Source organism: Paenibacillus sp. FSL H8-0168, assembly GCF_038592955.1.
Taxonomy (GTDB): Bacteria; Bacillota; Bacilli; order Paenibacillales; family Paenibacillaceae; genus Paenibacillus; species Paenibacillus polymyxa_B.
In genome coordinates, this window is record NZ_CP151948.1 from 3,570,493 (window position 1) to 3,628,163 (window position 57,671).

A 57,671-nucleotide genomic window follows, 5' to 3' on the forward strand; every position below is an offset into this window, starting at 1 on the left:
AATACTGAGACAACACTGTCTTTGTTTGGAGCCATTAGCAGGTTAATAGTGAACACCTGTGTCGTATTAATCGTGCGGCTTCCCCATTCCTGATTTTCTCCACGCGCATCCGTATAAGTAATACGAATTTTGCTGTTTTTCCCCTCTTCCTTGGGCGCAACAGGCACATTAAATGGCAGCGTAATCGCTTCTGGCGGGTAACCAGTACTTACATAAATCGTAATTTCCGTATTTGGCGGCAACTCACTGCCTGCCTCTGATGGCCATTGTTTGGTTACTCTTCCTTTTTCCTGCTCATAGCTAAATTCTTCTTTAATAGAGCCAACCTTCAGCCCAGCCTTTTTGACCTCGTTTTCCGCTTGGTTCTGCGTCTTCCCGACCAGGCTTGGCATTTTCACAGTGTCAGCGCCCTTGCTGACTGTGAGCACAACCTGGACTGAATCCTTATCAAATGGCTCATTTGCAGCGGGTGTCTGACTAAGGACGGTCCCTGCGGCCTGATCACTGAACTGCTCATTTTGCTGAATCTGCGTCTCCTTAATTTGCTGGGCGGTCAGCAGCTTAACAGCATTCTCGTAGCTTTGGCCTTTGACATCCGGCATCGGGGTGAGCGGCTTGGCAATCCCGACTTTCAGACTAATCTTGGTTCCTTCCTTGACTAAAGAATCTGCAGGATAGCTTTGATAAAATACAACTCCAGGCGCGATTCCCTCTTTGTATTCATGCTGGATTGGCTCCTCAATGAGTAATCCCGCTTTACTGAGATTAACTTTCGCTTGGTCTTCTGTTTGTGTCAATACACTCGGTACTTTTACCTCAGGCACGACCAGTACACTTTGCACATAGTACACCACTCCGCCCATGCACAGAAGTAACACCAACACTAGTGTTACCCACAAGATCGCTTTTTTTCTATTTTTCTTGGACGATTGCTTGCTCGGAAGCTGTTCAGACTCACGCGATTGAGCAGGTACATCATCCCCGCTAGAAGACATCCCTAATTGTTGAGGCTTAATAGCCGGAATAACCCGTGTTTGATCCTCATCATCCAAATGTGTAAATTCCAGCTTGGATTCATTACGCCGTCCCGGCAGCAAACAGGTTTCCAAATCTTTTAGCATTTCGTCTGCCGATTGATAACGCTCTTCTGGATTTTTGCGCATGGATTTTAGAATGACATTTTCCACACTTTGCGGAATCAACGGATTAATTTTACGCGGTTCCTCAAATTCCTCTTGCAAATGCTTGAGCGCTACACTAATTGGACTTTCTCCCAGGAAAGGGAGCTGCGCCGTCAGCATTTGATATAAGACAATACCTAAAGAATATAAGTCCGATTTTTCGCCGGTGACGACACCCTTTGCATGCTCAGGTGAAAAATAATGAACAGAACCCACAACAGAACCCGTCTGGGTAATGGTCGTTGACGTAACAGCTCTAGCAATCCCAAAATCGGTTACCTTAACCCGTCCATTACGTCCAATTAATATATTATGAGGCTTAATGTCTCGGTGAATGATCTGATTTTGGTGGGCATGCTCCAGCGCATCACAAATCTGGGAAGCAATCCGTACTGCTTCATCCACTTGCAATGGAGCACGTTCTTTAATAATCTCATTCAAATTTTTACCTTCGATGCACTCCATTACAATATAATGGATTTCATCCTCTTGACCGACATCATAAATACTGACCACGTTCGAATGCGAAAGCGAGGCCGCAGACTGCGCCTCACGCCGAAACCGGCGAATAAATTCCTCATCATGAACAAATTGCTGGCGCAACACTTTAACTGCGACATTGCGATTCAGCAAAATGTCTTGAGCCTTATACACCAGCGCCATACCGCCGCCACCGATACGCTCAATAATTTCGTATCTTCCCCCTAGCAGGTGCCCGATCATGCGTCACACCCCTTTTCACTCAATGAAACCGTGTCGTCGGGCAATTCAAACAAAGCCACAGTAATGTTATCGTCTCCTCCCGCAAGCAGCGCCAGATGTAGCAGACGATCCGCGCGCTCCTCCAAAGGATTCTCTGCGGCACCTACTACTTTACTGATTTGTTCTTCCGTTACCAGATTGCTTAATCCGTCGCTACACAGTAACAGTACATCGCCTTTTTCCAGCGCAATGGAGTCAATATCCACTTTCACCTCGGAATCAGTGCCCAGCGCCCGTGTCAGTACATTGCGACGAGGATGGTTCTCCCGTTCTTCCTTACTGATCTGACCGTTTTTGAACAGCTCATTAACCAAAGTATGGTCTTCTGTAAGCTGACGTACCGCTCCTTTGGAAATGACATAGGCACGACTGTCACCGATATGTCCGATAATTCCGGATGCGTCGTTTAATAAAACCGCAACAACTGTCGTTCCCATATTATGATACTTTTCATCGCGTGCAGCCGTCTGGAAGATGACTTCATTGGCATGCAAAATAGCGTCGCTGAGCGCCGCCGTCAAAGAATGTGCGGATAATCCGCTCTCCAGCGTCGCCAAATCAGCGGCAAGTGTCTCTACCGCAAGGCGGCTGGCCGTATCACCGGCCAAATGCCCCCCCATACCATCGGCAACAATCCCAAGAATATAGCCTTGCTCCAAGTGCCTGATCCAGGCAGAATCCTCATTCACCGAACGTACACGTCCGACATGGCTGACATGAACTGTTTTGATCAAATGGTTTCACCCCAACTCCATATGCTTTGCACGCAACTGACCGCAAGCAGCGGCAATATCGTGACCCTGTTCACGCCGGATCGTCACATTGACGCCTTTTTCGGCAAGAATACGTTGGAAATTAAAAATATCGCTGCGTGATGTGCGCACATACTTGCGCTCAGGCACATGATTGACTGGAATCAAATTGACGTGACACAGCATGTCCTTTAACACATCCGCTAGCTCTTCAGCATGTTCTGCCTGATCGTTTACCCCGCCAATCAGGGCATATTCAAACGAAATTCTCCGCCCCGTCTTAGCAAGATAGTAACGTAGAGAATCCATAACATCTTTAAAGGGATAACGCCGATTTACAGGCATCAGCTTCGAACGAAGCGCATCATTAGGCGCATGAATGGATATTGCCAGATTAATCTGGGTATCCTCGTCGGCAAATTTATAAATATTCGGTACAATACCGCTAGTCGACACCGTGATATGACGTTGACCAATGTTCAGACCTTTTTCATGAACCATTGTACGTAAAAACGTCATGGTCGCTTCATAGTTTTCAAAAGGTTCGCCCGAGCCCATAATCACGATGCTGCTCACTCGTTCATTGGTTTTATCCAAAATTTTCTGAGCTTGCACCACCTGTGCAGTAATTTCACCAGCCGTCAGGTTCCGTTTGAGGCCTCCAAGCGTCGAAGCGCAGAAAGTACAACCAATCCGGCAACCCACTTGAGTCGTTACACAAATACTGTTTCCGTAATTGTGTCTCATAATGACCGTTTCAATGGCATGATCATCGTGCAAACCGAACAGGAATTTTACTGTACCGTCCTTTGATTCCAACTTTGTAATTTCACTAAGCGTCACAAAACTAAATTGCTCCTCAAGCTTCTCTCTCAGCGCCTTGGACAAATTCGTCATCTCGCTGAAATCATTGACCCGCTTCACATACAGCCAGTCAAAAATTTGTCCTCCACGAAAAGCAGGCTCACCATTGTTCTTGGCCCAGTCCTGAAGCTCCTCCAGAGTTAAATCATATATAAAAGGTTTCATCAATGTTTGCACCCGTTCCTTCTTCATTAAGTTCTGTTTGATCGCAGATCGTATTTTTCATTCTTCCTATTTTAGCACAAATCCCTAAGGGGGTAAAAATTTTTCGTCTTCATGCAAAAAACCGCCGGAAATGTTCCGGCGGAATGTGGAAACACTGGTGGACAGCTGCCTGGAATTCTCTTCCGCGCTATTTCACCCGACGCAGGCGCGCAATATAAAATCCGTCGCTGTGGAAATGCTGCGGTAACAGCTGTACCGAGCCTCCCTGTATACTATCCTTTTCGTGGCTCACGTCCGGGAAGGAATGCCCCTCTGCCAATTCATACTCTGGATGTTCGCTTAAAAACTGAGTCAATTGTCCTTCATTTTCGTCCGGTTCAATCGTGCATGTGCTGTATACCAGAATCCCACCTGGCTTCAACAATCCCGCCACACTATCCAGCAACTCATGCTGAAGCTGTGTAATGTCGCGAACATCCTGCGCAGTTTTGCTCCAACGCAGGTCCGGTTTACGACGAATTACTCCAAAGCCAGAGCATGGCGCATCCAGCAAAATACGGTCAAAAGAAGCTGGAGCATAGCGTTCTTTCAGTTCTAGCGCATCACCAATGACTGTTTCCACAGCATCCAGGCCAAGTCGATTAGCCTGTTCACGGATTAATTGATGCTTATGGGCATGCAGATCATTCGCAACTATCCGGCCTTGATCCTTCATCAGCTCGGCCATATGAGCTGTTTTTCCACCTGGAGCGGCACAGCAATCCAGTACCAGCATGCCAGGCTCAGGAGCGACTGCTTCGGCAACGAGCATGGAGCTTTCATCCTGTACGGACAGCAAGCCGTCCGTATACCACGAGGTAAGCGCCATATTTCCACCGCTACGAACAACAATCCCATAGGGACTAACTGCGGAAGGAACGGCATCAAGCCCTTTTGAGCGCATCTCGTCCAGCAGCTGATCGCGGCTGGTCATTGTCGTATTCACCCGTACGCTGACCGCAGGGGGCTCATTATTAGCCTGACAGATAGCCTCAGCAGTATCTGCACCGTATTGCTTAATCCAGCGCTTAACCAGCCACTGTGGATGAGAATGTTCTAATGAAATCCGTTCCTCCGGTGACAAATCGTCAGGAATACGCAGCTTGTCCGGCTCACGCAACATGCTGCGGAGGACACCGTTAACCATACCGGAAATCCCCTGATGCCCACGACGCTTGGCAATGGTCACCGCTTCACTAACGACTGCATGATCCGGAACTCGATCCAGATACACCACCTGATACACACTCATCCGCAGCAACGAACGTACCCAAGCCTGAAGCTTGGCCGTTCCTTTTTGAACAAATTTATTCAGGAAATAATCTAGTGTATTTCGGCGTGCGATTGTACCATATACAAGTTCCGTCGCCAAACCAGCGTCACTTGCAGATAAACCTGCCTGCTGAAGCCGACAATTTAGCTCAAGATTGCTATATGCACCCTCTTGCTCCACACCGGTCAACACATCAAGTGCAACTTCCCGCGCCGTCTGATTGCGAGTCTTGCCGGATCTGGCACCCACTGCCTTGCCTTGGCCTCCCTGGCGGGAGTGACTCCCGCTCATCCGAGCACCGTGCCTGGCTTCATCTGTCCGCCGCGTGCAAAGGTTCCGGCATCCATAACCTTTTTGCCAGCCGGTTGAACCTGAGTTAGCCAGAGAGTTCCTTCGCCTGTCTGCACCTCAATGCCACGAGCGGTCAATTGAAGAACCGTTCCGGGTGCTGGAACATTTGAGCCACTCACTTCACTGTTTATGAAAGGCTGCTCAGCAGCCCAAATTTTAAAAACATTTTCCTCCCAAAGCGTAAACGCACCGGAAAAAGGAACCAGGCCGCGAATCCGGTTGTATATCTGCTGAGCATTGTCACTCCACGAAATACGCTCATCCTCGCGGTTCAGGTTCGGGGCATAAGTTGCCTCGTCCTCGTTTTGCGGCGTACGGTCTGATTGGCCTGCCAGCAACTTAGGCAGCTCGTCCTGCAAAAGCTTTGCTCCAGCTACGCTTAGCTTCTCAAAAATCGTACCCGAGGTATCCTCCGGCTCTATAGCAACCTCAACTCGCGATATCATATCGCCAGTGTCCAGTCCTTCCGCCATATACATCAGCGTCACACCCGTCACAGTTTCACCATTAATAATCGCACGCTGGATCGGTGCACCTCCCCGATAACGGGGAAGTAACGAACCATGCACATTCAGACAACCGAACCGAGGCAGGTCTAGTACGGACTTAGGCAAAATTTGCCCATAGGCTGCGGTTACGATCAGATCAGGACGCAGCTCTGCCACCTGAGCCACCGCTTCTGGCTGGCGCAGGCGGGTCGGTTGCAGTACAGGTAATCCGCGTTTTTCTGCCGCTTCCTTGACAGGTGTAGGCGTCAATATTTTTTTTCGTCCCTGTGGCTTATCGGGCTGTGTAATCACACCGACCACGTTATAACCGTTATCCAGTAACATGTTCAGCGATGGCACTGCAAACTCAGGCGTACCCATAAAGATAATACGAATGTCTTGACTCATCGAACCTCACTCTCCTATCTGACGGTTCGGTCCTGGCTGTTCCAGCGCAACCTCATATACTTTTTCTGCAATATCCGTGAACAAAATTCCATTTAAATGGTCAATTTCATGCTGAAAAGCACGAGAAAGCAACCCTGTCGCTGTAACGGTAATGGTTTTACCCTCGCGGTCCAGTCCCTTGACTGTAACCTTCTCGGCACGACGCACATCCCCGTTCAACCCTGGTATACTCAGGCAGCCTTCAGGACCCAATTCCTCCCCTTCTTCGGCCACGATCTCTGGATTAATCATTTTAATCAAACCATGCTCATCTCCAGCATCTACAACGATGAGACGCTTCAAAATACCTACTTGCGGAGCAGCAAGACCTACTCCCTCTGCTTCATACATCGTATCTGCCATATCGTCGAGCAGCTTTTGCACGTTAGGCGTAATTTTAGTGACTTCCTTTGCTACTTTGTGCAATACGTCATCCGGCTCCAACACTATAATTCTAATTGACATGACAACAGAACACCTTCCTCTTTATGCTTCATTTAGGCCTAACTGTATTCATCACAAACGCGACTGCTACATTATCCTATGTACGGACGGATTGTCCGCATTAATTGTGCTAATAACTTTTGTGGCAACACTCTACATAAGCATTTGCGGATCAACATCCAGACTAATCAGCAACTTTTGTGCCTGTGCGGATTCGGCCATTTCATCAGCTACTTGCTGAGCCAAACTAATCGCATCGATATTTCCACGCCATTTTATCATACATTGAAATCGGTATCTATTCTTGATTCTCGAAATGGGTGAAGCTACTGGTCCCAAGATGTCGAGTACATCCGATGTAAGACGATCCATATTCCCGAACCATCCCCGTTGTCTGGCCCGTCCCTGTAGTGTTGCTGAATAATTCTCAGCCAGCCGGACCAGAACCGGGAGTTGTTCATGAGAAAAGGTCACCAAAATAAGACGACAATATGGTGGATAGTGCAAATTTCGGCGGTGTTTCAATTCTTCCCTCACAAAAGAAGCATAATCATGGCGACTTGCGTGAATCACCGAATAATGCTCTGGAGTATAGGATTGTACAAATACTTCCCCTGGCAATTGATGTCTCCCAGCACGTCCAGCTACTTGTGTTAACAGTTGAAAAGTCTTTTCCGCGGCCCGAAAATCCGGTAAATTGAGAGCCGAATCCGCAGTAATGACACCAACCAGTGTCACATCGGGAAAGTCCAGGCCTTTGGCAACCATTTGAGTACCGAGCAGCACGTCCGCTTTTTTATCACGAAATTGCTTGAGGAGCTTTTCGTGGGCATTTTTTTCTGTTGTTGTATCAACATCCATTCGAACAACACGTATACCGGGGAATAGCTTTGCCAGCTCTTCTTCCACTCGCTGGGTACCTGTACCGAAATAGCGAATATGCTCACTACCGCACTCAGGGCAGGTCTGAGGCACGGGCTCGGAATAGCCACAGTAATGGCAACGTAAATTGTTCGACCGCTGATGATACGTAAGCGAAATATCACAATGCGGACAACCCGCGACATAACCACAGCTACGGCACATGACGAACGTGGAGTGCCCACGCCGATTCAACAGTAGTACCGTCTGCTCCTTACGCTCTAACCGCTCTGCAATTCCATTATGCAACGCACGGCTGAACATAGAGCGGTTGCCAGCACGCAGTTCCTCACGCATATCCATGATATGTACTTCGGGTAACGTGTTCCCCAATGCGCGAGTTGGCATTTCAAGCAGCAACGGCGCAAACTCGTCGTTGCTTTGTGAGCGAGCCGCATAATAGCTTTCCAGCGACGGTGTAGCCGAGCCGAGAATAACAACAGCCCCATGCTGATGGGCTCTGCGAATAGCGACATCACGCGCATGATATTTAGGTGTCTCTTCCTGCTTATAGGACGTTTCGTGCTCCTCATCCATAATAATAAGACCTAACTCACGAAAAGGCGCAAATACTGCCGAGCGAGCACCAATCGCCACTTTCACACGGCCTTCGCGTATTTTGCGCCACTCATCGTACCGTTCCCCCCCGGACAACCTACTGTGCATCACTGCTACCTGATCGCCAAACCGGCCTTTAAAACGCTCAACCATTTGTGGGGTTAACGATATTTCAGGTACCAGCACAATGGCCTGCCGTTTCTGCTCGATACAACGCTGAATCGTCTGTAGATAGATTTCCGTCTTACCGCTCCCTGTGACTCCATGCAACAAATAAGCTCCTTGCTCACGCGTGTCCAGCTGGCGAATAATCCGTTCATATACCGACTGCTGCTCTGCTGTGAGAGGGAGTGGCTCTGTAGGCTTGAAGTGTCTGCCCCGGTAGGGGTCGCGGAACACTTCGACATCCTCCAGCAACACATAGCCCTTATCTTCCAACGCCTTAACCGTTGCAGCCGAGACACTCAGTGAGGTCATGACTTCCTTCAGCGACAAAGGCAGAAACTCGCTACGTTCCAGCAAAAAAGCAAGTACCTCCCGCTGACGCTGTGCTTTGGCAGAAAATTGCTCCAGTGCCGTTGATGCCTCATCTATGCCAATAGCCAGATCAACGGATTTCATGGTCTTTTTGCCAAGTTTGTCTTTGATAACTTGACTTTCCTGAAGCACACCCCGGCGTAACAGGGATTTAATAACCTCTGCTTCCTCAGGGAAACGTCGACTGAGTTGCTGCAATGGGACTTGCTCCTTCTCCTGAATGAAGCTAACAATCCGACGCTCCGTCGGATCACTCATACCATCGTCGGTCAGAAGTGCCCATTCGAGTTCATCGCCCTGATTCGGTTGTATAGTACGTTGTGGATGCGTTAACTCATGCTGTTCCGCAATTGAGATATAACGTTCTGCTTTGCCCTTGAGCGCGGTAGGAATCATCACTTGCAGTGCCATAATTTGATTACAAGCATAACGTTCGCTCATCCATTTGCCCAGTTCGACTAGGTCGGCAGATAAGGGTGGTACCAAATCCAGCAGTTCCTGGATCGCTCTCATTCTGTATTTCGGTGGATCATCAGCTGGGACTACCGAGATGACAAAAGCCTGCACCGTCCGTTTGCCAAATGGCACAGCTACCCGACTACCCGGCTCAATCCAAGGTCTCATTGAGTCTGGTATCAGATAATCGAAGGTGCGGTCCGTATCCTTGGCAGGTACATCGACAATGACCTTGGCAACTAAATTGCCCGTCTCCATTAATGCAGCACCCCACCCATGCGTCCCGCGGCTATAGTAAGCAACTTACGCGCAACTTCTTCCTTTGACTGTACAGGAATACGCTCTACGATCCCGCTTCGGTCATAAATTTGAACAGCATTCGTATCGACGCCAAAACCAGCACCATTCACAGTTACATCGTTTGCCGCGATCAAATCACAATTTTTACGTTCTAATTTATCTATCGCATACGTCTCCAAATGTTCGGTTTCAGCTGCAAAGCCAATTAAAAATTGATGTTTCTTACTCCGTCCGAGTGATTCTAGAATATCGACGTTCTTCACTAGCTCTAGCGTAAATACACTATCTTTTTTCTTGATCTTGGTCTGTGCAATCTCACGTGGTCGATAATCTGCAACTGCAGCAGCCATAACGACCATATCGCTCGTTTCCCATTGCTTTAATACAGCGTCGTACATGTCTTCAGCTGACTGGACTCTTTCAAGCATAATACCAGTAGGCGGTTCCGCGCTGGTATTGGCGGCAATCAAGTGCACCTCTGCACCCATCTCCTGAGCCACTTTTGCAATGGCAAAGCCCATTTTGCCAGATGAATCATTTGTGATATAACGTACTGGATCAATTCGCTCGATCGTGCCTCCAGCCGTTACAATGACTTTTTTGCCTGAAAGCACCGATTCATTCTCATTCACAAGTGACTCAGGCATTTGAGCCTCCATAGATTCGTCACCAAACCATCGTGGTTCAGACTTGATGGTGGTTTTTTGTTCCTGAGCTTGCTGATCAAAAAAGCGTTCTATGGTTTGCACAATTGTGTCCGGCTCTTCCAAACGTCCTTTGCCAACGTAACCGCAAGCCAGTAATCCTTCACCAGGCTCAATCATCTTCACGCCACGTGATACAAGCGTCTCCATATTTTGCATGACTGCGGGATGAGTGTACATATGTACATTCATCGCAGGTGCCACCATAATAGGCGCTGTTGTAGCCAACAACGTTGTAGACAGCATATCATCAGCAAGACCATGCGCCATTTTCCCGATAATATTCGCAGTTGCAGGAGCAACAAGAACCAAATCAGCCGCATCCGCCAGATGAATATGGGATACGACTGATGGCTCTCTTTCATCAAATGTGTCACTGTACACCGGATTACGAGAGAGCGACTGCAGCGTAAGTTCGGTAATAAACTCCTTGGCAGAGGCCGTCATAATCACATGAACATCGGCGCCCTTTTGCGTCAACCTACTACACAGCGCTGCCCCTTTGTAAGCAGCAATTCCGCCAGTTATACCAAGAATAATAACTTTTCCCTTCAACATCGTTAACTCCCCCTGACCTAAAAAAATAACAACCTTGCGGTTGTCAAAGGAATTGGCATTGCGCCCGGTTATAATAGTTGTGTATAATTCTTACTCGTCTTCGCCGCTTTCAAGACGCAGATGATCCGCGTAAATCTCTTCCAACGCCACTCCAACCTGTTTGTGGGATTTAGGATTCTTGAGAGTCGTCTTTTCACCCTCGCGCAACTGTCTGGCACGACGTGAAGCCGCTACAACCAACGAATACTTACTATCTGCCTTTTTCATCATTTCATCAATGGAAGGATACAGCACGAATAGACACCTCTTCATGTAGTTTTGGGACTGTATAAGCTGAACTCCAGTGTACACCTTCAAGCTCAGCTTATACAGTATTATTTCTCTTTAAGTACGCTTGGCATATGTAAAGCCCTCGTTTAAGGATGAACCTTACAATGTTCGGCGATAATAATGGATTCTATTCGTTTACAAGCGAAATCAATCTCATCATTGACGACCGCATAATCATAGTGACGCAACAAATTCATTTCATCCACAGCTACCGACATACGGTGGTCTATGGTCGCTTGAGTTTCTGTGCCCCGTCCCCGGATTCTATCCTTTAATTCGTCTAGCGAAGGCGGAAGCAGAAAAATGAATATGCCTTCTGGAAATTTTTCTTTAACCTTTAGCGCTCCCTGAACTTCAATCTCCAGAAAAATATCTTTTCCCTGCGCAAGGGTCTGATCTACAAAATCACGTGGAGTACCATAATAGTTCCCTACATACTCAGCATACTCCAGCATTTCATCTCGTTCAATCATACCCAAAAATTCTTCACGCGTTTTAAAAAAATAGGTCACTCCATCCTGTTCGCCTGAACGAGGTGTTCGAGTTGTAGCAGAAACGGAGTATGTTATCTCTGGTAGCTTCTCACGCAATGCGTTGCCTACCGTCCCTTTACCGACACCCGAAGGTCCGGATATTACAAATAATAATCCCTTAGCCATAGTACACTCCATTTTTATTCGTCATTGTCATCATCTTTAGTGGATAGGCGATGAGCGACCGTCTCCGGCTGCACCGCAGACAGGATTACATGATCACTGTCTGTAATAATAACAGCCCGCGTCCGGCGGCCATAGGTAGCATCAATTAGCATATGACGGTCCCTGGCTTCCTGTATAATCCGCTTGATCGGAGCAGACTCCGGACTGACGATGGAGATAATTCGGTTGGCCGACACGATATTGCCGAAACCAATATTGATCAATTTGATTGCCATATTCAGGTCTTTCCCCCTATACATGTGACTCTTGCAGCCGTGCCGCTACCAGGTAGCTACTCAATATTTGCAGCCTGCTCACGAATTTTCTCGAGCTCTGCTTTCATCTCAACGACCAAATTAACCAATGTGAGATGATTGGCCTTGGAGCCGATCGTGTTGACTTCCCTGTTCATTTCCTGGATTAAGAAATCTAATTTGCGACCGGCCGGCTCGTCTGACAGCAGCAATCCCTTGCACTGTCCAAAGTGACTTTGAAGCCGGGTAAGTTCCTCGTCAATATTGCTGCGATCCGCGAATAACGCAATCTCCATTCCGAACTTATGTTCATCAAGCGTAAATGAACCGTCCTGAAGCTCTTTAAGCCTGTGTTTCAGCCTGTTACGGTAGTCGCTCACAACATGAGGAGCCAGCACCGTCATTTCATGATGCAGAGATTCCAGACGTAAAATACGGGATTCCACATCTTGCGCCAAATGCCCGCCTTCTCGCCTTCTCATCTCCAGTAAACCTTGCAAAGCTTCATTCAAAGCCCGCTGTAGTTGCTCTTCCCAGTCCTCTTCATCTCCATGGCAAGCCTCTCCAGGCTCACCCAGAACGTCAGGCAAAGCAAGAATATCGCTTATCCCTAACGTTCCTTTCACTCCATAACGATCCGCCAGCTGCTCCGCTGCATGCAGGTAAGCCTGCACCACAGTGTCATTCAACCGCGCGGCGGGCATCTGTTCTTCATCACGTTCCCTGTGGATGAAGACATCGATACGACCGCGTTTAATCTGCTGTTGAACCGTTCTTCTCAAGCCATCTTCGTATCGAGTCCATTCGCGCGGAATTCTCATCATCACTTCGCAATAGCGGTGATTCACCGATTTCAATTCCAAGCGTACTTTATAGCCCTCATAATGAAGGATGGCTTGACCGTATCCGGTCATACTCAATGACATCGGCATCACATCCATTATACTATTGTAATTGATTATTATAGTCGAAACAAGGGGGCCTGTATGCGGCCTGATTTTTGCCATACGTAAGAAGTCAATTCAGCTGTCATTTCATAGAACATAAATGGAGTCATAAAATAGATACCATTAAAATGTTCCATTGCCGTATCAAGTAACTCCTTGGCAATAGACACGCCCATTGCTCGTCCTTCCGGACCCTCAAGACCAGACATACGTGCACGTACCTCATCGGATAACTGAATCCCCGGTACTTCATTGTGCAAGTATTCTGCATTGCGCCCACTAGCCAGCGGCATAATACCGATAAAAATCGGTACTTCCAAATGTCGTGTCGCTTCCGCGATGGCTGCAATCAACTCGTGGTCGTATACGGGCTGAGTCATAACATAATCGGCTCCGGAGGCAATCTTCTTCTCCAACCGCTGTACGGCTTTACCCAAATGCTTGACATTAGGATTAAATGCGGCACCTACCACAAAATTAGCTTTCTGCTTCAGTGGCTTACCGGAAAATGCGACACCATCATTTAATTGCTTGATCATGCGTATGATTTCAAAAGAGGTCATATCATACACCGAACTGGCGCCTGGCAAATCACCGAACCGCGCCGGATCTCCAGTAACCGCCAGTACATGGTCAATACCGAGCGCGTCAAAACCCATCATGTGGGATTGAGTACCAATCAGATTGCGATCACGACATGCTATATGAATTAATGGGCGCAAGCCTGTTTCAATACTGACCAAATGTCCAAGCGCCATGTTGCTCATGCGAGTGACTGCAAGCGAATTGTCAGCTAGTGTAAGCGCGTCGGCCCCTGCTTTCTTCAATGCATGAGCACCTTGCATAAACCTTGTAATGTCCAGATCGCGCGGAGGATCCAGTTCTACAATGACCGTATGTCGTTCCTTAACCAGATCCACAATATTGGGCTCGCTGGTATGTCTGCCATTTCCTCGTTCCTCTTCATCTGCAATCTGCTCTACCACTTGAAAGGACTCTTTCGACAAAGCTTCTTTTGAAGCCAGCGGAGGCGGTTGCAAACGGTTCAAGGCTTTGGAGATAGCTGCAATATGGTCCGGTGTAGTTCCGCAGCAACCACCGAGCAGCCTCGTCCCCAGGTCTACAAAGGATTTGGCACATTCTCCAAAATATTCAGGTGATGCACCGTATACATAGTGACCGTCCACATAATCTGCTAGTCCTGCATTCGGATATACGGACAGCGGTACAGACAAAGGGCCGTCCAGCTGCTCCATTACACTCATAATTCCCTGCGGACCCGAGTGACAGTTAAATCCAAGGATGTCTGCCCCCTCATTACGCAGCACCGAAAAAGCTTCCGCCACCAAAAAACCATCCTGGGTACGACCAACCTGATCAACTGCAAACTGACAAATTATCGGAATGTCACTGTATTTACGTACACTGTGAAGCGCAATGCGTATTTCATCCAGTGAATAAAACGTTTCGCACAAAATGCCGTCGACTCCTTCGGAGAGAAGGGCATCAATTTGCTGCTCATAGTTTCTTGCCAGCTCCAGCTTTGATATGTTAAGCCGTTTGCCCCCACATATGGAACCCACCGCACCTACCACATAATGTTCAGGTCCGGCCGCAGCTCTGGCAATTCTCACACCGGCACGATTGATCTCTTCTACCTTAGATTCCAATCCAAACCGGGCTAACTTATAATCATTTGCAGAAAATGTATTAGTCTCCAGCAATCGAGCTCCTGCACTTAAATATTGACCATGCACGTCTGATATAACGTCAGGCGAAGTGATGTTCAGTTCTTCAAAAGACGTATTTACTGGAAATCCTAGCTGGTATAAAAAAGTCCCCATTGCGCCGTCTCCGACAATAATTTCACGATTCAGCACAGTACGCAAATCCGGTTTCATGTCCTCTGCTCCACCCCGCTCTTTATTTTCATACTAATGTAACATAAAGAGACTACAAACATAAGCCAAAAACAAAAAAAGCCGCCCCACTCCCCGACAATATGATATCAGGAGTGAAGCGGCTTAATTTATCTTTTCTATTTCCTACTACATTTTCCCATCGGAAGAATGGAGAGAGTAAGCGTAAAAAGTCCCTTTTTTATTCACTTTAGCCACAATAGAATCCGTTCCCTTTTGCTGCTTGGAGAACGTATATTGATTCCCTTGAACTTTCACTTTATAACCGGTCAAATTGATATTAAACAACATCTGAGCCTTGGGCTTGACTAGCTTCAAAGCTTCTGAGGCAGTATATTTCGGGCTTGCAAATGTTTTTTTGAAATCTGCGTCATCGTTCCAGTCTACCCCATAGGTGGATACGGCCAGCACTTTACCGGTTACCGCGCTAATTTTGACCTCACTCGCCTCGTTTGCATCCTCAAACGACCAGTATGAAAGTCCCTTCGTCTCGTCCTTGTACCGTGAAGCGTGCTGTACCTTGATTCGCTGTCCACTCACACGCTTAAATGTGTTCATTGCACGGTTCAGTAACACAGGGTCCACCTGCTTCAGGGCATAGTCCGCGTTGATGGTAATAGCGTTACCTCGATCCACATCCACATACAACGAGGAAGCCTGTTCTCCTGCACCCCAAAACACCCAGTAATTTGAAGGCTTGTTGGACTGATAAGGGGATTTGACCCGCCAAAATGCTTCAAATTGCAGAGGACGCTTGCTGTCAAACGCTTTGGCGCTGTTTAGCACTTTCGTCTTGAGTGGCGCGTTCATCGCCTTTCCCAAGCTGCTTATTTTATATCGTATGGTTGTAGAATCCACTCTGTTTTTTTCTTTATTATATTCTGTCTGCAACGTAGCAGTTCCGTCTTCCAGTTCGCCCTCTACAATCCAGGTTTTCCCCATATCTGTCACATCGTCAAATTGAAATGCTGTCTTTGAACCAATGAGTTCTTGCACCGCTTTTTCTAAACGGCTTACCACTGTCGGAGTTAGCGAGCCAACCTGCTTATCCGTCGTTTCCGCGGCAGCAGGAATGGTCGCCGCCTGAACCGGAAGCGCGGTGGCTACAAATATGAGGACTGCAACTGCTGAAATCCAACGAAATTTCCGCACTATGAACGGCCTCCTTATTGTTTTTTCATTTTCTATATTATACATCGTTCAGGCGCCAAAAAAAGACAGAATATTGTCTTCTTCATCGTATTCCTTGTATACAGGGGCATGTAAGTCCAAAAAAAGAAGACCTCTAAGGTCTTCTTTTCACTCACTTCTATACGATTCATAGGCCAGTTACACGCTACCCTTATAATTCACATGATTCAGAACAGACGACCTTCGTACACGATCTCAGCCGGGCCCGTCATATATATGTGATTATCTTCCTCGCTCCATTCGATATCCAGATCGCCGCCCTTCAGACTTACAATGGCGTGACGGTCGCTGTATCCGTTTAGTACAGAAGCAACAAGCGTAGCACAGGCTCCGGTTCCACAAGCTAGCGTTGGTCCGGCTCCCCTCTCCCATACTCTCATATCTATATGCTTCCGGCTACGTACCGTGGCGAACTCAACATTTGTTTTTTTAGGGAACAACGGATGGCATTCCAGCTTCGGCCCCCAGGCTTCCAGATCAAAGCTTGGCGCATCCTCCACATAAATGACACAGTGCGGATTCCCCATAGATACAGCCGTAAAGCGAAAACCACTTCCTCCAGCTTCAATAGGCTCGTTAATTACGCTAGTCCGCTCTAGTGTAGTTGGAATTTTCAAACCCTCAAGAATCGGCTCTCCCATATCTACCTTCACCATACGAACAAGTCCGTTCTCTACAGTTAGTTCCACCTGCTGCACACCTGCACCCAGGGTCTCGATCGTGATCTGTTCACGGTTGATATGTTTACGGTCATATACGTACTTGGCAGCACAACGGATAGCATTACCACATTGCTCGGCCTCCGAGCCGTCCGAGTTAATGATGCGCATGCAGAAATCCGCTTTCTCTGACGGCAATATATATACCAACCCATCGGCGCCAACACCAAAATGTCGATCACATAGCCGAACAGCTAATTTCGAGGCGTCAGACGGCAAATCCTGATGCCCAAACCAAACGATAAAATCATTACCTAGACCGTTCATTTTTGTGAATTCCATAGCTTACCTCCGCCGTTGCTGCTGATATCATGTTCCTCATGAAGCTTTGATCCCATGATATCATACAGGGCAATAGTGGGAAAGCGATGCGGTATGCATGACCCGATTACTAGGCTGAAAACTTCGTACGTCCTGCTGAAAAGTGTGTATTTCCGCCGCGACGACGGTTGCGTCGACCGCCCCATACACTTCCCGCTCCCATAAGAAACGTAGGAATCCCGGCTGCCACAATGGATAGCGCCCACTCACGCAATCCAAGCGGTACCGTTTTGAAAATAGGTTGCAGCACAGGCACGTACATAACCACCAGCATTAGCACTACGGAGGAGAGCACGGCAAGCACGAGATAACTATTTTGAAACGGATTACGATGGAAAATAGAACGGGAACTGCGGCAATCAAATACATGAATTAACTGTGCCAAGACTAGCGTAGCAAAGGCAACGGACTGTGCTTTGATCAATTGTCCTGCGTCATCCGGTGCAATACGTAATGTCAGCCAGAAGGCCGCTAGCGTACATAAACCAATCAACAAGCCACGACTAATGATTTTCCAGCCCAATCGACGAGCAAAAATATTTTCCTTTGCGCCACGAGGTTTGTGCTCCATAAGATCCTTTTCTGGCTGGTCCACCCCCAGAGCCATCGCTGGTAGGCCATCTGTCACCAGATTCACCCATAAAATCTGGATCGGTAACAAAGGTAATGGCAGCCCGGCCATCATGGCAAAAAACATCGTCAAAATCTCACCAACATTGGAGGCGAGTAGATAACGGATAAATTTACGGATATTCTCGTAAATATTCCGTCCTTCCTCAATTGCGGCTACAATGGTTGAGAAATTATCATCACTCAGAACAAGCGCAGCCGCTTCTTTGGTCACGTCCGTCCCCGTAATGCCCATGGCAATACCGATGTCCGACGCCTTTATCGCTGGAGCGTCATTGACACCATCTCCGGTCATGGCTACGACATGTCCGCGTCTTTGCAGCGACTTAACGATCCGTAGCTTGTGCTCCGGCGAAACTCGTGCATACACAGAGACGGTATCAACGGCTTTGTCCAGCGCCGCATCATCCATCGCAGACAATTCCTGCCCTGTCAACACATGGGATCCGCGCTGAAGAATGCCCAGCTGCTGTGCAATGGCCTCTGCAGTTGTACCGTGATCTCCGGTAATCATCACAGTGCGAATGCCAGCACGACGGCACTTGCCAATGGCTTCGCGAACCTCACGACGTGGCGGATCAATCATGCCTGTCAGCCCAATAAAGATCAGCTGTGCTTCAGCCTCCTCAACCGTGGAGACACGCTCATGCGAGCGGATATCACGGTAAGCGACACCAAGTACACGTAGCGCCTCCGAGGCCATTCCTTCGTTAGCCGCCAGTACCTTTTGGCGCAGCGTACCCGTTAACGGAACGACATTTCCTTCCCATAAAATATAGGAACACTGACCCAGCAGTACATCCGGGGCACCTTTGGCAAAGACAATGTGTCCTCCCTGGTGGCGTACGAGTACCGACATTCGCTTCCGATCCGAGTCAAAGGGAAATTCTCGCTCCCTTGTGTACAGCTCATATAGCCCTTGTCGCGTGACTCCGCCCTTGGCAGCTAACGTGATCAGCGCTCCTTCCGTCGGATCACCCTTCAGTTCCCAAACGGCGGACGGCGTCGGCTCTTTGGTTTTCTTTTTAGAACGTAGCTCCTCTGTATCGGCTTGAACAATTTCCGCATTGTTGCAAAGCACACTGGCTTGCAGCAGTCTACGCAGAGATTGTCCGTTTTTAAGATCGGCAGGAAGGTCTCTATCCATAATATGCCCGTGTGGGTCATAGCCCTCTCCCGTAACTCCCCAGAAACGACCGTCCAGCCATAGCTTGGTGACTGTCATTTTATTTTGGGTCAGAGTACCCGTTTTGTCGGAACAAATGACAGATGCACAGCCGAGCGTTTCAACAGAAGGCAGCTTACGCACAATCGCCTTTCGTTTAATCATACGCTGCACACCCAATGCGAGCGCAATCGTCACAATAGCTGGCAACCCTTCCGGTATAGCCGCCACAGCCAAGCTCACTCCAGCCAAGAACATGCTCATGGCTGGCTGTCCATGTAAAATGCCTGCTACGACAACGAGCACCGTTAGCGCCAACGCTACGATAATCAAAATTTTACCCAATTGCTCCAATCTGTGCTGCAACGGTGTCTCCTGCGACTCCGTATTTTCAATCAAGTCTGCGATCTTACCCATTTCGGTACTCATACCTGTACGTATAACCATTCCTTGTGCGGTTCCTCTGGTCATCATCGTGCCCATAAAACCGATGTTTTTTTGATCCCCGAGTGGTACTTCTGCGGCATGAATAGGGCGGCAATGCTTACTAACCGGAACTGATTCACCTGTCAGGGCAGACTCCTCTACATCACAGCCGTTCGTACTCAACCACCTTACATCTGCGGGAATGCGATCACCACTTTCCAGCAGCACAATATCACCCGGCACCAGTTCTCTGGCCTGAACTTGAATTCGTTTGCCGCCCCGCAACACTTTGGCGGTTGGGGCCGACAGTTGTCTCAAAGCTCGCAATGAACGCTCAGCTCTGAATTCTTGTACAAAGCCGAGAATTCCATTCAGTACAACAATAGCAATAATGGTAATCGCGTCCAAATATTCGCCAAGCAGTCCGGATATCAGGGTCGCTCCCATCAATACAAGCATCATAAAATCCTTGAACTGATTGAGCAGCAGCAAGATTGCCGAAACTCGCTTCCCCTCGCTCAGCTCATTCCATCCTGACCTTTCTCTTCGTTCCGCAAGCTGTTCCTCCGAAAGACCCTGCTTCGGGTCGACTTCCAGACTTGTTGAAAGCTGTTCATTGCTTAATTGGTGCCAGTGTGCTTGTTCCATTCTCCCCAATTCCCTCCCGGTCAGATAGTCCGTTTCCGTCGGTTGTGCGTAGGATGGCTGCCCGTTATTATATTTTTGTGCCGCGATTGCTGATAAGCTGGACAGACTTTCTAGATTCAATCTATTCGGACAGGACCTGAAATATCACAAAGCCGCTTAAGTTTTGTCCCAAAGTTATGTATCATAGAAGAAAGGCGAAAATACATTTGCTTCAAAGGAGAACATAATTATGGCATTGGACGGAATCGTAACCCGCGCTATCGTACACGAACTGCAAGGAATCCGGGGCGGGCGCATTAATAAAATACATCAGCCAAATGATCGAGATATCGTGCTGAATCTGCGGGCACAAGGCGGAAGCGTAAAGCTGCTGCTGTCGGCTAATCCGACCTTCCCGCGTGTACACTTTACAGAACAAAGCTTTCTTAATCCGACAGAAGCCCCTATGTTTTGTATGCTCCTTCGCAAGCATTGCGAAGGGGGCGTTATTGAGAAAATCACGCAGGTGGGCATGGAGCGTATTATTCACATGGATATTCGTCAACGTGATGAACTGGGAGATATTTCACTCAAACGAATTATCATTGAACTGATGGGTAGACACAGCAACATTATTTTGCTTGACCCGGAAACAGGCGTGATGCTGGATGGCATTCATCATGTCACACCGTCTATCAGCAGCTATCGGGTCATTATGCCCGGCTTTCAATACACGGAACCTCCTGCACAAAACAAGCTGAATCCCCTAGAAACAGAAGAGGCAGCCTTCGTATACTCGTATCAAACAGCGATCGAGGCCGAAGAAGCTCCCAAACGCTGGATCGTGAACACTTTTACTGGACTCAGTCCCCTCATTGCTGAAGAGATACTAACTCGAGTAACTAATGAAGTATCTGGTGATAGTGATCGTTCACTATGGAGTACATTCAGTCACATCATGGATGACGTGCGGAATCATCGTTTTCAGCCAGTATCTGGACTAAACGCACAAGATAAAGTGATATTCTCAGCCATTCCACTGACGTTGATCCAAGAAGAACGTAAGGAGTACGCTACTATCAGTGAGTGTATGGAGGACTTCTTCGGTGAAAAAGCAGAACGGGATACAGTTAAGCAAAAGGTCAGTGACCTACTGCGGTTTCTGCAAAACGAGCGGAGTAAAAACGTAAAAAAACTCGACTATCTCCATCAGGATTTGGCCGAGGCGGAAGATGCGGATCAATTTCGCGTTTATGGAGAGCTGCTATTCGCTTCGCTGCATGAGGTGAAAAAAGGGGACAAAGAAGTGACGCTCACCAACTTTTATGATGAGGAACAGCGTCCAATGACCATCCCACTGGACCCGCTACTCAACCCATCGGATAATGCACAACGGTATTTTAAAAAATACAACAAATATAAAAACAGCTTGGCTGTCATTGACGAACAACTGGAGAAAACGCACGAAGAAATCCGTTATATGGACAATCTTCTTCAGCAGCTAGCCCACGCCTCTATGAATGACATTGAGGAAATACGTGAAGAACTGGTTCAGCAGGGCTATCTCAGAGATCGGGTCAAAAAAGGAAAGAAAAAGAAGAAAAACGACCGTCCAACCCTGCACGTCTATACATCATCCGAAGGTATCGAGTTACTGGTCGGCAAAAACAACTTGCAAAATGAATATGTGACAAATCGACTGGCCGGACCAAATGACACCTGGCTGCACACAAAGGATATTCCGGGGTCACACGTCGTTATTCGTGCTGAGCAATTCGGGGATACGACGCTGGAGGAAGCAGCTCAACTCGCCGCCTACTTTAGCCAGGCCAAGCAGTCCAGCAGTGTGCCTGTGGACGCCACCCTGATTCGGCATGTACGTAAGCCCAGCGGAGCCAAGCCCGGCTTTGTCATCTACGACCATCAGCGTACGCTCTTCATTACACCCGATGAGGAACTGGTCAAAAAGCTGCCGAATCGCATCAAAAACGGCTAAGTCCCACCGGCCTATTGAATCCACAAAAAAAGCCCTTTGTTCTTTGCACGATACACTTCTTGTGTTCCATGCATAAGGCAAGGGGCTTTTTATTTACTTTTGTCCAACAGCAGCCTTCCTCAATTCCTCGACAACCTGATCTTCCACACTACGGCTACCCAGATCACCGTGGAAAATAACACCTTGGCGTGCACCGTGAAAATCCGAGCCGCCAGTTGCAATGAGCCCATATTGTGCCGCCATCGCAGTATATCGGCTCTCAGCCTCAGCATCATGGTCCGAATGTCGCACCTCCAAGCCCACAGGCTTCGCCTCCTCTATAATAGAGCGAACCAGCTCATCATTTCCGTATAAGCCAGGGTGAGCCACCACAGGAACCCCTCCTGCTTCACGAATCCAGTTTATGGCCTCCGCAGGCTCTACACGGGGTACAGACACATATCCGGGTGCTCCTTCCGCCAAGTAACGGTCAAACGCATCCCGCATATCCTTCGCATATCCCTTTTGAACCAGCGTATCTGCCATATGTGGACGTCCAATGCTTTCATCTGGTGCCAGCGGTCTGCCTATCGTAGCCACCACTTCATCCAGTGTGATTTCCACGCCCAGACTACGCAATTGACTCAAAATCAAATCATTACGGGTATCCCGCGCCTGGCGAAGCTTTTCCAACCGCTCCAAAAACACTTTATTGCGGTAATCCATAAAATAACCGAGTATATGAATATCCTTACCGCCAGCTCGAGTACTAATTTCCACTCCTGGCACCACAGTAATTCCTATGCGTTTTCCTTCCTTCAGAGCTTCCTCCAGACCAGCTACCGTATCATGATCTGTAATGGCCACACCTGCCAGTCCTTTTTCCTTGGCCCAGCGCACATTATCTGCGGGTGGCTGCATGCCGTCAGATGCTTGGGTGTGTGTATGTAAATCATATCGTTTTACGTTAATCTGCTCCCTCATTATATATCCTCCTTCTCTTTCACCTTTGCCAGCTCGTCCTGCGAGTCCCTCAGCACGTCCGCTCCCTGATCATGACGACGCAAGTAAGACAGGAAGGTGACTACCGGAATCGGCAACAACGCCGACTTCAAATGAATTGCATAAAATTCTCGTTTGAACGTGATATCTGAAATGTTCACAATTTTCAACAAACCGAGTGCAACTTCATGCTTCACCGAAGAAGGTGATAGCATGGTAATTCCCAGTCCAGCCTCCACCGCCGATTTAACCGCTCCAGTGCTCCCCATCTCCATTACAATCCCAAGTCGAGAGGCATCCACACCATGACTTTTCAGCTCATTTTCTATCACTTGACGTGTACCAGATCCCTTTTCTCTGGCTACAAAGGGATGCTTAAACACATCTTCCAGAACCACTTTTTTAGCCTTGGCCAGCGCATGTCCTGAAGGCACAATCAGTTTCAGTTCGTCCTGCATTACAGGTTCTACCACGATATCCGGATGCTGGACTGGGGCCTCAATCAGTCCTAAATTCAACTGATGTTTTAGTATATCATCCATAATTTGAGTCGTATTCATCACATTCATTGCCATGCGTATATGAGGGTATTCCTGGCCAAACGGCCCCAACATTCTTGGTACAATATACTCACCAATCGTTAGGCTGGCCCCAATATGCAATCTTCCCTCCAGCATGTGAGTAAAAGCAGACATCGCCTCGTCAGCTTCCCTAATCAGTTGCATGCTTTTTTTCGCAAAAGGTAGTAGTGTCGCTCCCGCCTCTGAAAGCTCGATTTTTTTAGTCGAACGTTGCAGCAGCTTCGTGCCGAAATAATCTTCCAAAGACTGAATTTGCATCGTCACCGCAGGTTGTGTCATATGCAGCGCTTGTGCCGCCGCCGAAAAGCTCCCACGCTCCGCTACGGTATAAAAAATGTGCAACTGATGAAAGTTCATACTGACAGCCCTCTCCCCTCTGATCTCTCTATTTTACCATAAGAAAAACATCTGTCGAAGCATTTCCAAGTAAACTTACTGAATTAGGGGAGTTTTATTGCTGGAAATAAAAAAAGCATGCAGCTGATAACTGCATACTTTCTACTCAAAATTGACGGTAATCATAGTTTGGGAGATTTTTTCATCTAGAGCCGACCGCCCAATCACCGTCTATTTTTGCTTACGAGTGCTTTTCATCAGTGTCATGCGTCGCGAATGGCGTAGCCATGAATAGTATGACTTCAAATCCCTTAATTCAATGGTCTCCGACATTCGACCCAAAAAGGTAATGACAATCATCTTGTGAAGCGGATTCCCCGCAATATCCATCTCGCCGGGCAACTCTCCAAATTCGGCCACGACGACCAGATCACCATCAATTAAATATACATCCTCTTCGTTATGATAGTAGGACTCCATCCTGTTTTGCTTCAGGCATTCCCAAAGCCAGGCGGCGATATGATTCGTCTCGGACTGTTTCTGCTCTATCCGATCTAAGTAGCGAGTTTTCGCATGATTTGTAATCACGATATCGGCGACTTTTTTATCGCCCATCTCCACGTAGAACGGTTCGTATGTACTCCATCGCTGCATTGCTTTGTCACGCACGGGATCACTCTCCCCACCAGATAGGTCTTTATATCTACCAATATATTCATATGTTACCTCAACAGACCCGGGACTACAAGTTACAAAATTGAAGTTTATAGGCGGTTTTTAAAGATTTTTTAGGTCTAACAGCATTAAGACCATTATGCAAAAGTCCTGACTTTACAAAAAAAAGCCAGCCCGCAGGCTGACCTTTTAAAAATATTTTACAATTTATAGATATTAGAAACTTATATTTCATATTCTTTCATCTTTTCCTTATCGTCGTTGTACTCCGTCCTAATCTCATTTCGAAAAGAGCGCTCGACCTTACGCACATAGGAAAGTCTGCGAATATTTTTAACGGTGTCTTCTGCCCGATCCGCATTCATATATATAACTACATAATGCATACGCTTTGAAATAAAGTGGACATTTCCGTATTTCTCCAGATTGCGGGCAGCCTTGATATCGCTTACCCAAATGATGTACCCTGTCCGCTCGGCAAACATTCGCTTCATCTCCCCTCCACTCGGTATCATTCCTATGACCTATCCACAGGAGCATTTCCCTCCGCTGCCACATCCGCCCTTTTTCACATTCGGATCATTGCTCGGCACCTTAATGGTCTCGGATACGGAATATGCAATCGTTTCAGACATGGCATGAAGCATATCATCCAGCGCCTTTTCGGCTCGTTTGAACTCCTTAACATCCACGAATTGTTCCAGTTCCAGCTCAACGACCTGCACTGCATCCTTCGCTTCATGATAGTTCGGATGAAAATGCCCAAAACGCTCCGTTTCCGCGAATAGCTCCTTTTTGGCATCCAGCTTGCGTACACACGCCTGAATAGACGGATTCAATTCCACACGCTGTTTCCAATATAAATAATCCGATACCTCAAAGGATCGGTTGACCATATCGCCCAATTCATAGGCGTTAATAAGCACTTCTGCCATATTGACCGTATTCAATTCGGCTACGCTCATGAATGTTCATCTCACTTTATATAAAGTTCTACCCAGTAAAAGTAGACTCATTTATCATACCACATCCTTCTTTTGAGAAGAAGGAGTTTCATGCACTTCCTGGCTCTACTATGTAAAAGGAACCAGCAGCCGCATGTCTGACCATTCACTTGGCTGTAAAGTCGCAGGAGAAGGTGTTTCGTCATCCATTCCTGAGGCATACCAGCCTGTGACACTCCATGGTGCACCGGGAACCACCGCCTCCGGTATCCATTTAACCTCTTTCCCACCGATTCGCAGTCCCACAGCGGCCTGCCAACGTATCGCTTGCTCGATCAACTGCCGGGCAGTGGAAGTATGGTAACTCCTCCATTCTTTTGTCCATGAGGAGGGGACTGTAGATCTTTCCGGAAAATAGTCAGACGGATCAGGCAACATGTGCTCTTGTTCGTAAAAATGCAGCGTGCGCCCTGTATAAACCAAACCTGCTCTTCCCTCTTGGGAAAAGATAGGACGGGCCTGAATCGGGTCGGACTCCATTTCACTGTTGGGACTGCCTGAACTTATGTTCTCTGTTTCCGAAATCAATGGGTAATGATGAGTTGGCTCGTCCACACCTTCCGGTTCACGACGTGGACCTAATCCAATTGCAGCAAGCGTTTTTCGTATTTTGACAGCAGAGCTTGCCGGAATAATAAAGTCCCTATCGCCCAGCCGTTCCAGTAATCCTTCCAGCGCGGGATGGCTTGCAACTATGTCTGCATCCTCCTGTGTGCCACATCGCAAAAGTGTTACCTTTGCAAAAGCGGTCCGTCCGACATCACCTGCCCACTGTTCTACCGTCATACGTACATGATCAGGCACACCTGTTCGGCTGTATTTACCCAGAAGAGCAGGAATTGCTTGGGCTTCCATCCCTAACTCGATTGCCTCTGTAACACTTTCTCTGGTGATCCGGTATACTACCATCCGATCTCCTGTCACACGTTCACAGCAGCATTCCAGTCGCCAGCGCACATCATATGCCACATCTGGTGGAACCAATATTTCAAAATCAGGTTGTACATAAAAAGCACCTTGCTCTTGATGTGTATCCTCGTAATTATTGGGACGAAGCATTTCTATCACAGATACATTCCAGCGAAAACACAGTTCACCCGATACAGTCTGGCCCCAATCACCCATTCCAAAAGCAGTCAGGGCCTTAAGCCAACCCTTCAATTCCTCCATGAAAGGTTCATTGAAATTAAAATCAGATACCGTTTCTCCCGCAAACCCTTCCGGATTTGAGATTGTAGGAACAAGGTCTAAAAGGGCACCATTCTTGGAATCCGCTCTGCTCGTACTCTCATGTTGGATTAGGCCTACCTGAAGCATCCATTGCAGCAGAAACTTGATAGATATCCACCCTTCTGTTCCTACATACTGGGAGACGGCACACAGCATATAGCGAAAATGCTGCATAGACGCTTCGGCCTTGCCGTATCTTTCCATGAGTGTAGCAAAAATATGCTTGCGCATTTGCCAAGCAGACAAACGAATCCAAGTCGCCAGTTCCGTTTCCTGAATGCGAAAAGACACATTTTCTTTCACTAACAGCCCCAAACTGAGTAGCAAATCCATCATTACCACCGTTTGCACTGGATACAGCTCTGCATGCGCATAATGCAACCCAAGACCCATCAGGCCATCTGGGTGAAAGGGGGTCAGTTCATTCAATTTTTGCAATGATCGCTTATGTATGGTTCCTTTGGCCGTCAAAGGGACACCTTGTACCGCAATACGTGACAACGCATGCAGCAATTCCGACTCCAGGCCTGTCATTGATTCATGTACCGTTATCGGATGATCTGATTGCATCATGTTCATTGGATTTTGCTCTAACAACATATCGTACAGATCAGGTAGCCGATGAACCGGAATATATAAAATTCGTTCGCCCCACGATTTGGTAACAGCCTCCAGCCAGCCTCGGGCACGTAATCCACGTAGTGCCAGTTTCGTTTCGACTCCGCTTAACACTCCCCGGGTAAGATGTATAGGTTCTTCTTCCTTCATGGGCTGTCCCGCGTACCAGATAAAGCATCGTCTAAGCACCAGTAGCTCATCCGATGAAAGCTCATTCCAGCTGTCTTGCGTGTTCGTTACGCCCATTCTTAATTAGGCCTCCTTTTTCTTCCCACGATCAGGCTTAGCATTCCGGCCTCCGTTAGCCTCTGTCACACTAAATCTGCGAACCGCATATTCATAGCCTTGCTCGATCAGAAACAGCTGACGACGAGCTGCAAAATCCGTCTCCTTGCTATTCTCCGTCACTAGCGCATAAAAATAAGCTTTATTCTCGCCCGACTTTGGTCGCAAAATACGGCCCAGTCGCTGCGCTTCTTCCTGGCGAGAGCCAAAGCTACCCGATACCTCTATGGCTACTGCCGCATCTGGCAAATCCACCGCAAAGTTTGCAACCTTGGACACCAATAGGGTCTGAATTGTACCCTTCCGGAACGCATCGAACCAACGCACCCGCTCGGTCTGGCTCATTGAACCCGTAATCAGTGGGACGCTCAGCTCCTGAGCCAATATACGCAATTGGTCCAAATATTGACCAATAATAAGCGTGGGCAAGCCGCTGTGTTGCTGCATCAGGCTACGCACCGCCTCCAGTTTGACCGGATTTTCGGCTGCAATTCGGTACTGCTGTCTGCCCTCCGCACGCATACTGCGCTCCAAGAGTTCAGCTGTCATTGGAAGCCGTAGCTCCACACAATCGACCTGAGCGATCCAGCCCTGCCGCTCCAGTTCCTTCCACGGCATATCATACCGTTTGGGTCCAATTAAAGAAAACACATCTCGTTCACAACCATCCTCGCGAACCAGCGTGGCTGTTAACCCCAAACGGCGAGTAGCCTGAATGTCAGCCGTCGCCCGAAATACTGGCGCGGGCAGCAAATGAACCTCATCATATATAATGAGTCCCCACTTCCGCTCACTTAGCAGTTTCATATGCTCAAAATCCCCATCTTTGGTACGACGGTGTGTCAAAATTTGGTAGGTTGCCACCGTAATTGGTCTCACCTCTTTTTTCTGGCCACTATATTCCCCGATGGAATCAGCAGGAATATCCGTCTTTTGCTTTAACTCTTCTATCCATTGCCGTACAGAAGTAGTATTAGATGTTAGAATAAGCACCTCGCACTGAAACCGATTCATTACCGCCATACCTATCACTGTTTTTCCGGCTCCGCATGGAAGCACCAGTACACCACTACCCCCTAAGCCGTCCGCTCCTTCAAACGCATCAGCGGCCTTTACTTGATAATCACGAAGCTGCAACTTCGTTTGTCCCTTTCCCAAGGTAAAACTAAGCTGATTCCCTTCAAGATAGCCTGCCGTATCCACAACGGGATATCCCAAGCGCGTTAATTCCTGCTTGAGCAAGCCCCGATTTTCGGGCGGGACCGATGCGCTTACCTCGTCAACGCGAAGTAAACCAAGCTGTTTTAGCTCTTGCTTGGTCAGTAGCTCACCCAGTAAAGCGGGGGTCTCTGCTCCCAAGATCAAGCGATCACCTATTGTATAGCTGTTGGCTTTCCCTGTCTTTATACCTCCGTCTGGCTCATGTTCAGCACGGTATGCGCCAATCGTATCTGTGCTATAAGTTCGCTCTTCTTCCGTACCCTCCCTTGAAAGCGTCAACGTCCCATAACGAGAAACGAGCTGTTCAATATCCTTCAACAAATCACGTGGAATATCCCAACGGGACATGGAGTTCAAACTATTTTGAATGTCCTCAGCACTCCATCCGAGGGCAGCTGCGTTCCACAAAGACAGTGGGGTGAGGTGATATGTATGAAAAGCGGACGGGCTTTTAACCAGCTCCGCATAAATCTGCAACTGTGAACGAGCCCGTTCTGAACCGGGCAAGCCCATTTCCAGCAGAACGGTAAAATCACGTTGTACAATACAAGGATGTTCTGGATTCATAACTACCTCCTGATAATCTAACCATACATCATTTTAAGTTATATAATAAATAGCTTATCCGTTTATTCGCATATCAACCAGAACAGCAAGGAGTTCAACCCATATTCGGGTTGAACTCCTGATTAGAAGCTCGGGGTAAAAGACCTCCCCAAACCAATGCCTACCTTAATTATTCTTCTAGTGGACCTGCTCGGAAATATGACTAAGCGCCTCTCCAGCGTTGTCTGCAAAAATATTACGAACAGCCAAATCCCCGATCGAGACAATCCCGATCAGACGGTCTCCTTCCGTCACGGGCAAACGACGGATTTGCTGCTCTGCCATCAGCTCAGCTGCTTGGTCCACCGACATGTCCGCACTAGCTGTACGAATACCTGTCGTCATAACCGTATCGACCGAACCCGAACCCGAATTTTTAGCCGCATAGCCGCGAACGACAAGATCACGGTCCGTTACTACACCGATCAACTTATCACTGCCTTCGCTTTCCACAACCGGAATAAAACCAGTATCATTGTCCTTCATTTTGACCGCAATTTCATAAATATTGTCCTGCGGGGTAACCGTTACGCATTTTTTAGTCATAACTTCCTGAACTTTTTTCATGGGTACTCCCTCCTTTTCAAGAGTAGGGTACCCCATTTCATTCAGCTCATACTCCAGAATGAACCGTTCCCAATTCAACTCATTTTAGCCCTTAATTGCCCCTGCCTTTCGTTCCGCAGCGTATCCCGTAGACATCGCAATAAACAAACGAACCGCGTTAATCATAGCATCCTCATCAAAATCAAATTTCGGATGATGGTGTGGATAAACCGCTCCTTTAACTGGGTTACCCGCTCCTACGAACATGAAGCAACCTGGCACACGTTCCAAATAATACGCAAAATCTTCAGCAGGCATCAGCTTCGACGCTTCCTGTACATTCTCCTCGCCAAAAACAGATTTTGCTTCATTAAAGAAACGAGATGCTTCATGTGCGTCATTGACAACTGGTGGGTATCCCATAATATAGCGAACCTGTGCTGTTGTACCGTATGTTGCGGCTGTAAGCTCTGTCACCTCATGCAGTCGCTCCTTCATTACCGTTCGTGTCTCCTCATCAAACGTACGAATCGTCCCACTCAAGCGACACGTTTCTGCGATCACATTTTGCGCAGAGCCCCCTTGGATGGTTCCCACAGTCAGCACAGCAGGTCGCAAAGGGTCGACTGAACGGCTTACGATACTTTGCAGTTGCATAACAAGAGCTGAACCCGCCACGACACTATCATTAGTGGACTGAGGCATGCCACCATGCCCACCTTTACCTGTGATTTCAATATAAAAATCGTCTGCCGCCGCCATCAGCGGCCCTGCGCAACTCGCGGCCGTCCCGACCGGAAAAGGTGTCCATAAATGGATGCCATAAATGACATCCACACCTTCCAATACACCATCCTTTATCACACTGACCGCTCCGCCAGGCAGCAATTCCTCCGCAGGTTGGAACAACAACCGAATTTCTCCTTGCAGCTCGTCCCGGTTCAGACTAAAATAGTAAGCCGTTCCAAGCAACGCGGATGTATGTCCGTCATGGCCGCAAGCATGCATGGCTCCGTCCACGCTGGAGCGATATTCACATTCCTTTTCATCCTGAATAGGAAGAGCATCCATATCGGCACGCAGTAAGACGACAGGCCCAGGTTTAGCACCACGAATGGTACCTACAACACCGTGTCCCCCTACCTGACGGCGAATCTCGATTCCCCAACTCTCCAACTTATCCGCTACAAAAGCTGCAGTTTTGCTTTCTTGAAAGGAAATTTCGGGATTCTTATGTAAATGTCTACGCCATTCCACCATGTTTTCTTGCAAACGATCAAACCAGGTCTCGTCTATCACATGTTGTGTCATTCTGCTCCACCTCTCCTTTTAAAGCATCGGGCAAGTTCCCGATTAATCATGCAGCGTCACCACGTATGCACCGCTGCTCTCAAGTCTTCATTTTTATCCTATTGTAGCAGATATGGAATTGTTGCGATATCTGTTGCTCCAGGGAGCTTGCAGAAGCCCATCAAACATAATATGATAAAATGGATAAACGATAAAATGATAACCGTCTGCGAGGAATATACCTTGTGGCGAATACCGGGGGAAGCTGATATGAGAAATACGAAGCCGGAGACTCGAAGAAGAGGCACACCGGATTTCCAATTGCTGATCCTCACTTTGTTACTGGTTGGATTCGGTGTACTTATGGTATTTAGCTCCAGCTCCAGCGTAGCTCTGCTGAATAAAGAATACAATTTTGACTCTTTATATTTTGTGAAGCGCCAATCTGCATTTGCTGTACTTGGACTTTTTATTATGTTGGTAGCTATGAATATTAAGATGGAAAAATATAAAAAGCTTTTTGTACCTTTATTTTTCATAACTATATTACTGCTAATCATCGTTCTTTTTACAGGCTCACTTAACGGCGCAAAAAGCTGGCTCAGGTTTGGTAGTGTTGGCTTCCAGCCAACGGAGCTTGCGAAAATTTCCATCATCCTTTACTTATCCGCACTGATCGTCAAAAAAGGAGATCGCTTTAGAGATCTGCGGACTGGCTACATACCTGTAACAGTCATTGTAGGCTGTGTTGCAGGACTCATCATGCTTCAACCTGATTTAGGCTCCTGCTTCATTTTGGTTGCCACCAGTGGTCTGATTATTTATGCCGGGGGAGCCAGTGTCAAGCATATTACAGCATCCATTGTTCTGCTCGTGCTAGGCGCTTCCATCGTATTTGGTATTGGGTCGTTGTTTGGAGGAGATTCTGGAACCACAGATGGACAAGCTGCTGCCAAGCAAGATTACAAAATCGGGCGCTTTCAAGCCTTTCTTAATCCCGAGAAATATAGACAAGGAACGGGATACAATCTGGTACAGTCCTTGCAAGCTATAGGTGAAGGCGGCTTAAACGGGTCAGGATTTGGTAAAGGTATTATCAAGCTTCACTATCTTCCTAATTCATTTAATGATTTTATCTTTTCCGTAATCGGTGAAGAATTCGGATTTATCGGAACAGCCATATTCCTGATGCTATATTTGTATTTCATTTGGCGAGGCATGATCATTGCTCTGCGTTGCCATGATCCGTTCGGAACGTTGGTAGGCACCGGCATCATGGGTTTGATCGCCATTCAGGCCTTCATTAATATCGGCGGTGTAACCCAAACGATTCCAATCACTGGCGTAACGCTTCCATTTATCAGCTTTGGTGGCTCCTCCCTACTTGTCATGATGTTTTCCATGGGCATTATGCTCAGTATTTCTCGTGAGAACACCAAACAAGCGGTGCAGGAACGCACCACAGGGGTAGCTGTCCGTAATGAAGTACCCAATCGCTTTCAAACTCGTAGAACCAACCGTTTTCGCTAAAAAAAGAACTTCCAAGGACCACTTACAACGGTGGCTTTGGAAGTTCTTTTGGTTATGTATAAAATACGAGAGCCCTCTGCAAAAATGGCTATACTGTTGATTCACAAAACGAAAACTGGCGATTCTATAACCACCAGTTTTCGTGTTTATATTCGGGTTATCCCACGGGATTTCCCGACATGTATACAATTGGTTAAAAATGTAAATTTGTCGGTTCCTGATTCTTTTACACTGCGTCGTCCTTGAACGCGACACCTTCCACTTTTACGTTCACTTCCACGACCCGCAAACCCGTCATACTTTCGACGGCTTCTCGCACATTTTGCTGAAGAATTCGGGACACCTCATGAATAGGTGTTTCGTAGAGCACGATAATACGTAGATCAATGGCAGCTTCCAGCTGTCCAACCTCCACTGATACGCCTTTTTGTACATTTTTACCGCTCAGCCTTTTGGCCCAGCCTTCCGATAAACCGCCTGACATTGCAGCAATGCCCGGTGTCTCTAATGCGGCCATCCCGGCAATTTTACCTACGACATCGTTGGAAATCTTGATGTTTCCTGCTTCCAGTTGTTGAATTTGCTCTGCCATGACCTATGTCCCCCTTCATCCATCCTTTATTTGTATTGTAAAGCCTCAGCCACTCCAAATGCAAACCCTACGTATGAAAAACAACTTTCGTTTACAACCTATATCATTTTGGGTATATTAATTTAGAAAATCCATACAAGTGACAGCTTTCGCCAAACTTGTACACATCTATTGATATCGAGGTGCTCTTCATTGAAAAAATGGTTATCTCCCGCTTTGCTCATAGCGACATTTGCTCTTAGCGCAGTCGCTCATTACACCCATTGGAATGCTATAGCCCAATTTGTCATTTGTGCAATTTCTGTTGTATTCGTAGCCGGTTTTCTCGGCAGGGCGACCGAAAGTGTCGCGCATTATGCTGGCCAACGTCTAGGTGGGTTCTTAAATGCCACCTTTGGTAACGCAGCCGAACTGATCATCGCCATCTTTCTCGTTAAAGAAGGTCTTTACGATATGGTAAAGGCCAGTCTTACCGGTTCCATCATCGGTAATCTGCTGCTGGTGCTCGGAGCAAGTCTGTTCGCTGGCGGTTTGAAGTACAAAGTGCAAAATTTCAATATATCGCTGGCTGGATTAAGTGGTTCTCTGATGATTGTGGCTGTTATTGCCTTGTTCGTTCCAGCTGTCTTTCTGAACACACACGTTATCACGGATAACGAATCAGATACGCTCAGCCTCATTGTCGCAGGCACACTCATTGTCGCGTATATTGCGTGGCTTATTTTTTCTATGATTACGCATAAGGACTATTTAGCTGACGTGACCGAACAAAAAGATGAAGAATTGCCACATGAGCATGCCCCTGTGTGGTCCAGAAACAAATCCATTGCCTATTTGGTACTCGCTACCGTCATGGTCGCTTTTGTCAGCGAATGGCTGGTAGGTACACTGGAGGTGTTTACAACCCAATTTGGGCTCAGCGAATTGTTTGTAGGTGCCTTCCTCGTCGCTATTATTGGTAATGCAGCCGAACACAGCGCTGCTATTTTACTGGCGATGAAAAACAAAATTGGTGCATCGGTCGAAATAGCTGTCGGCAGCAGTTTGCAAATTGCACTATTTGTTGCCCCTGTGCTGATTTTTGTCAGTTACTTTATGGGAAACACGATGAATATTGTTTTCACCACTATTGAGCTGGTCGCCATTGCTGTCGCTGTATTTATCGCTAAATCCATCACCCAGGACGGCTCAACCAACTGGTATGAGGGACTCATGCTACTGGTAGTGTATGTATTGTTAGGTGTATCCTTCTTCCTTGTGTAGCTTTTAAGGTTTTAAAATGTGCATTAGGATGGTGGAAGGGCGAGGCGCTTTTGCCATCCTAATGCACATTTTTTTTAAAAAAAGGCATCAAAAAAAGCATGCTCTCATACTCCGCATGCTCTCATCAATTCAACCGTCTTCCTAATTGGCCTTATTATTCATGGCCTCATATAGAATAGCCAGATTGCGTTCCAGCTCACTGACCAGCTGTTTACCTACCATTTCCGGAAGAAGTCCAGCGCGAACCGCAAAATCCACTTCCTTGGAAAATCCGTACATCTGAGTATCCAGCACTTCCTCATAGAGAGGGCAATAACGGGTTGCCAGATTCTCCATCTGTACTTCAATAAGCTTCTTTATTTTATCTGCATCTTCCTGAAGCAGATTAATAGCCTTGATATTCAATTGTTCCTGCAAATCAGATGAAGTCATGGATTCTTCCCCCCTATGTCTCAATGTCGCACAAGACGTCCTATCCTTAATATTAGACCAAATTGCAGGCTAATACAAGAACCTGACAAAAAAAGCATCCCTACAGTTACAGGTAGGGATGCTTTTGCTTCAAGAATAAAGTTAGCTGGCTACTGAAATATGAAGTCCGTGCTTCTCGAATACCTCGATGATCGCTTTCTTAGCTTCCTCCGCATCTGGTCCATGAACGTGTAGTTCATAGCTATGGCTGCTGACTAGGGTCGTAAACAAGCCCAGTATACTTTTCACATCAATATACTTATTTTCGGAATGAAGGACGATGGAAGAGGTGAACTTGCTCGCCGTCTGTGCAATTTCAACAACCGCCGCGTTATTATTGGACATAGAGATCCCTCGCTTTACTGAATTGTCATGTATCGTTACTCACCCATAATAATACATTGAAATCGCTTTCTCAGCAAGAACGGATATCGTTATTTTAAATTCTCAGGGTTTAATGGCTCCAGCTCAGGCAGTACAAAGATGCCGTCTTTACGAATCAAAACATCGTCAAAATAAATTTCACCACCGCCATATTCTGGACGCTGAATCAACACCAAATCCCAGTGGATCGATGAACGATTACCGTTATCCGCTGTTTCATAAGCTTGACCCGGTGTAAAATGCAAGCTGCCGGCGATTTTCTCGTCAAACAAAATATCCTTCATTGGATGTAAAATGTGCGGATTAAATCCGATGGCAAACTCGCCAATATAACGTGCTCCCTCGTCAGAATCGAGAATATCATTCAGCCGCTTCGTATCGTTACTCGTCGCTTCCACAATCTTACCATCTTCAAAACGGAATTTAACATTTTCAAAAGTAATACCATTATACAAGGTTTGTGCATTGTAGCTGATAGTTCCGTTTACGGAATCACGTACAGGCGCGCTGTATACTTCGCCATCCGGGATATTGCATTGACCTGAACACTTGATAGCTCCGATTTGCTTAATAGAGAAATTCAAATCCGTACCCGGTCCGCTGATCCGTACCTTGTCCGTCCGATTCATCAGGTCTGCCAATGCATCTTGAGCTTTGTCCATTTTTGCATAATCCAGATTACACACATCGAAATAGAAATCTTCGAACGCTTCTGTGCTGATATTCGCCAATTGAGCCATGCTGTCATTCGGATAACGCAGCACTACCCATTTAGTGTGTTTCACCCGTTGTTCGCTATGTACCGCATGCTGATAAATGGAATTATACATTTTCATTTTATCTTCCGGCACATCTGACAGGTCATTTACATTTTCACCTGCACGAATTCCGATGTAGCAATGCATTTGCTTCATCCGGTTAAGGTCAATCTCAGCCCAGGTCTCCAGCATCTCCTTTGTCGCGTGACGAAGCATGGCGCTCTGTACCTTACGGTCTGTAAGTTGTACAAAAACATTTCCACCTTTTTTACCAACTTCATGAATGATGGCGTTAAGCAAGTCGCGCTCTGTACCAATCATTTCGATCAATACATTTTCTCCAGGCTGCACTTCAACAGAGTAACCGACCAGATTTTCTGCCAGCTTAAGTATTCTAGGATCTTTCATGTAGTGTCTCTCCTTCTCTATTTCATTCTTTTTGAACAATGGTTAATTCAAAATTCATTGTATCACGCCCGCCACGTTACTTGTAGTCCTTAAAAGTAACTCTGGTTATCAAAGCCTCTTGATGCAGCTGTTCATTCGCTCCCTGTCGGGAAATCCTGCATTCCGATGAAAGCTTTAAGGGTAAACCTGTTTGGCGATCTATGGTCAGATGATACACAGTACGCACAATGGATTGCTCCAGCTGGTTGCTCATATCCTCACAACTTTGTGCCCATATTTGGCTCAACTTCTTTTGCAGTTCTCGATTCGTTCCTGTATGCTGCGTTTTTAATATCCCGATTTGAGGGTTTAAAGTATTCATTTCTTTTATTAAACGATCTTTCAACCAGCGCTTTGCCGAAGCAGATTCCGGTTCAATCCTCAACACCCAAGTTCCCCGGGCAGCTCCCGTTTCTATACGAATGCTCTTATTCAGTGTATTTAATTCCTCAAGCTCCTGAATCGGATTGAAGCGATTTAACATACCATTTCCAACCAGAGGTGGATAACCGGATGTCAGCGCAACCCATTTTCCACTCTGACGAAGAAAACGTTCTTGTGTAACATCATGCTCGGACTTACCTTGTTTCAGAGCTGCGTAGCCACCTTGCTTACGAAAAGCCTCTGCTGAACCCCAGTGCATGGTCAATTCATCATGATTTCTTAGCTTACCGCGATATTCAAACTGCTTATTCATTGGGAAACCACTGTCAGCTCTAATTGCAGTCCGTCCAGTAAACGTTACCATCTCTTTGCCGGCCATTCCTGAAATAGCTCTCTTAAAAATTTGCTCAGGAGTATATTGTCGATCCAGTGCACAACCACTTAACACACCTATTACAAGGAACACACAAACCTGCATCACCCATTGCTTTCTCCAATGCATCCATCATCCGTCCTATCCTGAACATAACTGTACTCATGAGCAATAAGCCTGCTTCAAGGCAGTTATGCTACCTGGTTCACTTTATCGTGTTTTCCCTATATTTCAATCATACACACGATATAGCTACGTTTAGGATTACCTGTCTGCAATGGGTTATGCAAGACAAAAAGAGAACATTCCCTAAGGAATATTCTCTACACATTGGCTACATGATCAACAACTATTCGATTGCGTCCTTCATTTTTCGCTTCGTACAAGGCCATATCAGCCCTATAAAATAAAGATTCAATACTGATCTGCTCATCCAGCCAGTTCCATTCAGCAATCCCGCAAGAAACTGTCACCTGAGGGTCGGTTTCATGCTGTACACGGTAACGTATTTTTTCTGCATATTCGAGCGCCTGCTGAACCCCCAGCTGCGGTAAATAAATGGCAAGCTCCTCGCCGCCCCATCTTGCACATACATCCTCATCGCGAGTCGCCGAACGAACGATATTGCTGACGCTTTTCAAAATCTCGTCACCCGTCTGATGCCCATGCGTATCATTCACCTGTTTGAATTGATCAATATCTACCAAAATAAGAGATCCACAGAAATCCTTTTCCTGATGTTGCTGAATGATTTGGTCCACATAGTGACGTACATACAGACCTGTTAACATATCCATATTAGCCAACCGCCGCACTTCAGCGTGCAGCATAGCATTGGTTACCGCCAATCCGATATGAGGGGCTAGCATTTGCAGCATTTTGTAATTATCGTAAGAGAAAGAGTGTGGAAGCTTGCTGGACAATAGTATAACCCCTTTAGGAGTACCGCTGGTCTTCATAGGTACAGCCATCAAAGACTGGGAGTCTGTCGCATCCATAAAATGAGAGGATATCTTTCCATCCTTTCTATAGTCCGACACAATCACTGGTTCTCCTGTTAAGCGTATCAGCCCAGCAAATCCATCTTCAAGAGGGTAACTTTCCAGTCTTAAGCTTTCCACATTACTCGACATGACTTTAAAACAGTTTCCATCCTGATCAAGCTGTACAATACAACAAAAGTCCGCCATGAACATTTTTAATAACTCCTGCACGGCAAATTCAAATATTTCATTTAACTTCAGGCTCTGATTCAAGCGCTGAACCAGTTCATTAATGAGACGCAATTCATGGATAAGTACATTCGATTGCTCAAGCAGCTTCGCATTTTCAAATGCAGTACCAGCCGTATCCGCCATCATGGCAATCAGCTCTACATCCACTTTTTTCATACTGTCCGCACCCGATGGAAGAATCATATGGAAAACACCGTATACACCCTGCTTGCCACGTAATGGGATGGCGATTTCAGTTATTTCATCTTGTGTACCGACAGGCTCGTTCACAGCCATTTGCCCTTTCATAAATGCACGGACGCATACATCTTCATCCCGTTCATGCAGCAGCAAAGGTTTGACCTGCGGATTGCGACTGTGTCGATCCTGACTCATGTACAAGGTGATATCTACATGGGGAAACAAATAGGCGATGCTCCCGAATACCTCATCCAGCACGCCTTCCACGTCAATTTTGTCATGCATCCGTTTTACAATCTGAAATAAAATAGAACGGCGTCTACCTTCACGATCGCTTCGATTCTGCATCCCAAGGATATCTTCCATAAATATGTACTCAAACTTCGAGTAAAAGCAGGATTTAAAATGTAAAGCAGCTACTAACAATGTGTCCTGATTTGAAACAGAATGTTGAGCAGGCCGTGTAAAACGAAGAGCGGCAAAGGGCTCCCTCTTATAATTACGGCATAGTATGGGAACCATATACACAAACGCAAGGCTTCCATCACGAAGTTTGCGCTGGCTCACTTCCACCTCTCTAGATATGCAACAACGTTCGACCAAATCCAAATCCTCGTCATCATCTTCTTCCCTACCAGCAACACGAACACCTATAAAATTAAAAACAGCAGTATACTCTTCGTTAATCCAGGATATACCATTGCTCTGCTGTAACCAACTCCGATATCCTTGGACAAGAAGCTGATTAATATAGGGGAAATCATAGGGTGTCATATCCATGTTCTGGAGCCAGGCAAAAGACGTATATCCTTTATCATCAAACAGCGGAGCACCGCTAGCCTGGACTGTTTTACTGTCAAGCATTTGCTGATCCGTTGTTGAAAATTCCGACATATTAAGGCGCTCCTTCACAGCAAAGTTAGCTGTACCAAGACAGCGGCTATACACCACTATAGCTCATAATATGATCTATTTTACTCTCAACTTTAGAAATTTGCATCCATTTTTCAGAAATTCGTCCCACTTTTTTAGTTCTAAAGCCCTATCGACAAATTTTGACGTTTTCATTCTTTTTCTCTTCTTGACATTGACCTACTCTTACATATAGTATATATTATTGAAAAAGACTGTACGGCAGAACTATCTACTGTGCGGATCTTAAATTTTGGGCGTAACAGTTTGTGTCACCCTCATCTTTTTTGTTGCTGACAGGACAGCGGCTGAACTTTTCTGTCAGTAGTGCGTCTTACCTTAATAGGTAGCGCCGAACAAATTGGAGCGCAAAGAGAGCCCCAACTCAAATTTTAATTATGAAGGAGTTAACTCTATAATGGCACGTTACACTGGTCCTAAATTTAAATTGAGCCGTCGTCTCGGTATTTCCCTGAGCGGCACAGGTAAAGAATTGAAACGCCCTTTCCCTCCGGGACAACATGGTGCAAACCAACGGAGAAAAATCAGCAACTACGGTATGCAGCTTCAAGAGAAACAAAAGCTGCGTCACATGTACGGCTTGGGTGAAAAACAATTCCGTACCCTGTTCAACAAAGCTCAACACATGCACGGTATCGCTGGTGAAAACTTTATGTTCTTGCTGGAAAGCCGTCTGGACAACCTTGTATTCCGTCTTGGCTTTGCTAATTCCCGTGCAGGCGCACGTCAATTGGTAGCTCACGGTCACGTTACTGTGAACGGTAAAAAAGTTGACATCGCTTCTTACCAAGTAAGCCCTGGCGACGTGATCGGTCTTCGTGAAAGAAGTCGTTCCCTGTCTTCCATCAAAGAAGCTTTGGAAAACCGCAACCACTTGGCAGCTTACCTGGAGTACAATGACGCAGCTCTGGAAGGTAAATTCATTCGTTTGCCTGAGCGTGGCGAATTGTCCCAAGATATCGATGAAAAACAAATCGTCGAATTCTACAACCGCTAATCCTTGCATTAGCACCAAAAAGCACCCGAATTTATTCGGGTGCTTTTTTATATTCTCTGTGCATCGAGCCTGAGGGTTTTTATTCAATGGGGATGTATACCTTCATACTCAAATGATCTGGATAGGAGGAATTCATCACGTCCGTAATTTCAAAATCAGGCCCCTCCCTCCGTTCAAAATTAGAATTAGGAAGCCATGTGCCATAGATAAAGTCTCGTATATTCTGAACCCGTCCATCTGAACCCGAAGCGTCAAACTCAGCATACTTCCCTGCTGGAATCTCCATATATATGAAACCCTCTGCCAGTTCTTTTGACTCTTTTTCAACTGCCTCGCCCACCACAAATGAAAATGCACCGTTGTCTTCAAATTGACAGGCAACCCCATATGACATTCCCGGTGCAATTTTGTTCGGGATACACATAAAATATTCATTTGCTCCAAAGTGTCCATAAAATCCTGGGATTTCTTTATAGTGCTGCTCATTATTCAGATTTGTTTTATATTCATATCCTACAATTTTGACCGTTTCGAGCTGCAATATCACCGGCTTATTCACATCCAAATCCCCCATCGTATTTTTTTGGTAATCCAGAAAATTGATTTTACTTTGCCCAGGAAGCTCAATATCACCGTTACGATACTTCCCAGGGGTGATCCCAAAATTCTTTTCAAAAGCGCGGGTAAAAGCCTCTTGTGAGTTGTACTGATACTCAATAGCAACGTCCAACACTTTTTGATTGGATTGTTTTAGCTGTTCAGCCGCCTCGGACAATCTTCTCCTTCTTATATATTGTTGAACCGTAAAACCCGAAATGGCCTGAAAAACCCGCTGGAAATGAAAAGCTGAAAAGCATGCCTGTGAAGCAATATCGGCAATTTTTAGATCCTCCCGGAGATTCAATTCAATAAACTCAATCGCACACTGAATTCGTTTAAAGTAGTCCATATAATCCTTCCCCGCACTTGTAATTGTTTTGGTTATCGATCCTACACCGAAATTGTGCAACCCACGTTTTCATTATGTATAACTCTTTACCTACATGTTTGATTATTTGTGCTAAGTTTACCATGACTTTTCACTTTGCAGAAATAAAAAAGCAGCGCTGAGATCGATACAATCTCAGCGCTGCTTTTGAATATATTTTCATTATCCAAGCTTGATTTTAGCAAATTTCCGTTTACCTACCTGCACAATGTCGCCTTCCTTCGGCGTGTATGCTTCGTTCACATCCGTCCATTTCTCTTCGTTAATTTTGACCGAACCCTGCTGAATACTGCGCTTGGCTTCACCGTTAGATGCTGCAAAGCCCAGATGAGTCAGCAACTGGATCACACGAATGCCACCTTCTTCTAACTGATCAGCCGTCAAGGTGAACTCTTCAATATCGTCAGGCAGCGCACGTTGCTGGAATACGGTCACAAAATGCTGCTTCGCTGCTTCCTCTGCTTCTTCACCATGGTACATGCGCACTAACGTTCCAGCCAGCTTCATTTTGGCATCACGTGGATGCACTGAGCCGTCCTTAACACCTTTCGCCAGCTCTGACAGCTCCTCGTTGTTGATATCCGTTGCAAGCTCAAAATATTTCAGCATCAGCTCGTCAGGAACGGACATGGACTTCCCGTATATTTCGTTCGGCTCCTCATCAACACCAATGTAGTTCCCCAAACTTTTGCTCATCTTCTGGACGCCATCCAGCCCTTCAAGCAATGGTAATGTAATCGTAGCCTGCGGCTCAACTCCGTATTCTTTTTGCAGGGTTCTGCCCATTAGCAGATTAAACTTCTGATCCGTCCCCCCCAATTCAATATCGCTTTGGAGAGCCACGGAATCCATGCCCTGCATCAGCGGGTAAAAGAACTCATGGATGCTGATCGGCAATCCGTTTTGGTACCTCTTTGTAAAATCATCCCGTTCCAACATACGGGCAACCGTTACTTTGGCCGACAGGGTTACTACATCAGCAAAAGACATTGGCCCTAACCATTCGGAATTGTAGAATACCTTTGTTTTTTCAGGATCGAGAATTTTAAAAATTTGTTCCTTGTACGTTTGAGCATTACGCTGTACATCTTCCTCAGTCAGTTGCTTACGAGTCTCCGATTTACCTGTCGGATCACCAATTCTGCCTGTAAAATCTCCGATAATCAGTTGCACTTGATGGCCTAATTCCTGGAACTGGCGCAGTTTGTGCATAACAACCGTATGTCCGATGTGAATGTCAGGCGCAGATGGATCAAGACCCAGCTTAATTTTGAGTGGCTCGCCGCTAACGACTGATTTGATAACCTTACGCTTCAGCTCATCCTCCGGTACAATTTCCGCCACACCCCGCTGTATCACCTCTAACTGTCGCTCGACCTCTACCTGTTGCTCCGGCTTCAATTCTTCCCACTTCATGCTGTATACCTCCCATTTTTCATCCAAAATATTACATATTAGACAAACCAAAAAGCCCCTTTCATCCCAAGGGACGAGAAGGAGCTGCTCGCGTTACCACCCTAATTAAAGAAACGCATGTCAAAGACAGACATTTCTTTCACTTCATTCCTATAACGGGCCTACACCCGGTACTGGATTACTATGGCAGCTTCGCAAATCTGCAAATGCTTTCCATTCATCCAGACAGCTCCAGACGGTAATTCAAAGGAGGGACGCTACCGATTCACACCACCCATCGGCTCTCTGTACAACGTGAATCCGCCTTCTACTGAAGTCTTTCTCTGCTTTTCACGATATTTACTTTGACCTATTTATAACACACTGCTTTTATGTAGTCAACGACACCAAAAGACAGGCTTTTTAGCATATGGGTTCATTTTGTAATTTTATGCTATAATAATGGCTGTTATAAAGGAGGAAGACTTAATGGTTGAAGAAAAAAACAATGTATCAGCGCCAAAGCCTTCCCGCTTGAGGACAACCATGCGAAGGCTCGGCCGTGTCATAAAGTGGGTCATCATCATCGGTTTTATGGGGGCACTATTTGCAGGGGGGGCCGCCGCTGGCTATGTTGCTTCTATTGTAAAAAGCGAACCCGTGCGTTCCAGATCCATGATCCTACAGGAAGTAGATAAGAATGCAATCACAGGCTTCGCTTATTTCAATGATGGCTCTCCCATCGGACAACTTCGGACAGAAGAAGATCGAAGACCTGTCACGTTTAAGGAGATTCCACAACTCGTCATTGACGCAGTCATTGCCATTGAAGATAATCATTTTTACGAGCATAAAGGTGTCGATCTGTCGGGAACGCTGCGTGCTGTGAAGCAAAAGGCGCTGCATGAATCCGTACAAACCGGGGGTAGTACCCTCACCCAGCAGCTTGCGCGTCGTGTCTTTCTAAATCTCGATCGCACGGATGACCGCAAGGTCAAAGAAATTTTGCTGTCTCTGCGCCTTGAGCGCTTCCTAAGCAAGCAACAAATTATTACGGCCTATCTCAATAAAGTACCTTTTGGTAATGGTTCAAGCGGTTACAACGTCTTTGGCATTAAAGCAGCGGCCAAAGGTATCTTTAATGAGAATGATCTGAACGAGCTTAATATAGCCCAGGCTGCCTATCTAGCAGGTTTGCCACAGCTTCCTTCTTCTTATTCTGCTTTCAACGGTAAGGGTGAGTTTAATGAAGCTGGCTTTAAAAGAGCCATCAACCGCCAGCACCTGGTACTCAGTCGAATGCTGGAGGAGAACAAAATCAATAAAGCACAGTATGATGAAGCGATGGCTTTTGATATTAAAAAATCTCTCGCACCACGCACTGTTAAAGCTTATAACACCTATCCATACCTTATGATGGAAACAGAACGACAAGCTGCGCAGGCACTCATGTCTGTCACCAATCCGGGTCAAGCAGCTAATGCCAGTGCAGATACCAAGACCAAGGATGATAACGATTTACTCAAAGAAGCCGAACAGCAGCTTCGCACAGGCGGTTATATGGTGTACACCACCATTGATAAGAGCGTATACAAATCTATGCGTCAAATTGCAGAAAATAAAGACAACTTCTCTGCCACTAGTAAAACCAAGGGTGACGAACAAGCAGCGGCAATTCTGATTCAGCATAAAACAGGCGCCATTCTTGGAATGATGGAAGGTCGGGACTTCCAAAAGGAGCAGATGAATTATGCCACCCAGATGGTACGTCAGCCGGGTTCGGCAATGAAACCGATTGCTGCCTATCTCCCTGCATTGGACAGCGGTCTTGTGCAGCCTGGTAGTATCGTGGATGATGCCCCTATTATTTTGAAAGATGGCAGTAATGGATATCACATTCCGAAAAATTCTAACAACCGCTATCAAGGATTGGTCACGGCGCGTTATGCACTGAATCAATCGCTAAATACGATAGCACTCAAGCTGTTTAACGAAAAAGTAGGGATTAGCAATGCTTGGGCTTTTGCTAAAAAACTGGGTATCACCACCTTGGAATCTAGTGATAACAACGCCCAAACGGGTGTACTTGGCGGCTTAGCCCACGGGGTGACCGTCGAGGAACTCACGAATGCATATGGAGCCATTCCAAATGGCGGTGTGTTTAATGATGCCTATATGATCGAAAAGATTGTGGATTCGCAAGGCAATATTGTATATAAGCATCAGCCTAATCCTGTGCAGGCCTTCTCACCGCAAACCGCCTACCTGATGACAGATATGTTGCGTACAGCCGTGTCGGAAGGCACAGGCAGACTGGTGAGGCGGAACTTTGATCAATCCGGTAAGATTCCGATTGCCGGCAAGACAGGCACTACGCAATCCTACACTGATGTTTGGTTCGAGGGCTTTACGCCTGACGTCACACTGGGTGTATGGGTTGGTTACAAGCAACCTGTCAATAAGCTTGAAACGAAAGTCCAAAAAGAGCGGGCTCGCCGCTTATGGGCTCTGATCATGAATGAAGTAACAGCTAAAGATGCTCAGCTGTTCCAAACGGACAGCTTCAAGAGACCTGACGGCATTGTAAGCCGTACAGCATCCGCGTATGGTTCGGACATTTATAACAGTAAGTATCCACCTAAAAACAGTGAAAATGGTGTGAGCCGTGCGAAATATATTACCTACCAAGGTGTGAATTATATTCCACGCGATGGTACACCGGATGATATGTTATATGAACGGACCGTTAGGAAACGGGAAAAGTCAATCTCAGAATTGATTAAAGAGCTTCAGCAAGCCTTTAAGGTGATGAGACGACATAACTCGTTGTCCTATTATCTGCCTCAGGATGCAGATAAGGAAGCTCCTACTCAGATTGATCCACGCAAGGACGATGGAGCAGCCCCTAACGCTCCATCTAGCGTCAACGTAAGCTATAGTGACGGTAAAGCCATAATCAGCTTTAGCCCAAGCGGAAACAGCGACGTCGTAGGATACCGTCTGTATCGTTCTACAGATGGGGGTAGCTTCCAACGGCTTGGCAAGGTCGTTATGGCTGACGGCTCCAAGGTGTTTTCTGACAGCCCTGGAGGCAGCAGCTCCAGCTACTACGTGACTGCCGTTGATGTGGGCGGTCATGAGTCCGGGCCAAGCACGAAAGCAAGCGCAGCACCTGTGGTGCCACCTGCAGATTCTGAGTCTCCAAACGTTCCGGGCGAGGGAGATGGAACAGGTGCGCAGCCTACAGAGGTTCCTACTGCCCCTGGACAGCCTCAAGCTAAAGCCGCTGGCTCATCCGTAGCGCTCCAATGGAGCGCAGGTAAGTCTGCGGACGCTATTACAGGCTATAACGTGTATTACAGCGAAAACGGTGCGGAGCCTTTTACAAACATAGGCTCTACCGCATCTACCAGCTTTGAATATAAGTCGGGGAAAAAGCCAAAAGGCTGGTTTCGTGTCACTTCCATGAATGCCATGGGGGAATCGGCTCCTTCCGGAGCCGTCCGTCCATAACTGAAGACAAAAGCAGAAAGTGATAGGTTGGGTGAAGATGAGATTCGCCCTAACAAAAAGGGAGTTCCCTTAGCCATTAAGGCTTTGGAGACTCCCTTTTTTAATTCTAATATGCAGAGCACTTCAATCCTCTATGGTGGATAAGTCACCTGCAGGAAGGTTAAGCTCCCAGGCTTTCAACACGCGTCTCATAATTTTACCGGAACGGGTTTTGGGTAACCTTTCCTTAAACTCAATTTCGCGTGGAGCAGCATGAGCAGACAGCCCTTCCTTAACGAAGCGATAGATGTCCTGCTTTAAAGCTTCAGACGGTGCATAGCCTTCACGCAGTGCAACAAAAGCTTTGATAATCTCTCCCCGCACGGTATCTGGTTTTCCAATAACTCCGGCTTCCGCTACAGCAGGATGCTCCAGAAGCTTGCTCTCCACCTCAAAAGGGCCGATTCGTTCCCCGGAGGAGTTAATGACATCATCAATCCTACCCTGAAACCAGAAATATCCGTCCTCATCCATGTAAGCTGAATCACCCGATACATACCAACCGGGAAAGCGGAAATATTCCTGAAACTTGTTCGGATTGTTCCATATACGATTCATCATGGATGGCCATGGTGTACGGATCGCCAAGTGGCCCATCCGGTTAGGAGGCAACACCTGCCCTCTGTCGTCCAAAATAGCAGCCTGGATACCTGGGAGTGGCTTTCCCATCGAACCCGGCTTAATCGGCAGCTCAGGGTAATTACAGATCAACTGTGCTCCTGTTTCTGTCATCCACCAAGTATCATGAATGCGTTGTGTATACACTTGCCATCCCCATCGCACCACTTCTGGATTCAGCGGTTCCCCAACGGATAAAACATGCCGCAGACTGCTAAGATCATATTTGGAAACAACCTGCTCCCCTGCGCTCATCAGCATCCGAAACGCTGTAGGAGCACTATACCATATGGTCACTTCGTGACGCTCAATCGTGCGGTACCAGTCTTCCGGGCTGAAACGCCCCCCACGAATGACATTCGTCGCTCCATTTAGCCATGGAGCAAAAATACCGTATGATGTTCCCGTGACCCAGCCAGGATCAGCAGTACACCAATACACATCATCTTCTCGCAAATCCAGCACCATTTTCCCAGTATAGTAATGCTGAATCATTGCATTTTGCACATGATACACGCCTTTGGGCTTGCCTGTTGAGCCTGATGTATAGTGAATAATTAATCCATCTTCACGATTCAACCATTCTGGCTCAAGTTCCTCTGAGGATGTGAGCATTTCTGTCTCAAAATCGATAATTCCCTGCTCGCGTTCATCCATATCACCAACCACAAAAATATGTCGCAGCTCAGGAAGCTCCTCACGTTTTACCCGTGACAGAAGCGCAGGTGTGGTCACTAATGCTACTGCCCCACTATCCTCCAATCGATCCTTAACCGCAGTTTCCATAAACGCCTCAAACAATGGACCGACAACAGCCCCTACCTTTAGAACACCAAGTAAACTAATAACCAGCTCGGGTGAACGCGGCATGAAAATAAACACCCGCTCCCCTTTACCAATACCGTATTTGCGAAGCACATTTCCGAACCTGTTAGAGCTAGCACGAAGCTGAGAGAAGGTGTAGGTTTCATGACGGTTTGCGTCACAATACAATAGTGCCGCTTTCTCCCCTCGTCCTTCCTGTACATGTCGATCAATGGCTTCATGTGCCATATTTACCTTGCCTGTTTCATACCACGTAAAATGACGCTCTGCATCTTCCCACTGAAAGTTGTTGTAAGCTTGTTCATACGGGCCCATGTTGGATGTGGGAACTACAGTCTGGAGTTCTTCAAACTTCATACGTTCAGCCTCCTCACAATAGATTAATGAGAATCACACAGGACAAGATAACGCTTACAAAATCAATAAAGCAGATGAAGTCCTTTGGTTTACTGATTGATTTAAATTGTGAACATTTTATGTCTAAAACAGTATATCATAGGTCAGGATGTGACGACCATCCTTTTCATTTAATTGTTTTTTTGCTATAAGTAGGGGATATGAGGAACGAGCTTATGGCGAACAAGGAGGGCGTACGCATGCAGCATTTAAAACTGTACCACTTGGATACGCTGGATCATAACGGACAAACAATCTATGTAGAAGGCCCCGTATCCGCGGATCAACTGCGTTCATTTCAAATGCACAAGCAATTAGATGCCTTTCGCAAACCAAAGGAACAGTTCGATGCATTAGTGGATATTTCGGAACTGCCAGAAGGCAGAATTATCATTGCCCACAACGGGGAAACTCTCCTGGGATATGTTACTTTTCATTACCCAGATGAGATGGAGCGCTGGTCGGAAGCTGGCATGAAGGATTTACTGGAACTTGGAGCTGTTGAGGTAGCCGATGACTATCGTGGTCTGGGCCTGGGTAGCCGAATGATACGGATTGCCTTTGAGGACGGCCAGCTTGAATCCTATATTATTTTTACGACCGAATACTATTGGCATTGGGATTTAAAAGGCAGCGGTCTCTCCGTATGGGAATACCGCCGCATGATGGAACGTCTGATGAAAACTGTAGATATGGTCTGGTACGCCACGGATGATCCTGAAATATGCTCACATCCTGCTAACTGTCTGATGGTACGAATGGGAAAGGATGTGCCCCTTGCATCACAGGAGCAGTTTGACCATATCCGGTTTGTCCGAAGATTCATGTATTAAAAAATTATACCATTAGCCCAAATGCTTGAGCATGAACTCCACAATACGATGCGAACGATGTGAAGCTTCTACCGTAAATTCAGCATAATTAACGTGAGCCGATCCATCAGCCTTATCTGACATAGACCGTAGGACAACATAAGGCACAGCGTTCATATGAGCTGTCTGAGCCACAGCTGCACCTTCCATTTCGGTACAAGCACCGTCCATTTCCTGATGCAATGCAGTCACTAACTCACGACTTGCAACAAATTGATCGCCAGAAAGTACCTTGCCGACAATATAACGATCGCCAAACGATTTGCAGGCTTGCTCAGCTAGACTTACAAGCTCGGGATCAGCCACAAACTCTGAGGTGTCCTGATAAGGAATGACTCCTCTGGCATAACCCAAAGGCGTTACATCCATATCATGCTGCATACATGTTGATGAGATGACAATATCCCCAATGTTTAAATCGGGATGAACGGCCCCTGCCACTCCCGTAAATATAATCTGTTCCACACCAAAATGATCAATCAGGATTTGTGTTGTTACTGCAGCATTAACCTTGCCTACACCGGATTTGCAGACAACGACTCTTTGCCCGTGAATGATTCCTGTAGTGTACGTGATTCCAGCCTTGACCGTCTTGCTTGCTTCCGTCATCGCTGCCAGCAGCAATTCAATTTCTTCATCCATAGCACCCATTAATCCGTAAAGTCGGCTCATTACGCATCCCTCTATTCTTGGTTTGATGATGATGTCCATAAGAAGCTTTATATCCGCGAAAAAAGCTCCATCAAAGGAGCTTTCATCGAAGGTATATCCTATTCAGCACTGCGTCTAGTCTAAATAATTAACTGACAACCGCAAAATAGTTTCATGCGGCAAAATAACGCGAGGGTTCTCCACGTTTTCCTTTTTCATCAGCTTGGTCAGCAAACGCATCGCTACTGCACCCAAATCGTACATCGGTTGCGCGACGGTTGTCAGCTGAGGACGAACCATAGAGGCCATACGAATATTGTCGACACTGATTACCGAAAAATCATCAGGAACTTTCAATCCCTCATCCTGAATACTGTGGATCGCACCAATTGCCATTTCATCCGTAGCAGCAAAAATCGCACTTGGCTTCTTCTTTAGGCCGAGAAAATATTTCATTGCTTCGACACCGGATTCATAACGGTAGTTCCCGATTCGCACGAGATCCTCCTGATAATCAATTCCGGCTGTTTCCAGTGCTCTCTTGTAACCTTGGAAACGTGCATAGCCGTTTGCAGGGTCTTGAAGCGTACCACTGATCATTGCGATTTGACGGTGTCCATGGCGGATCAACGTGTTTACTGCATCATAAGCAGCGGCTTCATGGTCGATATCGACCGAAGGATAGCTTCCTTTTTCATCACTCGTTGCACATAGAACAATAGGGACCGCAGCTGTATGGAACGCCTGAATATGCTCGTCCGTTACTGTACCCCCCATGAACAGAAGACCATCCACTTGCTTTTCAAGCAATGTGTTGATGACACGAATCTCTTTTTCTTTTCTTTTGTCGGCATTACACAAAATAATATTATAGTGATACATATTCGCTATATCCTCAATACCGCGCGCAATTTCTGCAAAAATTGAGTTCGATATATCCGGTATAACCACGCCGACGGTCGTTGTCTTCTTGCTGGCCAGACCTCTAGCGACCGCATTTGGACGATATCCCAATTGTTCAATCGCTTCGTACACTTTCTTGCGGGTCTGAGGTTTCACATTAGGATTATTGTTAACTACGCGGGACACTGTGGCCATTGAGACGCCAGCTTCGCGAGCTACATCATAGATCGTTACCGTCACATTCCTTCTCTCCATTGCCAATAAATTTTCAACCGAATCCTAGATCAACTAATTAGAACCATGATACGACAAAATACTACTTTATGCAACGACAGCACACATTCTATCTATGTGAGATGATCGTGGAGTGCACGGGCTGTAATATTCGAATGGGATGTATGCCAAACAGCCTCTCCGTCCTTGATTAAAATGGCCTGCGGGGATTCATGCTTCACCTGAAGCCTGTCCGCGGTTTCATTGGACACCGGCCGATCTTCTACTACATAAATGATACCGTATTCAATATTTTCGTTGGGAGCGCCATGCAAATAGGACTCCACTTCCTGATATGCGCCTGCACTTATCGGACAACGTGTGCTATGTTTAAAGAGAAGCAACGGCTTGTCTGATGACGCTTCCAGAGCCGTATTTAATTGTTGAACAGTAGTCATTTTTGTCATCGTCGCCATTGGATATACATTCCTTTCTGTGTCTTGTCGTATGGCCTATTCTCATCGTAACAAAAAGAACATGTAAAATCCAATGGTGACCATGAAAATTTTCATATTTTTTAGTTTTTTGTATTCGTAAATACCGATTTACTGGTAAAACCGGATAATTGAACCAATTTTTTCTCTACATCATTCATCCAATCTTCGTCTCCCAGACTTCTCGCATATCGATAAAGATCCAATAAGAGATTAATTCGAAGCTCCATCCGCTCCTCCAAAGCAGATTGCCAATCCACATTGGGATTGTCCGCTTCCTCCAGTACAAGCTTGCGAATGATTTCTGCCAGTTCATTGTTGCGAGCAAAAGATATTCTCCGTGCCGTAGGTTTGCTCCCTAGACTTTGTAATAGTGCCTTAATGTCTTTCGTCACATGCTGCAAAACCTCACTGGAAAAACATGACGAGCATGAGAATACAGGGACGTGCAAAATTTCAACCTTGCCCGCATAGATTACCTTTCGCAGTTCCAGCCCCATCGGTTTGCCACATTGACATTGCTTATGCATTTAACCACCTCATTACGTAGGATCAAACTATACGAGGACCTCGTCAGAATCCAAATATATCTATCTACTAGTCTAATAAATATTTGTTAACTCCATTAAATCTATCATACCTTAGTTTTATTTCGACTTTGGGACCTCAAATCCTTCCACAGATTGCAGCTATGAACAAATTACCAAAGCTTTGGCGGGTCAGAAAATGACGACAATTGCTGTCAAAAAGCAGACTACTAACATAAGAATCTGCGAAGGAATGGACTTTGGGCGTTCTTTTTCTTAAGATGTAAAAGTACAGATTACAAAACAGAGGTGTCATCATGTGACGCACGAAAGGATGGTTGGATGTCAAGACTTGCCGGAAAAAAGGTTATCGCCCTAGTGGATGAGGAATTCGAGGATCTGGAGCTGTGGTATCCGATTTACCGTGTTCGTGAAGAAGGCGCAGAAGTGCATTTAGGCGGTGCGGAAAAGGGTAAAAAATATATTGGAAAATATGGCGTACCTGCTGAAGCGGAATATGCCTTTGAGGAACTGAATAGCAGTGATTATGACGGGATTCTCGTCCCTGGCGGTTGGGCACCTGATAAACTGCGCCGCTATCCCAAAGTAATTCAACTCGTACAGGAGTTTCATGCTGCTCATAAGCCAATTGGACAAATCTGCCATGCAGGCTGGGTACTGATCTCTGCTAAAATTTTGGATGGTGTTACGGTAACCTCCACACCAGGTATTCGTGATGATATGGAGAATGCAGGAGCTATTTGGAAGGATGAGGCAGTTGTAACGGATGGACATATTGTATCTGCTCGTCGGCCGCCTGATCTTCCACCTTACGGAAAAGCATTCTGCGATTTGTTAGCAGATAACACCCGGAAATAAGAGAATAAGTCCTGACACTCAGGGCTTGAATAACCCAATCTAATGGAATGAGGATAATTGCTAATTATGAATTTTCCATAATCACAAGAGGTTGTCAACAAGATGAAAAAAAGAACCTTCAAAACCATGAATAAAGTGGTGTTGAAGGTTCTTTTTCATCTAAACCATGCTACGCCATTAAGGTTTGCTACGACAAACCTAACAGTACGGAGTTCGGTTCCTCCTGAAGATGTATACGGACATTAGATATTACTGCCGTCCAGGCCCGGCCGGAGTGCAGCTGACATTAGCTGCGGTGAGCTTGTCTTCGATCGCTGCACCAGTGGACATGCCAAAGCAAACCTGAGCGACTGTCTTTGCCTCAGATGCAGTCGTATTCAGCACACGATGTTTGACCCGCAATAAAGATTGGGGAGACATGCTGAGTTGATGTATACCCAGTTCCAGCCAAAGAGGAACGGACCGTTCATCTCCAGCCATCTCACCACATACACTCACATCAATTCCTGCTTGATGTGCCGCTTGTGCAGTCATGCGCAACATTCGAAGTACAGCTGGATGGTATGGATGGTACATATGTGCAATCTGCTCATTCATACGATCTACAGCCAGCACATACTGAACCAGATCATTCGTTCCGATACTAAAAAAATCTGTTTCAGCTGCCAATAGATCAGCGATCATCGCTGCTGCCGGTACCTCAATCATGATTCCACGCTGAATGTTCGGATTATAGGCAAGCCCTCTTGCATCCAAATCCGCCATAGCCTCCTTCAAAAGAGCATCTGCCTGGCGGACCTCCTCCACGGATGAGATCATCGGATACATTACCTTGATATTTCCCGTTGCACTGGCTCGCAAAATTGCAGTCAACTGGGTTTTAAATAATTCCTTCCAATCCAGACTGATCCGTATAGCACGGTAACCTAGAAAAGGATTTTCTTCCTCTGGTAGTTGAAGATAATCCAACGGCTTATCTCCACCGATATCCAATGTACGGATGACTACAGAGTGGTTTCCTGCCTTTTCCGCTATCAGCCGATATACTTCATACTGCTCCTCTTCATCTGGAGCAGATTTGCGATCCATGTATAAAAACTCCGTGCGGAACAGTCCCACACCTTGAGCGCCATGCTTCAAAGCTGCCTCCAGCTCTTTAATCGAACTAATATTGGCCGCCAGCCTCAGGGTGGTTCCATCCTTGGTCACGGCATCTACAGAAGCAAGTACCTGAAGCTGCTCTTTTCTGCGTCGCTGCTCGTCACGCAAAATTTTATAATGATCAGTTACCGTTTTTTCCGGATTCACATAAACTTTGCCCAGGTCTCCGTCCACAACCATCATATCTCCCGTTTGAACGGGCAAATTCAGATTGCTCTCCAGTCCTGAAACGAGTGGAATACCAAGTGCGCGGGCCATGATCGCAGAATGTGATGTTTTACCACCATTCATAGTTACAATCCCTAAAACATAGCTAGGATTCAAGTGTGCCGATTGGGAGGGTGAGAGCTCCTTGGCTACCAGAATATAGGGCTGTGTATCCTTGGGAAGAGTCACTTCCGGTGCACCCAGCAAATGCTTGAGCAGCCGGTTTCCCACATCTTTGATATCGATTGCCCGCTCCTTCATATATTCATCATCCAGTAAATCAAACATTGTTACAAAATGATCAATGGCTTCCTTCACGGCCACCTCAGCCGCCTTATACTGACGCTCAATAATTCCGCGAATTTCATTCATGAATTCTGGATCTTCCAATATCGCAAGATGAGCATCAAAAATGCTGGATTCCTCCGGCCCCACCATCTCTCGAAACTCATCCTTAATAAACTGGATCTCACTTTTGGATGTGCGTATCCCTTCATACAACCGTTCAAATTCCTTTGCAAGATCTACCGCATCCATTTTTTGATCAGGTAAATCCCACTCCCAGCTCGGCAGGACAAATGCCTTCCCGATTGCCACACCTGCTGCGGCGCCGATGCCTTCTATCATGTTTCTACCCCTCCAACATTCCTGTCATGCAGCACAACGGACATTACCGAGGCCTGACCTTTTTTCACTGTTTTAAACGGAGCAAAGCTCCACGACTTGACGCGATCCGGATTCGTGATGACCATAGGAGTCACCAGCGATGGAGCTTGCTCTCGCAGCGCCTGCAAATCAAATTTGATCAGCAATTGCCCCGGTTCCACCGTATCGCCTGCTTCTACCATAGCAGTAAAATTCCCTTTTAGCTGTGAAGTATCAATCCCGATGTGAAGTAGAACTTCAAGTCCCTCTCGTGTGGAGATGCCTAAAGCGTGCATAGTCGGATACAAGTGCATCACAGTACCATACACCGGAGAAACAAGTTCACCGCGTTCAGGAACAAAAGCAACACCGTCCCCAACCAGCTTCGTCGCAAAAATTTTGTCAGGCACTTCATGAATCGGTAGCATTTTTCCATGTACAGGAGCGTTGAACAAAATTTGAGGGAGATCACGCTCCATCAGCTTCGCGATTTCCTCACGAATCAGTTCTGAATACGTTCCGAATACAACCTGCAAATTACCCCCACCCAGATTGATAAGCCCGGCCGATCCCAAAGCCTTCATCGCTCCGGTATCAATCAGCCTGTCATTGTGGACGGTCAGCCGCAAACGTGTGATGCAGGCCTCTACCTGCACAATATTTTCCTTCCCGCCAAGTGCTTCCAAAATAAGCGGAGCACTATAAGGAATATTGCCGGCCCAATCCTCCAGAACCGAACCTTCCTCGCGCCCAGGAGTTGGAATACGGAACCGCCGGATAGCCCATCGAAACAGTACATAATACACAAGCCCGTACGCCACCCCCACTGGAATTAACAACCAGGCGTTATGTGAGAGATGAAAATTAAGGACATAATCTATAAAACCCGCCGAATAGGAAAATCCGTGATGAATATCCAGCTCAAAGGTAAGCCACATGGCCAGCCCAGACATAACTGCATGAACGAGGAATAAATAAGGAGCAGCAAACAAAAATGCAAACTCAATCTGTTCCGACACTCCAGTAAAAAAGCAAACAAGCGCAGCTGTCAAAAATGTTTTTTGCACCTTTGGCTTCAAATCTTCACGCGCTTCCTGAATGATCGCTAGCGCAATGGCAGGGATGGCAAACATCATAATGGGGAACAACCCGGACATGAAATAGCCCGCTGTCGGATCGCCAGCAAAAAACCGGGGTAAATCGCCCTGCACAACGTTGCCAGACGGCGTTTTATATGTACCCAGTTGAAACCAAAAAATATTATTAAGCAGATGGTGCAGACCAAAGGCCGCCAGCAACCGGTATAGAATACCGTAGATAAACAGTCCAAAGCCGCCCAAGCTTGATTCCAGACCTACTATAAATTGCAGCCCTCTCTGTATGAGTGGGGCAATAATTAGCATGAGTCCTGCAAACACAGCCGAGAAGAGGCCAATAAGCAGCAGAACAAATCGGGTACCTCCAAAAAATTGAAACACCTCGGGCAATTTGATGCTTTTGAAGCGATTATAGGCCACCCCTGAAATGACCCCCAAAATGATACCAATGAGCGTCGCCGGTTGAATGAGTCCGTTTCCAAATCTCAATGTGACCTGATCGTATATAGCCATACCAGCCAATGCTGCCAGTCCCGCCTGACCTGCCTGATTCGACATACCCAGGGCAACACCAACCGCAAATAAATATGGCAAAAAATAAAAAATCCCGTGTCCAGCCGCATTTGCCATATCAGACACCATAGGGAATCCCCATGTGGACCAAGGAAGGCTGCCGAGACTTAGCAATATTGCAGCGGCTGGTAGCACCATCGTCGGGAGCATGACAGCACGACCGAGCTGTTGTAAGGATCCGAGCCAATTCATGGCATTCCTCTCCTTTCTATCCCTGATGGTAAGCCGAATAAATACTTTTGTCAAAGCAATGATTCCATCTGCCAAAATATTTATTTACGCTACTACAGGTCAAAAAATTTATCATCACAACAGATAACACTATGAATCCGTTTAGAGCAATTTCATCATCAAGACATACATACATTATATGGATTCCTGAAAGTATAATATACTGTACCATATTCCTCGTTTCGCACCAAAAACCTTCAACCCTGTGAAGCAAGGGAAGAAGGTTTTTATTCATCTGCGTATAGCACAGATCACTGATCCATGTTTATCCTTTACGTACAGCTTGGGTCACTGAGTCCTCCACCTTAATGCAACGATCCATAATAACCGTCATTCCATGCTCCTGCGCAATGTCAGCGGCTTCCTGGCTTATAATTCCCTGTTGAAGCCACAAAATCTTAGCTCCAATAGCAGCTGCTTCACGCGCAACCTCTGCACAGTATTCACTGCGGCGGAATACATTGACCAGCTCCACAGGCTCAGGTACTTCAGCAAGACTGG

Annotated in this window: 48 protein-coding genes and 1 other annotated feature (2 of these 49 only partly in view); of the genes, 7 read left to right on the forward strand and 41 right to left on the reverse strand. The window is 46.6% G+C overall.

Features of this window, described 5'->3' with window-relative positions; translation table 11 throughout:
• From pknB to MHI21_RS15980, 16 genes are all read right to left on the reverse strand, one after another.
• Positions 1 to 1,904, reverse strand: partial view of a Stk1 family PASTA domain-containing Ser/Thr kinase gene (gene pknB / locus MHI21_RS15905; protein WP_342418497.1) — the 5' portion only. 376 nt of this gene lie to the left of the window's left edge; the window shows 1,904 of its 2,280 coding nt (coding positions 1–1,904); the start codon lies at positions 1,902 to 1,904; its stop codon lies off the left edge, out of view.
• The gene (locus MHI21_RS15910; protein ID WP_025723490.1) at positions 1,901 to 2,677 is read right to left on the reverse strand and encodes a Stp1/IreP family PP2C-type Ser/Thr phosphatase; all 777 of its coding nucleotides are present in this window, start codon (positions 2,675 to 2,677) and stop codon (positions 1,901 to 1,903) included. The genes pknB and MHI21_RS15910 overlap by 4 nt, the downstream gene beginning before the upstream one ends.
• A 6-nt stretch (positions 2,678 to 2,683) precedes the next feature.
• Positions 2,684 to 3,724: a 23S rRNA (adenine(2503)-C(2))-methyltransferase RlmN gene (gene rlmN / locus MHI21_RS15915; protein WP_013310887.1), complete on the reverse strand. Its 1,041-nt coding sequence runs from the start codon at positions 3,722 to 3,724 to the stop codon at positions 2,684 to 2,686.
• Positions 3,725 to 3,911: 187 nt separating this feature from the next.
• Positions 3,912 to 5,327: a 16S rRNA (cytosine(967)-C(5))-methyltransferase RsmB gene (gene rsmB, locus MHI21_RS15920; protein ID WP_342418498.1), complete on the reverse strand. Its 1,416-nt coding sequence runs from the start codon at positions 5,325 to 5,327 to the stop codon at positions 3,912 to 3,914.
• Positions 5,324 to 6,283 carry a methionyl-tRNA formyltransferase gene (fmt, locus tag MHI21_RS15925; protein ID WP_250239381.1) on the reverse strand — a complete coding sequence of 320 codons (960 nt, stop codon included), beginning with the start codon at positions 6,281 to 6,283 and terminating at the stop codon, positions 5,324 to 5,326. The genes rsmB and fmt overlap by 4 nt, the downstream gene beginning before the upstream one ends.
• A 6-nt stretch (positions 6,284 to 6,289) precedes the next feature.
• On the reverse strand, positions 6,290 to 6,787 hold the full coding sequence (gene def / locus MHI21_RS15930; RefSeq protein ID WP_061829023.1) for a peptide deformylase: 498 nt from the start codon (positions 6,785 to 6,787) through the stop codon (positions 6,290 to 6,292).
• Between the two features lie 132 nt (positions 6,788 to 6,919).
• Positions 6,920 to 9,496, reverse strand: a complete 2,577-nt coding sequence (gene priA / locus MHI21_RS15935; RefSeq protein WP_342418499.1) for a primosomal protein N' — start codon at positions 9,494 to 9,496, stop codon at positions 6,920 to 6,922.
• Positions 9,496 to 10,800 (reverse strand): bifunctional phosphopantothenoylcysteine decarboxylase/phosphopantothenate--cysteine ligase CoaBC, encoded by a 1,305-nt coding sequence (gene coaBC / locus MHI21_RS15940; protein WP_165177371.1) that lies wholly within the window; start codon positions 10,798 to 10,800, stop codon positions 9,496 to 9,498. Before coaBC ends, priA begins: the two co-directional genes overlap by 1 nt.
• A 90-nt stretch (positions 10,801 to 10,890) precedes the next feature.
• On the reverse strand, positions 10,891 to 11,094 hold the full coding sequence (rpoZ, locus tag MHI21_RS15945) for a DNA-directed RNA polymerase subunit omega (RefSeq protein ID WP_013310893.1): 204 nt from the start codon (positions 11,092 to 11,094) through the stop codon (positions 10,891 to 10,893).
• 122 nt (positions 11,095 to 11,216) lie between these two features.
• A complete protein-coding gene (gene gmk / locus MHI21_RS15950) occupies positions 11,217 to 11,789 on the reverse strand; it encodes a guanylate kinase (RefSeq protein ID WP_061829021.1) in 573 nt (190 codons plus the stop codon).
• Between the two features lie 14 nt (positions 11,790 to 11,803).
• Complete coding sequence (locus MHI21_RS15955; protein WP_005548256.1) at positions 11,804 to 12,064, reverse strand: DUF370 domain-containing protein; 261 nt, start codon at positions 12,062 to 12,064, stop codon at positions 11,804 to 11,806.
• Positions 12,065 to 12,120: 56 nt separating this feature from the next.
• Positions 12,121 to 13,008, reverse strand: a complete 888-nt coding sequence (locus MHI21_RS15960) for a YicC/YloC family endoribonuclease (protein WP_013310895.1) — start codon at positions 13,006 to 13,008, stop codon at positions 12,121 to 12,123.
• Positions 13,009 to 13,043: 35 nt separating this feature from the next.
• On the reverse strand, positions 13,044 to 14,930 hold the full coding sequence (locus MHI21_RS15965; RefSeq protein ID WP_341163835.1) for a bifunctional homocysteine S-methyltransferase/methylenetetrahydrofolate reductase: 1,887 nt from the start codon (positions 14,928 to 14,930) through the stop codon (positions 13,044 to 13,046).
• 147 nt (positions 14,931 to 15,077) lie between these two features.
• On the reverse strand, positions 15,078 to 16,100 hold the full coding sequence (locus MHI21_RS15970) for a hypothetical protein (RefSeq protein ID WP_235309504.1): 1,023 nt from the start codon (positions 16,098 to 16,100) through the stop codon (positions 15,078 to 15,080).
• 206 nt (positions 16,101 to 16,306) lie between these two features.
• Positions 16,307 to 17,140, reverse strand: a complete 834-nt coding sequence (gene dapF / locus MHI21_RS15975) for a diaminopimelate epimerase (protein ID WP_341163836.1) — start codon at positions 17,138 to 17,140, stop codon at positions 16,307 to 16,309.
• A gap of 109 nt (positions 17,141 to 17,249) precedes the next feature.
• Positions 17,250 to 20,048 (reverse strand): calcium-translocating P-type ATPase, SERCA-type, encoded by a 2,799-nt coding sequence (locus tag MHI21_RS15980; RefSeq protein ID WP_254325341.1) that lies wholly within the window; start codon positions 20,046 to 20,048, stop codon positions 17,250 to 17,252.
• Positions 20,049 to 20,277: 229 nt separating this feature from the next.
• Between MHI21_RS15980 and MHI21_RS15985 the strand changes: the two genes are divergently transcribed.
• Positions 20,278 to 22,023: an NFACT RNA binding domain-containing protein gene (locus MHI21_RS15985; protein WP_341163837.1), complete on the forward strand. Its 1,746-nt coding sequence runs from the start codon at positions 20,278 to 20,280 to the stop codon at positions 22,021 to 22,023.
• Positions 22,024 to 22,116: 93 nt separating this feature from the next.
• On the opposite strand, the gene MHI21_RS15990 is transcribed toward MHI21_RS15985, so the two are convergent.
• The 9 genes from MHI21_RS15990 to MHI21_RS16030 form a co-directional block, all read right to left on the reverse strand.
• On the reverse strand, positions 22,117 to 22,986 hold the full coding sequence (locus tag MHI21_RS15990; protein ID WP_342418500.1) for a PHP domain-containing protein: 870 nt from the start codon (positions 22,984 to 22,986) through the stop codon (positions 22,117 to 22,119).
• The gene (locus tag MHI21_RS15995) at positions 22,986 to 23,942 is read right to left on the reverse strand and encodes a selenium metabolism-associated LysR family transcriptional regulator (RefSeq protein ID WP_341163839.1); all 957 of its coding nucleotides are present in this window, start codon (positions 23,940 to 23,942) and stop codon (positions 22,986 to 22,988) included. Before MHI21_RS15995 ends, MHI21_RS15990 begins: the two co-directional genes overlap by 1 nt.
• Before the next feature lie 210 nt (positions 23,943 to 24,152).
• Positions 24,153 to 24,590 carry a hypothetical protein gene (locus tag MHI21_RS16000; RefSeq protein ID WP_023989315.1) on the reverse strand — a complete coding sequence of 146 codons (438 nt, stop codon included), beginning with the start codon at positions 24,588 to 24,590 and terminating at the stop codon, positions 24,153 to 24,155.
• 230 nt (positions 24,591 to 24,820) lie between these two features.
• A complete protein-coding gene (locus tag MHI21_RS16005) occupies positions 24,821 to 25,081 on the reverse strand; it encodes a YlbG family protein (RefSeq protein WP_023989316.1) in 261 nt (86 codons plus the stop codon).
• A 39-nt stretch (positions 25,082 to 25,120) separates the two neighbouring features.
• Positions 25,121 to 25,561 carry a YlbF family regulator gene (locus MHI21_RS16010; RefSeq protein WP_013310906.1) on the reverse strand — a complete coding sequence of 147 codons (441 nt, stop codon included), beginning with the start codon at positions 25,559 to 25,561 and terminating at the stop codon, positions 25,121 to 25,123.
• A 108-nt stretch (positions 25,562 to 25,669) separates the two neighbouring features.
• Positions 25,670 to 27,694, reverse strand: coding sequence for a helicase-associated domain-containing protein (locus MHI21_RS16015; protein WP_342418501.1), 2,025 nt, complete (start codon positions 27,692 to 27,694; stop codon positions 25,670 to 25,672).
• Positions 27,695 to 27,700: 6 nt separating this feature from the next.
• Positions 27,701 to 29,521 (reverse strand): DNA repair helicase XPB, encoded by a 1,821-nt coding sequence (locus tag MHI21_RS16020; protein ID WP_342418502.1) that lies wholly within the window; start codon positions 29,519 to 29,521, stop codon positions 27,701 to 27,703.
• Positions 29,522 to 29,698: 177 nt separating this feature from the next.
• Positions 29,699 to 30,127: a CBS domain-containing protein gene (locus MHI21_RS16025; protein ID WP_023989320.1), complete on the reverse strand. Its 429-nt coding sequence runs from the start codon at positions 30,125 to 30,127 to the stop codon at positions 29,699 to 29,701.
• 84 nt (positions 30,128 to 30,211) lie between these two features.
• Positions 30,212 to 31,417 (reverse strand): M20 family metallopeptidase, encoded by a 1,206-nt coding sequence (locus MHI21_RS16030; protein WP_254349990.1) that lies wholly within the window; start codon positions 31,415 to 31,417, stop codon positions 30,212 to 30,214.
• Positions 31,418 to 31,666: 249 nt separating this feature from the next.
• Between MHI21_RS16030 and ftsW the strand changes: the two genes are divergently transcribed.
• The gene (gene ftsW / locus MHI21_RS16035) at positions 31,667 to 32,926 is read left to right on the forward strand and encodes a putative lipid II flippase FtsW (protein WP_103048632.1); all 1,260 of its coding nucleotides are present in this window, start codon (positions 31,667 to 31,669) and stop codon (positions 32,924 to 32,926) included.
• 226 nt (positions 32,927 to 33,152) lie between these two features.
• On the opposite strand, the gene MHI21_RS16040 is transcribed toward ftsW, so the two are convergent.
• A complete protein-coding gene (locus MHI21_RS16040) occupies positions 33,153 to 33,518 on the reverse strand; it encodes an Asp23/Gls24 family envelope stress response protein (RefSeq protein ID WP_013310912.1) in 366 nt (121 codons plus the stop codon).
• A gap of 192 nt (positions 33,519 to 33,710) precedes the next feature.
• Here MHI21_RS16040 and cax point away from each other — a divergent pair, with 192 nt between their 5' ends.
• Complete coding sequence (gene cax, locus MHI21_RS16045; RefSeq protein ID WP_069289890.1) at positions 33,711 to 34,781, forward strand: calcium/proton exchanger; 1,071 nt, start codon at positions 33,711 to 33,713, stop codon at positions 34,779 to 34,781.
• 141 nt (positions 34,782 to 34,922) lie between these two features.
• On the opposite strand, the gene MHI21_RS16050 is transcribed toward cax, so the two are convergent.
• The 5 genes from MHI21_RS16050 to MHI21_RS16070 form a co-directional block, all read right to left on the reverse strand.
• Positions 34,923 to 35,213, reverse strand: coding sequence for a YlaN family protein (locus MHI21_RS16050; RefSeq protein WP_007431028.1), 291 nt, complete (start codon positions 35,211 to 35,213; stop codon positions 34,923 to 34,925).
• Between the two features lie 141 nt (positions 35,214 to 35,354).
• Positions 35,355 to 35,597 carry an HPr family phosphocarrier protein gene (locus tag MHI21_RS16055; RefSeq protein WP_013310915.1) on the reverse strand — a complete coding sequence of 81 codons (243 nt, stop codon included), beginning with the start codon at positions 35,595 to 35,597 and terminating at the stop codon, positions 35,355 to 35,357.
• Positions 35,598 to 35,686: 89 nt separating this feature from the next.
• Positions 35,687 to 36,802 carry an aminopeptidase gene (locus MHI21_RS16060; RefSeq protein ID WP_342418503.1) on the reverse strand — a complete coding sequence of 372 codons (1,116 nt, stop codon included), beginning with the start codon at positions 36,800 to 36,802 and terminating at the stop codon, positions 35,687 to 35,689.
• A gap of 76 nt (positions 36,803 to 36,878) precedes the next feature.
• Positions 36,879 to 37,703: a hypothetical protein gene (locus MHI21_RS16065; RefSeq protein WP_342420214.1), complete on the reverse strand. Its 825-nt coding sequence runs from the start codon at positions 37,701 to 37,703 to the stop codon at positions 36,879 to 36,881.
• Positions 37,704 to 37,921: 218 nt separating this feature from the next.
• Positions 37,922 to 39,907, reverse strand: coding sequence for a sensor domain-containing diguanylate cyclase (locus tag MHI21_RS16070; RefSeq protein ID WP_342418504.1), 1,986 nt, complete (start codon positions 39,905 to 39,907; stop codon positions 37,922 to 37,924).
• Positions 39,908 to 40,343: 436 nt separating this feature from the next.
• Between MHI21_RS16070 and rpsD the strand changes: the two genes are divergently transcribed.
• Positions 40,344 to 40,943 carry a 30S ribosomal protein S4 gene (gene rpsD, locus MHI21_RS16075; protein WP_061829003.1) on the forward strand — a complete coding sequence of 200 codons (600 nt, stop codon included), beginning with the start codon at positions 40,344 to 40,346 and terminating at the stop codon, positions 40,941 to 40,943.
• A gap of 79 nt (positions 40,944 to 41,022) precedes the next feature.
• Here rpsD and MHI21_RS16080 read toward each other — a convergent pair whose 3' ends face one another.
• Both MHI21_RS16080 and tyrS read right to left on the reverse strand, forming a co-directional pair.
• The gene (locus MHI21_RS16080; RefSeq protein ID WP_342418505.1) at positions 41,023 to 41,892 is read right to left on the reverse strand and encodes an AraC family transcriptional regulator; all 870 of its coding nucleotides are present in this window, start codon (positions 41,890 to 41,892) and stop codon (positions 41,023 to 41,025) included.
• A 201-nt stretch (positions 41,893 to 42,093) separates the two neighbouring features.
• A complete protein-coding gene (gene tyrS / locus MHI21_RS16085) occupies positions 42,094 to 43,347 on the reverse strand; it encodes a tyrosine--tRNA ligase (RefSeq protein WP_342418506.1) in 1,254 nt (417 codons plus the stop codon).
• Between the two features lie 66 nt (positions 43,348 to 43,413).
• Positions 43,414 to 43,680 (reverse strand) — a binding site (T-box leader).
• A gap of 135 nt (positions 43,681 to 43,815) precedes the next feature.
• Between tyrS and MHI21_RS16090 the strand changes: the two genes are divergently transcribed.
• Positions 43,816 to 46,839 carry a transglycosylase domain-containing protein gene (locus MHI21_RS16090; RefSeq protein ID WP_342418507.1) on the forward strand — a complete coding sequence of 1,008 codons (3,024 nt, stop codon included), beginning with the start codon at positions 43,816 to 43,818 and terminating at the stop codon, positions 46,837 to 46,839.
• A 123-nt stretch (positions 46,840 to 46,962) separates the two neighbouring features.
• On the opposite strand, the gene acsA is transcribed toward MHI21_RS16090, so the two are convergent.
• Complete coding sequence (acsA, locus tag MHI21_RS16095) at positions 46,963 to 48,678, reverse strand: acetate--CoA ligase (protein ID WP_342418508.1); 1,716 nt, start codon at positions 48,676 to 48,678, stop codon at positions 46,963 to 46,965.
• A gap of 239 nt (positions 48,679 to 48,917) precedes the next feature.
• On the opposite strand from acsA, the gene MHI21_RS16100 reads away from it, so the two are divergent.
• The gene (locus tag MHI21_RS16100) at positions 48,918 to 49,550 is read left to right on the forward strand and encodes a GNAT family N-acetyltransferase (protein ID WP_061828998.1); all 633 of its coding nucleotides are present in this window, start codon (positions 48,918 to 48,920) and stop codon (positions 49,548 to 49,550) included.
• A 12-nt stretch (positions 49,551 to 49,562) separates the two neighbouring features.
• Here the strand turns inward: MHI21_RS16100 and MHI21_RS16105 are convergent, their stop codons facing one another.
• The 4 genes from MHI21_RS16105 to MHI21_RS16120 form a co-directional block, all read right to left on the reverse strand.
• Complete coding sequence (locus MHI21_RS16105; protein WP_061828997.1) at positions 49,563 to 50,261, reverse strand: 5'-methylthioadenosine/adenosylhomocysteine nucleosidase; 699 nt, start codon at positions 50,259 to 50,261, stop codon at positions 49,563 to 49,565.
• A 114-nt stretch (positions 50,262 to 50,375) separates the two neighbouring features.
• A complete protein-coding gene (ccpA, locus tag MHI21_RS16110; protein WP_061828996.1) occupies positions 50,376 to 51,383 on the reverse strand; it encodes a catabolite control protein A in 1,008 nt (335 codons plus the stop codon).
• Positions 51,384 to 51,490: 107 nt separating this feature from the next.
• Positions 51,491 to 51,832: a bacillithiol system redox-active protein YtxJ gene (gene ytxJ / locus MHI21_RS16115; protein ID WP_061828995.1), complete on the reverse strand. Its 342-nt coding sequence runs from the start codon at positions 51,830 to 51,832 to the stop codon at positions 51,491 to 51,493.
• A gap of 101 nt (positions 51,833 to 51,933) precedes the next feature.
• Positions 51,934 to 52,380: a hypothetical protein gene (locus MHI21_RS16120; protein ID WP_061828994.1), complete on the reverse strand. Its 447-nt coding sequence runs from the start codon at positions 52,378 to 52,380 to the stop codon at positions 51,934 to 51,936.
• Positions 52,381 to 52,719: 339 nt separating this feature from the next.
• Here MHI21_RS16120 and MHI21_RS16125 point away from each other — a divergent pair, with 339 nt between their 5' ends.
• Positions 52,720 to 53,256, forward strand: coding sequence for a type 1 glutamine amidotransferase domain-containing protein (locus MHI21_RS16125; RefSeq protein WP_341163849.1), 537 nt, complete (start codon positions 52,720 to 52,722; stop codon positions 53,254 to 53,256).
• 249 nt (positions 53,257 to 53,505) lie between these two features.
• Here the strand turns inward: MHI21_RS16125 and ptsP are convergent, their stop codons facing one another.
• The 3 genes from ptsP to MHI21_RS16140 form a co-directional block, all read right to left on the reverse strand.
• Complete coding sequence (gene ptsP, locus MHI21_RS16130) at positions 53,506 to 55,251, reverse strand: phosphoenolpyruvate--protein phosphotransferase (protein WP_342418509.1); 1,746 nt, start codon at positions 55,249 to 55,251, stop codon at positions 53,506 to 53,508.
• Entirely contained in the window at positions 55,248 to 57,131 is a 1,884-nt protein-coding gene (locus tag MHI21_RS16135) for a glucose PTS transporter subunit IIA (protein WP_061828992.1), read from the reverse strand. Before MHI21_RS16135 ends, ptsP begins: the two co-directional genes overlap by 4 nt.
• 304 nt (positions 57,132 to 57,435) lie before the next feature.
• Positions 57,436 to 57,671, reverse strand: partial view of a CoA-binding protein gene (locus MHI21_RS16140; protein WP_342418510.1) — the 3' portion only. It continues 199 nt past the right edge of the window; 236 of the gene's 435 nt are visible here — the last part of the coding sequence; its start codon lies beyond the right edge, outside the window; it ends in the stop codon at positions 57,436 to 57,438.

What these genes read in the sequence shown, in the direction of transcription:
- tyrS (WP_342418506.1), bottom strand. Translation starts at nt 43,347, where the DNA reads ATGAAGTGGGAAGAATTGAAGCCGGAGCAACAGGTAGAGGTCGAGCGA.
- MHI21_RS15960 (WP_013310895.1), bottom strand. Translation starts at nt 13,008, where the DNA reads ATGTCATTGAGTATGACCGGATACGGTCAAGCCATCCTTCATTATGAG.
- MHI21_RS16030 (WP_254349990.1), bottom strand. Translation starts at nt 31,417, where the DNA reads ATGACACAACATGTGATAGACGAGACCTGGTTTGATCGTTTGCAAGAA.
- MHI21_RS15980 (WP_254325341.1), bottom strand. Translation starts at nt 20,048, where the DNA reads ATGGAACAAGCACACTGGCACCAATTAAGCAATGAACAGCTTTCAACA.
- MHI21_RS16120 (WP_061828994.1), bottom strand. Translation starts at nt 52,380, where the DNA reads ATGCATAAGCAATGTCAATGTGGCAAACCGATGGGGCTGGAACTGCGA.
- rsmB (WP_342418498.1), bottom strand. Translation starts at nt 5,327, where the DNA reads ATGAGCGGGAGTCACTCCCGCCAGGGAGGCCAAGGCAAGGCAGTGGGT.
- MHI21_RS16060 (WP_342418503.1), bottom strand. Translation starts at nt 36,802, where the DNA reads ATGAAAGATCCTAGAATACTTAAGCTGGCAGAAAATCTGGTCGGTTAC.
- ftsW (WP_103048632.1), top strand. Translation starts at nt 31,667, where the DNA reads ATGAGAAATACGAAGCCGGAGACTCGAAGAAGAGGCACACCGGATTTC.
- def (WP_061829023.1), bottom strand. Translation starts at nt 6,787, where the DNA reads ATGTCAATTAGAATTATAGTGTTGGAGCCGGATGACGTATTGCACAAA.
- MHI21_RS15985 (WP_341163837.1), top strand. Translation starts at nt 20,278, where the DNA reads ATGGCATTGGACGGAATCGTAACCCGCGCTATCGTACACGAACTGCAA.
- MHI21_RS16005 (WP_023989316.1), bottom strand. Translation starts at nt 25,081, where the DNA reads ATGTTTGCCGAGCGGACAGGGTACATCATTTGGGTAAGCGATATCAAG.
- MHI21_RS16015 (WP_342418501.1), bottom strand. Translation starts at nt 27,694, where the DNA reads ATGGGCGTAACGAACACGCAAGACAGCTGGAATGAGCTTTCATCGGAT.
- MHI21_RS16020 (WP_342418502.1), bottom strand. Translation starts at nt 29,521, where the DNA reads ATGAATCCAGAACATCCTTGTATTGTACAACGTGATTTTACCGTTCTG.
- gmk (WP_061829021.1), bottom strand. Translation starts at nt 11,789, where the DNA reads ATGGCTAAGGGATTATTATTTGTAATATCCGGACCTTCGGGTGTCGGT.
- rlmN (WP_013310887.1), bottom strand. Translation starts at nt 3,724, where the DNA reads ATGAAACCTTTTATATATGATTTAACTCTGGAGGAGCTTCAGGACTGG.
- MHI21_RS16125 (WP_341163849.1), top strand. Translation starts at nt 52,720, where the DNA reads ATGTCAAGACTTGCCGGAAAAAAGGTTATCGCCCTAGTGGATGAGGAA.
- acsA (WP_342418508.1), bottom strand. Translation starts at nt 48,678, where the DNA reads ATGAAGTTTGAAGAACTCCAGACTGTAGTTCCCACATCCAACATGGGC.
- MHI21_RS16040 (WP_013310912.1), bottom strand. Translation starts at nt 33,518, where the DNA reads ATGGCAGAGCAAATTCAACAACTGGAAGCAGGAAACATCAAGATTTCC.
- ptsP (WP_342418509.1), bottom strand. Translation starts at nt 55,251, where the DNA reads ATGATAGAAGGCATCGGCGCCGCAGCAGGTGTGGCAATCGGGAAGGCA.
- MHI21_RS15990 (WP_342418500.1), bottom strand. Translation starts at nt 22,986, where the DNA reads ATGAGGGAGCAGATTAACGTAAAACGATATGATTTACATACACACACC.
- rpsD (WP_061829003.1), top strand. Translation starts at nt 40,344, where the DNA reads ATGGCACGTTACACTGGTCCTAAATTTAAATTGAGCCGTCGTCTCGGT.
- coaBC (WP_165177371.1), bottom strand. Translation starts at nt 10,800, where the DNA reads ATGTTGAAGGGAAAAGTTATTATTCTTGGTATAACTGGCGGAATTGCT.
- MHI21_RS15965 (WP_341163835.1), bottom strand. Translation starts at nt 14,930, where the DNA reads ATGAAACCGGATTTGCGTACTGTGCTGAATCGTGAAATTATTGTCGGA.
- MHI21_RS16010 (WP_013310906.1), bottom strand. Translation starts at nt 25,561, where the DNA reads ATGAGCGTAGCCGAATTGAATACGGTCAATATGGCAGAAGTGCTTATT.
- MHI21_RS15955 (WP_005548256.1), bottom strand. Translation starts at nt 12,064, where the DNA reads ATGGCAATCAAATTGATCAATATTGGTTTCGGCAATATCGTGTCGGCC.
- MHI21_RS16090 (WP_342418507.1), top strand. Translation starts at nt 43,816, where the DNA reads ATGGTTGAAGAAAAAAACAATGTATCAGCGCCAAAGCCTTCCCGCTTG.
- MHI21_RS16105 (WP_061828997.1), bottom strand. Translation starts at nt 50,261, where the DNA reads ATGAGCCGACTTTACGGATTAATGGGTGCTATGGATGAAGAAATTGAA.
- fmt (WP_250239381.1), bottom strand. Translation starts at nt 6,283, where the DNA reads ATGAGTCAAGACATTCGTATTATCTTTATGGGTACGCCTGAGTTTGCA.
- dapF (WP_341163836.1), bottom strand. Translation starts at nt 17,140, where the DNA reads ATGGAATTCACAAAAATGAACGGTCTAGGTAATGATTTTATCGTTTGG.
- MHI21_RS16070 (WP_342418504.1), bottom strand. Translation starts at nt 39,907, where the DNA reads ATGTCGGAATTTTCAACAACGGATCAGCAAATGCTTGACAGTAAAACA.
- MHI21_RS16100 (WP_061828998.1), top strand. Translation starts at nt 48,918, where the DNA reads ATGCAGCATTTAAAACTGTACCACTTGGATACGCTGGATCATAACGGA.
- MHI21_RS16055 (WP_013310915.1), bottom strand. Translation starts at nt 35,597, where the DNA reads ATGTCCAATAATAACGCGGCGGTTGTTGAAATTGCACAGACGGCGAGC.
- MHI21_RS16025 (WP_023989320.1), bottom strand. Translation starts at nt 30,127, where the DNA reads ATGAAAAAAGTTCAGGAAGTTATGACTAAAAAATGCGTAACGGTTACC.
- MHI21_RS16065 (WP_342420214.1), bottom strand. Translation starts at nt 37,703, where the DNA reads ATGCAGGTTTGTGTGTTCCTTGTAATAGGTGTGTTAAGTGGTTGTGCA.
- priA (WP_342418499.1), bottom strand. Translation starts at nt 9,496, where the DNA reads ATGGAGACGGGCAATTTAGTTGCCAAGGTCATTGTCGATGTACCTGCC.
- MHI21_RS16080 (WP_342418505.1), bottom strand. Translation starts at nt 41,892, where the DNA reads ATGGACTACTTTAAACGAATTCAGTGTGCGATTGAGTTTATTGAATTG.
- ytxJ (WP_061828995.1), bottom strand. Translation starts at nt 51,832, where the DNA reads ATGGCGACGATGACAAAAATGACTACTGTTCAACAATTAAATACGGCT.
- MHI21_RS16135 (WP_061828992.1), bottom strand. Translation starts at nt 57,131, where the DNA reads ATGAATTGGCTCGGATCCTTACAACAGCTCGGTCGTGCTGTCATGCTC.
- MHI21_RS15995 (WP_341163839.1), bottom strand. Translation starts at nt 23,942, where the DNA reads ATGAACTTTCATCAGTTGCACATTTTTTATACCGTAGCGGAGCGTGGG.
- MHI21_RS16050 (WP_007431028.1), bottom strand. Translation starts at nt 35,213, where the DNA reads ATGACTTCATCTGATTTGCAGGAACAATTGAATATCAAGGCTATTAAT.